Origin of the sequence: Nocardia sp. NPDC049707 (assembly GCF_040674855.1) — a bacterium.
GTDB lineage: Bacteria > Actinomycetota > Actinomycetes > Mycobacteriales > Mycobacteriaceae > Nocardia.
The window spans coordinates 338921-396308 of the sequence record NZ_JBFANN010000001.1; the positions used below are offsets into that span (position 1 = coordinate 338921).

Sequence of the window (57388 nt, forward strand, 5' to 3'; positions counted from 1 at the left end):
GTTAGCGAATCGCCGCCGGAGGTGGGGGAGTACCCACCCTGGGGTGCCTGGTTGGGCCATCGAGTTCGTCAGACGATCAGTGCAGGCAAGAAAGCACGATCGACGAGGAAGGACTCGGAAGTTGGCTACCGAGCACAACATTGCGGCGCCGTCGAAGAAACAACCCCACCACAATCCGGCCCTGTCGGAGAGCCGTCGAGTATCGGCCGAACTGGAAAAGTTGATCGGTCCGGCCGCCGCGGGCGACCGTGCGGCGGTCGCCGAGATCATCCGGCTGATCCACCCGATCGTGCGCCGGTATTGCGGTGCGCGCCTTGGCAACACCGCACATCTGTACGTCACGGCCGACGATGTGGGGCAGGAGATCCTGCTGGCCACCGTCAACGCCATTCCGCGCTATCGCGATCAGGGCAAGTCATTCTTGGCCTTCGTCTACGGTATCGCGGCCAATAAAGTGGCCGATGCGTTCCGGCGTTCGCAGCTGCACCCGATGTACCCGGTCGACCAGGTGCCCGATAGGGCATCGACCGCCGCCGGTCCGGAGGAATGGGCGATCGCGTCCGAACGTCGCGAGGCCACCCGGGAATTGATGAAAATCCTGGCCCCCGCCCACCGCGAGGTACTGGTGATGCGGATCGTGCTCGGCTGGACCGCGGCGCAGACCGCCGAGGCCATCGGCACCAGTCCCGGCGTGGTTCGGGTGATGCAGCATCGCGCCCTGAACAAGCTGCGCAAGGAGCTCGCGGCCGCATCCTGAGGTCGGAGCTGATCCGCATCAGCCCCGTCGGGGAGTCAGGGCTTGATGTCGTGCGTGGCCAGCGCCACCCGCAGGTCTTCCTCGGCCTCCACGGAGGTCACGAACAACAGCTCGTCATCGCCCTCGAGGGGGTCGTCGGGCTGCGGCACGATCACCCGGCCGCCGCGCAGAATCGTCACCAGTGCGGCGTCGCGCGGCAGGGTGAGCGTGCGGACCGGCCTGCCCGCCAAGGCAGTCTCGCTGGGCAGGGTGATCTCGACCAGATTGGCCTGCCCCTGCCGCAGCGTCATCAACCGCACCAGATCGCCGACCGAGACCGCCTCCTCCACCAGCGAGGCGAGCAGCCGCGGCGTCGACACCGCGACATCGACGCCCCAGGACGCGTCGAAGAGCCATTCATTGCGCGGGTCGTTGACGCGCGCCACCACCCGGCGCACACCGAATTCGGTCTTGGCGAGCAGGCTGTGCACCAGATTCGCTTTATCGTCGCCGGTAGCGGCGATGACGACCTCGTAGGTCTGCAGACCCGCGTCCTCGAGCAGCGCCAGTTCGCACGCATCGGCATGGACCCAGACGGCATCCGGGATGGCGGCGGGGTCGATGTGGTCGAGCTGACGCTCGAGCAGCATTACCCGATGGCCGCCGCGCAATAGCTCCCTGGCTATCGATCGGCCGACGGCGCCGGCTCCGGCGATCGCCACTTTCATTTCAGTCCTCGCTTGCTGGGGGCTTACCGGCCAAGGCGACGGCCTCGCCGACGGAGCCGGAGGTGGCTGCGACATAGACGATGTCGTCGGCTTGGACCACGGTCTTGCTGTCGGGCAGCAGGCCCTGACCGAACCGGATGATGAATGCGACCCTGGCGCCCACAGTGTGCTCCAGATCGCGCACGGTGCGCCCGTACCACTCCTCGTGCAATATCAATTGGGCCACCGCGACGGTGCCCGTCGGATCACGCCAGGTGGTGGTGCCACCGTCCCCGATCAGCGTGGTCAGGAAGCGGTCGGTGGTCCATGGCACGGTGGCGATGGTCGGAATGCCGAGGCGCTCGTAGACGGCGGCGCGTTTGGCGTCGTAGATGCGTGCGACCACGCGCTGCACGCCGAACGTTTCTCGGGCCACCCGCGCGGCGATGATGTTGGAGTTGTCGCCGGAGGAGACCGCGGCAAAGGCATCGGCCCGCTCGATTCCCGCGCGGGTCAGCACATCCCGGTCGAAGCCGACGCCGACCACCCGCTCGCCGGGGAAGTCCTCGCCGAGGCGCAGGAAGGCGCTGGGGTCCCGGTCGATCACGGTGACCTCATGGCCGACTCGGACCAGGGCGCGTGCCAGCGACGAGCCGACCCGTCCGCAACCCATGATCACTATGTACACCGCAACCTCGTTCCTGGAAACTGTGTTCAATTGGCGGCGCTCGCGAGCCCTGCGTGGCTACGCAAGCTTCCACTTTCGGGCCGTGAGCTCACGCCGCAGGGCGTTCGGTTTGCTCTCTCCGGCATCGAACCGTACCCGCCGGATGTTTCCATGGCCCAACTTCCCCCTCCGCCGGTAGACCAAACATACGTCGCGAACCGGCCGAGGGAGCGCTCCATCCTGCGGGGATCTATGCTCGATCCGGTGTCCAAGTTGACGACGGCAGCCAAACGTGTGCTGCTGGGCAGGCCTTTCCGTAGCGATGCGCTGGGCCATACCCTGCTGCCGAAGCGAATCGCACTCCCGGTGTTCGCCTCCGACGCGATGTCCTCGGTGGCGTACGCACCGGAGGAAATCTTCCTCGTCCTTTCGGCGGCAGGCATTTCGGCCTACGTCTATGCGCCCTGGGTGGGTCTGGCCGTCGCATTCGTGATGGCGGTGGTGGTCGCCAGCTACCGGCAGAATGTGCACGCCTACCCTTCCGGCGGTGGTGACTACGAGGTAGCCACCACGAATCTCGGGCCCAATGCCGGGCTCACCGTCGGCAGTGCGCTGCTGGTCGACTATGTGCTCACGGTGGCGGTGTCGATCTCCTCGGCGGCGTCGAATATCGGGTCGGCGATACCGTTTGTCGCCGACCACAAGGTGTTGTTCGCGGTGGTCGCCATCGCCGTGCTGACGTCGATCAATCTGCGCGGCATCCGGGAATCGGGTGTCACCTTCGCGATTCCGACCTACGCCTTCATCTTCGGCGTGTTCGCGATGCTGGGGTGGGGACTGTTCCGCATCTTCGTGCTCGGCGACGACCTGCGCGCCGAATCGGCGGGCTTCCAGCTCAATGCCGAGGAGGAGCACCTATACGGACTCGCGTTCGCCTTCCTGATCGCGCGGTCGTTCTCCTCCGGCTGCGCCGCATTGACCGGCGTCGAGGCGATCAGCAATGGTGTGCCCGCATTCCAGAAACCCAAGTCGCGCAATGCCGCGACCACGCTGCTGATGCTCGGCAGCATCGCGATCGTACTGCTCATGGGCATCATCATCCTGGCCCAGAAGATCGGGATCGTGTACGCGCACGACGAATCCGAGTTGATCGGCGCGCCCGCGGGCTATCACCAGAAGACGCTGATCGCGCAGCTGGCCGAGACCATATTCCACGGGTTCCCGCTCGGCTTCTACTTCATCACCACGGTGACCGCGCTGATCCTGGTCCTCGCGGCGAACACCGCGTTCAACGGCTTCCCGGTGCTGGGTTCGATTCTGGCGCAGGACCGTTACCTGCCGCGGCAGTTGCATACTCGTGGCGACCGGTTGGCGTTCAGCAACGGCATCCTGTTTCTCGCAGGTGCGGCCGTCGCGTTCGTCGTGGTGTTCGGCGCCGAGGTGACCAAGCTCATCCAGCTGTACATCATCGGGGTGTTCGTCTCGTTCGTGCTCAGCCAGACCGGCATGCTGCGGCACTGGACCCGGTTGTTGCGCACCGAAACCGATCCATCGCAGCGAGCGCGGATGATGCGTTCGCGGGTGATCAACGCGATCGGGCTCAGCGCCACCGGGACGGTGCTGGTCATCGTGCTGATCACCAAGTTCTTCGCCGGCGCCTGGATCGCGATCTGCACCATGGTTGCGATCTTCGCTGTGATGAAACTCATTCGGCGGCACTACGATTCGGTTTCTCGCGAACTCGATGAGCACGAATGGGACGGCGTGCTACCGAGTCGGTCGCATTCGATCGTGTTGGTATCCAAACTGCACCTGCCGACGCGTCGGGCGTTGTCGTACGCACGCGCGACTCGCCCCGATACCTTGGAGGCGGTGACGGTGAACGTCGACGACGCCGATACCAGGGCACTGGTGCGGGAGTGGGAGCGCAGCGATATCACGGTGCCGCTCAAGGTGATCGAATCGCCCTATCGCGAAATCACCAAGCCGGTACTGGATTACGTCAAACGGGTGCGGCGCGATTCGCCGCGCGATGTGGTGACCGTATTCATTCCGGAATACGTTGTCGGACACTGGTGGGAGCAGATTCTGCACAACCAGAGCGCGTTGCGGCTGAAGGGCAGGTTGCTGTTCGAGCCGGGTGTCATGGTGACGAGTGTGCCGTGGCAGCTGACGTCGTCCGCGAAGGCCAGGCAGGCGGGTGTGGTGAATGCGCCGGGTGCGGTGCGGCGCGGGTATGAGGACCGAGGATGACCGACTGGCGCTCGAACACCTTCGAGGTGCGGCTCGGTCCCCCCGGGCACGGCGGATTCTGTGTCGCACGGCATGAGGGCCGGGTGGTCTTCGTGCGCCATGGGCTGCCCGATGAGCTGGTTCGAGTGCGGGTCACCGAAGATCGCGGGGGTTCGTTCTGCCGGGCCGATGCGATCGAGATTCTGGAGCCATCCCGGGATCGCGTCCCCGCCACATGTCCTGTTTCGGGTCCCGGTGGCGCGGGCTGCTGCGATTTCTCCTTCGCCACCCCGGCTGCGCAGCGGGCACTGAAGGCGGCGGTGGTCGCGGAGCAGTTGCGTCGCATCGCGGGAATCGAACGGGATATCGTCGTGGAGCCGATCGCCGGATATCCGGCCGACGCCACCGGTGGCTGGCGCACCCGCGTGCGCTTGGCCGTCGACGCCGAGGGGCGAGCCGGAGTGCACGGATACCGCAGTACCGAAGTGATCACCGATCTGCGCTGCCCCCAGCCGGTTCCGGGTGCGATGGATGGTATCGCGGACCGACTGTGGACGCCCGGCGCGGATCTGGTGATCGCGGTGGACGGTGATGGGATACGACACATCGTCGAGCTGGCCCCGTCAACGGTCGCGGGTCGGGCCGAGCGTGGGAGTGAACGGCCCTCGGCCCCAGGTGGGGATCGGCGCGGCAAACGGGAGACAGACCGCAGCTCAGGAAAACGGCGCGGCGCGGCGCGGGGACCCGGTGGCGACCGAAGCAGTGCCGAATGGCCGCATACCGGCGCACGTGGGCACCGTGACGAAGGCCATCGGGATGGGTCGGAACGGCGGCGTCCCGACGACGGTGACGGCTCGCGTGGCAGCGATCGGCCCGGATCGGTTGGGGGCGAGGGGGTTCGGCGGCGGGCTGCGGCGCGGCGGGCGGCGACGCATGCGGCTCGGGACGAGTGGGTGATGGGCGGAAGCGGTCGGACGGTCGAATATGTGGCCGGGCGGCGGTGGGAGCTGGCGGCGACCGGGTTCTGGCAGGCGCATCGTGGTGCGGCGCAATGTTATTCGGATCTGGTCGCTGGGTGGGCCGGGCTCGGTTTCGGGGGGCGGGCCTGGGATCTGTACAGCGGCGTCGGGGTTTTCGCGGCCGCGTTGGCCGGACAGGTCGGTCCGACCGGTTCGGTGCTCGCGGTGGAATCTACGCGGTCCGCGGTCGCGGACGGCAATGCCGCGCTGCGCGATCTGCCCTGGCTCGACCTGCGCGTCCAGCGTGTCGAACACTGGCTGGCCGAACACGCCAGTAGCGCCGCCCCGGATGTGGTCGTCCTGGATCCACCCCGCGCGGGCGCGGGTAAAGAGGTCGTCACCGCCGTGACCACCAGCGGCCCGTCCCGCATCATCCACATCGGCTGCGATCCGGCCGCCTTCGCCCGTGACCTCGGCCTCTACCGGTCGGCTGGTTACCACCTCGCCGAGCTGCGCGCTTTCGATGCGTTCCCGGCCACCCACCACGTCGAATGCCTCGCCCTCCTCGAGCGTTGACCGTCATGCCATGGCCCGCACAGGCTGATCAAGATCAGGTGGAATCCCATGGCGGCATTCGTCGAGACCAGGAAAACCAACTCACCCCGGGACCGCGATAGCGCCATACCGCCAGCACTTCGAGCACCGGAATCGGCATCATCGGCAGCGCCCCGGTAGGTAGCCACCGGCCGGACTTCAGTCCCTGCCCATCGCGGTCGCGGCCTCGATGAGCACGAACGACATGCGGACCCCTGACCAGACACGATGGGCCCTCACCATACCCAAGCAAGAGTTAGGTCAGATCGAATCAGCCGAGCTGCCAGGTCGCGCGGATGGTCGCCGAGATTTCGGATTCGCCGAGTTCTACGGGAACCGGCGCACCGCCGTACGACTCGTTCAGCGGGGCCGACACGGCCATGAGCCGCGGCGTGGCGGGCGGGGCGGAGGTGGTGTTCTCGGTGATCTCCAGGACCGGTCCGAGGGTGCGCTGCGCACGGCCCGCATACTGTTCGGCCTTGGCGAGTGCGTTGTCCCAAGCGGCATCGCGAGCGCGGATGAGCAGGCTCTCCCGATCGGTGAAACCGAGGTCGAGACCGCCGAGGCGGACATCGTCACCACCGGCGTCGACACAGTTGGCGATGATCGTGGCGGGGCCTGGATCGGCCGTTTCGCCGATATCGCGCAGCACGACGGTGAGATCGGTGGTCGCGATGTAGCCAGTGATCTTGGAGCCACCGCCTTCGAGCCAGACGGTTTCGGTGCGCACCGACAGTCCGCTGGTGGCGATATCGGTGCCGGGAACGCCATCGGAGCGCAGCGAATCGGTGACGGCGGCGACGCGCTCACCGGCCTGACCGTAGGCCAGCGCGACCTTGCTGGCCCGGGTTTCGATGGAAATGGTGACGTGCATCAGATCCGGGGTGGCACGGGCGCTGCCGGACCCGAAGGTCGTGACCGTGCCCGCGGTGTCGTGGGACTTGTTCTTGCTCACAGCGCTCTCCTGACTTCATCGGTTTCCGATGCAACGTTCGCTGCTTCGAAAATGTCCCCTCGGGCCGGGTGAAACCGGTCAATAATCGCCGCCGCGCACGGCGATCGCGCGCACGGCCGCATCCATCTGCGCATACGCGCCCGCGGCCAGTCGCTCCAGCAGGGCGAGCTTCAGTGCTGGTGCTCGCTCGGTCAGCATGTCGAACCGGCCCGGGCGCAGCACTGCGACGCGCACCAGACTTTCGGCACGTGCCTCGTTCACGAACGGTGTCCCGACCAGCATCGGGATCTCGCCGAAAGACATTCCCGCCGTAAGTGATACCAGCCGATGGATTCGGGCATCCGTACCCTCGAAGGTGATCCGGACCCGGCCCTCGAGAATCAGATACAAACCGGAGCGGGTGCTGCCGCGCTCGGCGATGACCTCGCCGCGAGCGATGGTGCGCACCTCGAAATCCTTGGCCAGCCGAGCGCGATCGTCCGGCGCGAGTGCCGCGAGCGCGGGGTGGTCCTCGATCGGCAGGGACGTGCACGCCGGTTCGTCGGCGGGCCGATGGTGGTCGAGGACGATGTCCTCGCACCATTCGGTCGCGATATCGCGATCGATGAATACCCGCCCGCGCGGGTCGGCCGGATCCAGGCTGGAGACCAGATGCCCCAGTTTGCCGTCCGGGTCGACAATCGCGACGCGGCATCCGGTCGCGGCGAGTTCGGACTGCAGCGCATCGAGCATCCGCACCGCGATCCCGCTCACCTCACCGACCCGCCGCAGGTCCACGACCAGTGCCTCCAATTCGCGCGCCTGCTCCTCGATCACGCGCACCGTCCGCTCCGCACCCGCGAAGAGTAGGTCGCCGTGCAGTTCGTAGACGCGGGCCCGGTGCCCGTATTCGGCGAGCACGTCCAACTCATCGGTAGTGCGTCGCAGCCGCGACGGCACCTCGGCCACCGTGTACGCGGCCCGGATCGCGGTGCGCGCGGACCGAGTGACGTGCAGGAAGTGCAATTCGAGCCGCTGCGAAAGGGCCCGGCAGGCCGCGACACCGCGCACGCTGTTGCCGTGTGGATCCAACCGAGGGGAGTAGACCGCGATGCCGATCTGGCCGGGCAGTACGGCCAGGATGCCGCCGCCGACACCGCTCTTGGCGGGTAGGCCGACAGTGGCCACCCAGTCGCCGGCGGCGTTGTACATGCCGCAGGTGGTCATCACGCTGAGCACGCGTTCGGTGAGCGTCGCGGTGAGCGCACGTTCGTGGGTCAGCGGGTTGAGTCCGTTGTTGGCCAGGGTCGCGGCCATCAGTGCGAGGTCGCGGCAGGTGACATCGATCGAGCACTGCCGGAAGTATCGGTCGACCGCGTCGTCCGGATCGGATTCGATGACGCCGAAGGAGCGCAGCATGTAGCCGATGGCGCGATTGCGGAATCCGGTGCGTGCCTCCGATGCGTACACCGCCTCGTTCATGCTGAGTTCGCGGCCGGCAAAGCGCGAGTAGCAGCGCCGGATGCGTTCGAAGCGGTCGGTCGGATCGTGGCCGTTGATGAGTGCGGCCGCGGTGATGGCGCCGGCGTTGATCATCGGATTGCGTGGGCGTTCGGTCACCGGGTCCAGGCTGATCTCGTTGTACGCGTCGCCGGAGGGTTCGATATCGATGTGTTCGTCGACGGCCGAGATGCCCCGATCGGCCAGTGCGAGCGCGTAGGTGAAGGGTTTGGAGATCGACTGGATGGTGAACTCGGTGCTGACGTCGCCGGTACCGTAGACGCGCCCATCCGCGGTGGCCAGGCACAGTCCGAACGAATCGGGTTGTACGGCAGCCAGTTCGGGGATGTAGTCGGCGAGTTCCCCGGAATCGTCGGCGCGGCACAATTCGTAGACATCGGTGACAATGCGTGCCACGACGCCGGGGTCGGCCGTGTGCGAAACCTTCTGCTCGGGCAGGGCCACAGGTCCACTCTAAGCTGGGTAACGTTGGGCGGACCGGCGAAACTCGTCCGCCCGAGCATGTCTTCGGATGGGTCGGCGATTCGTGTGGAGGCTCACACTTCCGCGTGAAGTCGACTGGTGGCTAGGCATTGTCGTGCGGAGCCGCTGGCGCGGCTCCGTAGACTGATCGCATCAGATGCGTTATCCGGAGGGAGCGAGTTCACGTGGGAGTGCTTTCCCGGGTCGATACACCCGAAGATTTGCGACGGCTCACCGTTGCTGAATTGGGTGAACTGGCGGAGGAGATTCGCGAGTTCCTGGTGCAGAAGGTCGCCGTCACCGGCGGGCACCTCGGCCCTAATCTCGGTGTGGTCGAGCTGACGATCGCACTGCATCGGATCTTCGACTCGCCGGCCGATCCGTTGATCTTCGACACCGGGCATCAGGCCTACGTGCACAAGATCCTCACCGGTCGCAAGGGTCAGTTCGATACGCTGCGCAAGCAGGGTGGGTTGTCGGGCTACCCGAGCCGATCCGAGAGCGCCCACGACTGGGTTGAGTCCTCGCACGCCTCGGCCTCGCTGTCCTATGCCGACGGTTTGGCGAAGGCCTTCGCGCTGACCGGGCAGGACCGGCATGTGGTCGCGGTTGTCGGCGACGGCGCGCTGACTGGTGGTATGTGCTGGGAGGCGCTGAACAATATCGCCGCCGCACCGAACCGGCCCGTCGTCGTGGTGGTCAACGACAACGGCCGCTCCTACGCGCCGACCATCGGCGGCCTCGCCGACCGGTTGACCGCGCTGCGGACCCAGCCCGCCTACGAGCATGCGCTGGATGCGGGTAAGCGGATCCTGAAAAGCATACCGGGCGTCGGTGAGTCCGCGTACTCGATGGTGCATGCGGTGAAAGCCGGGATCAAGGATGCGGTGAGCCCGCAGGAGCTGTTCAGTGATCTCGGGCTCAAGTATGTCGGGCCGGTGGACGGTCACGACACCGTCGCGTTGGAGGCCGCGCTGCGTCGAGCAAAGGATTTCGGCGGGCCGGTGATCGTGCATGTAGTGACGCAGAAGGGGCGCGGATACTCGCATGCCGAGAATCACGTCGCGGACCAGATGCACGCCTGCGATCCGATTGATCCGCTTACCGGCCGACCGCTCGGCGGGCCGAAGGCGCTCGGCTGGACCTCGGTGTTCTCCGAGGAGCTGATCGCGCATGCGGAGAAGCGTGACGATATCGTCGCGATCACCGCGGCCATGCCCGGACCGACCGGTCTGGCCGCATTCGGGGAACGCTTCCCGGAGCGGATGTTCGATGTCGGCATTGCCGAACAGCATGCGATGGCCTCGGCCGCCGGACTCGCCCTCGGCGGCATGCATCCGGTGGTGGCGATCTACTCGACGTTCCTCAACCGTGCCTTCGATCAGTTGCTGATGGATGTCGCGCTGCTGAAGCAGCCGGTGACGGTGGTGCTGGATCGTGCCGGAATCACCGGCCCGGACGGCGCCTCGCACAATGGCATGTGGGATCTGGCGGTGCTCGGCATCATCCCCGGCATGCGTGTCGCGGCCCCGCGCGATGCGGCGACTTTGCGTGCGGAGTTGGCCGAGGCGCTCGCGGTGAATGACGGACCGACCGCCATTCGTTTCCCGAAGGGCAGTGTGGCCGAGGATATTTCGGCCGTCGAGCGGCTCGACGGTGTCGATGTGCTGCGGCTGCCCGAGCGTGACGGCGGCTCTGCCCGAGCTCAGCGTGGTGATGTGTTGCTTGTCGCGGTCGGGCCTTTCGCATCGACTGCGGTCGCGGTGGCGAATCTGCTGGAGCCGGAAGGCATTTCGGTCACCGTCATCGATCCGCGTTGGGTGCTGCCGGTTTCCGATACCGTCGTCAAACTCGCTGAAAATTACCGTCTCGTGGTGACTCTGGAAGACGGCGGTTTGCAGGGCGGCATCGGCTCCGCCGTCTCCGCTCGGTTGCGCGGCGCGGGGTTGGATGTGCCGACCCGCGATCTCGGTGTGCCGCAGCACTTCCTGGACCACGCATCGCGCAATGAGGTGCACGAGGAACTCGGGCTGACCGCCCCTGATATCGCCCGCCGCATCTCGGGTTGGCTCGACGCGCGCTGAGCGAGCTTGCTGCTCGGTGCCGACTGGGGCTGGGCGGCACCGTCATCGGTGCGTTCGACCGGTGATCGCGCGCTCGGTGGACAGTGGTCGTTCCCCGGTGCCGGTCCGTTTCGGCGGTGCGTTGTCCCCAGGGGGTGATGGCCTGTCCGGGTGCAATAGCGCCGAGGATCAACGGCAGCCGTTTCGTCTGGATCCACGACACCCTGCCGCACGAACTCGCCGACGCATTCGGCGCGGCCATGGAGGAGGGCCTGCAAGTGTTCGAGCAGACCGTCGAGAATGCGGTAAGTCGAGGCGCGGCCTACTCGTCAGGGGTCGGGGTCAAGGCGGCGACGAGCCGGGGGATGGCGAGTTCGCGCTGCCACGGCCGGGCACCGCCCGACTTGAGGAATCCATCGATCGTGGCGGATAGGTCGTCCGGCTCGCCGACGCGGTCGTAATCGGGGAGTCCGTCCCAGCACAAACGGCGTACCAGGTCGGGGGACAGCAGATTCTCCACCGGAATCGCGTACTCGGTGGACAGTTCGCCCATCGCCGTGCGCGCTCGAACCAGCCGAGCCGCGGCGGCCGGATCGCGGCGCTCCCAGCGGTTCACCGGCGGCGGTCCCTCGAACGGTTGGGTCAGCGGTGGCAGGTCGGTATCAGCGAGGGTGCGCCCGCGGTCGATGGCGGCAAGCCAGTCACGGGAGTAGCGGCGTTGGCGTGGTCCGCCGAAGACCGGCAGTGTGCGCAGTTGGGCGATCGTGCGCGGTTCGGCATTCGCGGCGGCGACGATCGCGGCGTCCGGGAGAATGCGGGCGGGTGCGATATCACGGGTGCGGGCAAGGGTATCCCTGGTGTTCCACAGTTCGCGCACGATGGCCAGTTGGCGAGTGCGGCGCAAGGTGTGGATGCCGGAGGTACGCCGCCAGCGGTCGGCCTTCGGCGTGCCGGGTTCGGTGATCCGGACATGCTCGAATTCCTGTGCGGCCCAGTCGGTCTTGTGCTGGGCATCGAGCGAGGTAGCCACCTCGTCGCGCAGCTCGAGCAGCAATTCGACATCGAGTGCCGCGTAGTTCAGCCAATCATCGGGTAGCGGCCGGGTCGACCAGTCGGCCGCTCCGTGCCCCTTGCGCAGCGCCCGGCCCAGCAGTCGCTCCACCATGGCCGCCAGTCCGACGCGCTCGAAACCGGCCAGTCGGCCACCCAATTCGGTGTCGAACAGCCGCGCGGGGCGCAGACCGAGTTCGGCGAGTCCGGGCAGATCCTGATCTGCCGAATGCAGTACCCACTCCAGATCGTTGATCACGCTGGCCAGCGGTGCGAGCGCATCGGCGACCGGAATCGGATCGATCAAGAAAGTGCCCGCACCCGCCCGCCGCAACTGGATCAGATATGCACGTGCCGAGTACCGGAAACCGGAGGCGCGTTCGGCATCGACGGCCAGCGGACCGGTGCCTGCCGCGAGCCGAGCGGCGGCCTCGGCGACCTCATCGGCGGTGACGAGCACGGGCGGCACACCGTCGGCAGGCACGAGCAGCGGTTCCGCTGTGCTTTCTGGTGGCATGTTGCTTTGCTCGGACTCGTCTGCTAACGACATAAACCTGAACTTTACGTGGCGATCAGGTGTGGTCGTTGCTGGTATACGACTCCGGTCGCAGATGGGTGATTCCAGCAGGCGGCAAACCGGCCGCATAGGCCAGTACTTCGCAGAAGCCTTCCACATGCGGGCGCATATCGGTGGTCATTGCGGTCCAAGAGGCGCGCAGCTCCAATTGGTGTGCGCGCGGTGGTCCAGCGATATCGCCGTAGCGCACCGAACTGGTGGAGGTGACGGTGCCGCCGAGTGCGGTGAACGGTTCGCCCCGGGATTCGAGTGCGTCGACCAGCCAGCTCCAGGCGACCTCCGGCAGCAGCGGGTCGGTGGCCAATGCGGCATCGATATCGGCCTGGATGTAGGCGACCAAGCGGAAGACACCGTGCCAGGCCTCGGCGCCGTCGGGATCGTGCAGCAGGATCAGCCTGCCGAAGGCGTCGCCCTCGGAATCGACCGGCACCACATTTGTTTCGGGGTGTTTGACTTCCGCGCCCAGTGCGTACGAAAACGGTGCCAGGCGTTGTGGGGGTCGGATCGGTGCCAGCTCGATTCGAGGGTGCACGGTTGCGGTACCCATCGCATCGACCGCGGCGCGAAACTGAGCTGGCTCGCCGTTGGGTTCTTCGGTCGGTGCGGCTCCGTCGCGGAAGTCGAGCGGTGTCACGGAACCGACGGTAGACCTTGCGTGCCTCGTGCAGTCGGAGGCGCGCCGCTAGCGGGCCCTGCGGGCCGCATACGATAGGCGTGATGAGCACTCACACCCGCCGCCGGTTGACCGATGCCCCGTTCCTGGCCGCCGCCACCGGCGCCGCACCGAGCCGTCGTCCGGTGTGGTTCATGAGGCAAGCCGGTCGGTCGCTGCCCGAGTACCGGGAACTGCGCAAGGGCATCGGCATGTTGGAGTCGTGCTTCGATCCGGAGCTGGTGTGTGAGATCACCATGCAACCGATCCGGCGCCACGGTGTCGATGCGGCGATCTTGTTCTCCGACATCGTCGTTCCGCTCAAGGCCGCCGGTATCGATCTCGATATCGTGGCCGGTGTCGGGCCGGTGATCGCCGAGCCGGTGCGCACCATCGCGGATGTGCGCGCGCTGCCGCGGCTGCGGCCCGAAGAGGTGGGCGCGGTGACCGACGGGGTGAAGCTGCTGACCGACGCGCTCGGCGACACACCGCTGATCGGCTTCGCAGGTGCGCCGTTCACGCTGGCGTCGTACCTGGTCGAGGGTGGTCCGAGTAAGAATCACGAGCGCACCAAGGCGATGATGCACGCCGACCCGGCGACGTGGCACGAGTTGCTCGGCGTCCTGACCGATATCACCATCGCTTTCCTGCAGGCGCAGTTGGCCGCCGGCGTGGACGCGGTGCAGTTGTTCGATTCCTGGGCCGGAGCGCTCTCGCTGGCCGACTATCGCGAATTCGTGCTGCCGCATTCGGAGCGAGTATTCGCGGAGGTCGCCGCCGCCGGGGTGCCGCGGATCCACTTCGGCGTCGGGACCGGTGAACTGCTCGGCGCAATGGGGGAGGCGGGCGCCGATGTCGTCGGCGTCGATTGGCGGGTGCCGCTGACCGAGGCGGTGCGGCGGGTCGGACCCGGAAAAGCGTTGCAGGGCAACCTGGATCCCGCCGTTCTGTTCGCCGGATCCGCCGCTGTCGAAGCCGAGGCGCGGCGCATCGCACACGAGGCCGATGAGGCGATCACCATGGGCGCGGCCGGTCATATCTTCAACCTCGGACACGGTGTGCTGCCCGATACCGATCCCGGCGTGCTGACCGCCCTGGTGCAACTCGTCCACGAACTGTGACGGATTAGTCATGGCTGCTGATCCGCGGCCGACTTGTGCCGTTGAGTAGGAGTCCGGCGATCGAGCAGGTCGCGGGTCGGGTCGCCACCACCGCGCCGCGACTCGGTTCGACCCGCCTGGTGGCCGTGGACGGACCGGCCGGGGCCGGAAAGTCGACGTTCGCAGCGTCTTTGGCGGTGTTGTGCGATGCGCAGGTGGTACATACCGACGACTTCGCCGACGGAAACAACGAACTCCCGTGGTGGGCACGGCTCGAGGAGCAGGTACTCGAACCGATCGCGCAGGGCCGTCCCGGCCGATATCAGCGATTCGACTGGGACAAGCGGGCTCTGGTCGAATGGCACGATGTCGCGCCTGGGGGAGTGCTCATTCTCGAAGGCGTCTCCTCGGCCCGCGCCGCCGTCCGCGATCGGCTATCGCTCGCAGTTTGGATCGACACACCCCGCGCGCTGCGTCTGGCACGCGGTCTCGAACGTGACGGTGCCCACACCCTGCCACTGTGGGAGCAATGGATGGCAGCAGAAGACGAGCACTTCGCCACCGACCACACCCGCGACCATGTAGACCTGATCATCCTCGGTGCGGCCTGACCGCCTCCGCAAGCGAATGACGGCGTCGCACACCCAGTGGCTGCCTCGCAGGTTGCACCTATTGCGGGCAGTTGATGGCCGTGTGACAGAAGTAATTTCGGGAGGTTGGGTTCGCTCTGCCTGAGCGTCAGGTGGGAAGCCGTAGGAATACGGTGTGGATGGTGTGCTCGGTCACGAATACGAGGGTCGTGAGCGGTGCGGATTCGGGCGAGAGTTACGGTCGCGACATGAGAATCGCGGTGGTCGGTGGCGGGATCAGCGGGCTTGTCGCGGCATACCGCTTACGGGGGCTGCTGGGGGCGCGGGCGGAGATCGTGGTCATCGATCGGGGCACGCGGCTGGGCGGAATTCTGTATACCGGCGAATTGGCCGGGGAGCCTTTGGATCTCGGGGCGGAGGCGTTCGTCGGGCGGCGGCCGGAGGTGCCCGCGCTGCTGCGTGAGCTCCAGCTGGAGTCGCAGTTGGTGGTGCCCGCGGGGTTGCGGCCGCTGGTCTGGGCGCAGGGAAGTGCCCATCCGCTGCCAGAACGCACATTGATGGGCATTCCGTCGGATGCCGAGTCGATGCGCGGATTGGTCGATGCCGAGACGCTCGAGCGGATCGATGCGGAGTCGCGGCGGCCGCTGGCCTGGTATCCGGACGCCGATATCGATGTCTACAGCCTGGTCGCCGACCGGTTCGGCGCACAGGTCGCCGAGCGCAGCGTCGATCCGCTGCTCGGTGGCGTCTATGCGGGCAGTTCGCGCTCCATCGGGGTGCGCGCCGCACTGCCGACCCTGGCCGCCGCCCTCGACAACGGTGTGTCGAGCCTCGCCGAGGCGGTGGCCGCCGCCATGCCGCCGCCCTCGAACGTGCCGGTTTTCGGCGGCCTTCGCGACGGCTACCGGGTCCTCTTGGACACATTGGCCACGAAGTCCGGGGCGGAATTCGTCACCGCGACCTCGGCCACCCACCTGACCCGTGCGACCCACGGCTGGGTACTCGAGCCGGTCGGCGCGGTGGACGCGGTGGTGCTCGCGACACCTGCCCCGGTGACCGCGAACCTGCTGCGTCCCTTCGCGCCCGCCGCCGCATCGGCCGCCGCTGGCATCGAACTGTCCTCGTCCGTCGTTGTGGCCCTTGCTCTTCCGTGTGACACCGCACTGCCACAGAACTCCGGCATTCTGGTCGCAACGGGAGAACCCTTGCGTGCCAAGGCCTTCACGTTGTCGAGTCGCAAGTGGACCCACCTCGCCGAACGTGAAACCGCCGCCGTCCGAGCCTCATTCGGCAAATTCGGCGACGACTCCACGCAAACGTGGTCCGACGCCGACCTGATCGCGGCCGCCACCGAAGACCTTGCCGCCGTCACCGGCGCCACCATCGAACCGATCTCCGCCGTAGTGCAACGCTGGCCCGGTGGCCTCGCCCAATACGCCCCTGGCCACCTCGACCGCGTCGCCGAAATCGAATCCACCACAGCCGATTTCGACGGACTCGCCATAGCAGGCGCCTACCTCCATGGCGTCGGCGTCCCCGCCTGCGTCGCCTCCGGCACCGCCGCCGCCCACCGCGTAGCCGCCGCCCTGACCCATACCGCACCCTGATCGAAGTCCGACGCGACGCGACCGCGATTCCGGGGACTACGGGGTAGCAATAGCCGGTTACCGGCATGGGCAACCGGGGCCGGCGGGCCGAGATGCGGCGCTGGTGTCCGCTCGGATGCCAGGCATGTGATGTGCATCCCCCGCAAAGGTGACAGGTCCGGTAACGGGGCATTGTCCCTGGACCAAAAACCGCACAATATCGCGTAATTAAGGACACCGTCGCTGGGGGATGTGGCGGTGGTTGCCCGCCGGTAGCGTCGAGATCATGCAGCTCTCACGGTTTACCGATATCGGCTTGCGGGCCATCATGCGGTTGGCGGTGAGTGACGAGGCCGACGGCCGGGTGACGACACGACTCATCGCACGGCAAGTGAATGCTTCCGAACACCACGTGGCCAAGGCGGTTTCTCGACTGATCGATCTCGGCCTGGTGCAGGCACAGCGCGGTCGCACGGGAGGGTTGTTTCTCACCGAGGCCGGGCGCTCGGTCTCGATCGGGTGGTTGATCCGAGAACTGGAGGGTGATCGGGAGGTGGTCGTCTGCGAAGGTGACCATCCGTGCCCGCTGGTGAGCGGTTGCCGGTTACGCCGAGCGCTGGCCGAGGCCAAGGAGGCGTTCTACCGGGAATTGAATCGGTACACCCTCGAGGAACTCGTCGACGCGCCGACGGCCGGATTGCTGCGTCTGCTCGCCACATCTGCGGCGGGCGGTTCTGTGAACAAGGAGTTGTCATGAACAGCACGGTCCGTAGCGAACCGGAACTCGAAGCGCATCACGCTGAAGTAATCCGCGCCACATTGCCTTTGGTCGGCGCACAGGTGGATGCGATCACCACGGTGTTCTATCGAACCCTGTTCGGCAACCATCCCGAACTGATCCGCGACGTGTTCAATCGCGGCAACCAGTCGCAGGGCTCCCAGGCCCGGGCCTTGGCCGCATCCATCGCGACCTTCGCCACCTATCTGGTCGACCCACAACTCCCGCATCCGGCCGCCATGCTCGCGCGTATCGGCCATAAGCACGCCTCGCTCGGCATCACCGCCGAGCAGTACCACATCGTGCACGACAACCTGTTCGCTGCGATCGTGGAGGTGCTCGGCGCGGACGTCGTCACCGCGCCGGTAGCGGCGGCCTGGGATCGCGTCTATTGGCTGATGGCCGACATATTGATCGACTTGGAGAAGCAGCTCTACGTGACGGCCGGGGTCGAGCCGGGCAATGTGTTCCGGGATGTCACCGTTGTCGACCGCACCGACGAATCGTCGTCCGGTGTCGCTGTTTTCACTGTCGAATCCGCCGATTCGTCCGCACCACTGCCGAGTTTTCTACCAGGCCAATACATTTCGGTCGGCGCGCGGCTACCTGACGGCGCCAGGCAGTTGCGTCAGTACAGTTTGGTGAACGCGCCGGGCGAGGGCATGCTGTCCTTCGCAGTGAAACGGATCGATGCCGAGGATGGTTGCCCGGCGGGCGAGGTCTCGTCATGGCTGCATCAGACCGTGCGGCCCGGCGACGCACTGGAGGTCACGCTCCCGTTCGGCGATATTGTCATCGACACCGCGGCTACCACCCCGCTGGTGCTGATCTCGGCCGGTATCGGCGCGACACCGATGATCGGAATCCTCGAACACCTCGCGGTCAACAGCCCGGACCGGCGCACCGTCGTGCTGCACGCCGATCGTTCGCCGCAGACGCATCCGTTGCGGGCGCGTCTGCGGGAGCTGGGTACCCGGCTGCGCGCCACCACGGTGGAACTCTGGTACGAGCAGAACGCCGATGGCGCCCATCACGGGCTTCTCGACCTGTCATCGGTCGGCCTGCCCACCGACGCCGATTTCTATGTCTGCGGCAGCCCCGGATTCCTGGAGTCGGTGCGTGCACAGGTGCTGGCACTCGGTGTGCCCGAGCAACGCATCCACATCGAGCAGTTCACGCCGACCGACTGGCGGGTGGACGCCTGCCCGGTGTAATCCGCAATCTGCTCGCGCCGGGAACCGCGGCGCGAGCACCCGCGTCGGGACAGCCCGCGCGGAGATCCGAACCAACCGCAGTGGCACGATAGGAATCATGGCGCGACTCGACTATCAAGCACTCAATTCCACCATCCGCTACCTGATGTTCTCGGTGTTCCAGGTGCAGCCGGGGGTGCTGGGGGACGACCGTGCGGCCGCCATCAAGGAGGCGCGGGCGTTCTTCGATGGGCTCGCCGAGCGCGACGTCGTGGTGCGCGGCATCTACGACGTCGCGGGAATGCGTGCCGATGCCGACTTCATGATCTGGTCGCATGCCGAGCGGGTCGAGGACCTGCAGTCGGCGTACGCGGATTTCCGGCGCACCACCGAACTGGGCCGGGCCAGCGCGCCGGTCTGGAGCAATGTGGCGCTGCATCGGCCCGCCGAATTCAATAAGAGCCACATTCCGGCATTCCTGGCCGGTGAGGATCCGGGCAACTACATCTGCGTCTACCCGTTCGTGCGCTCCTACGAGTGGTATCTGCTCCCCGACGACGAGCGCCGCAAGATGCTCGCCGACCACGGCAAGGCCGCACGTAGCTACCCGGATGTGCGTGCCAACACCGTGAGCTCCTTCGCTCTCGGTGATTACGAATGGATCCTCGCCTTCGAGGCCCCGGAACTGCATCGCATCGTCGATCTCATGCGCGATCTGCGCGCCACCGAGGCCCGCCTGCACGTCCGCGAAGAGGTTCCCTTCTTCACCGGCCCGCGCGTCGAAATCGAAAAACTCATCGCCGCGCTCCCTTGATCGAGGGACTGGCCTGATCCAGGGACCGGCCCGATTACCGGCAGCTAGCGCATGCCCCAGTTTTTCGGGGCATGCGCTACAAGCCGGTCGGTCTGTATATTTCGTTCGGCGCCGCAGCCGCTCTACTCCCCTGCACTGCCCGCGGGGTGCAGTTGCAGGGCGATGGAGTTGATGCAATAGCGCTTATCGGTGGGCGTGTGGTATCCCTCGCCCTCGAAGACGTGGCCGAGGTGGCTGTGGCAATTCGCACACAGCACTTCGACCCGGCGCATGCCAAGTGTGTCGTCGGAGCGCAGAATCACCGCATCCGACTTCGCCGGGTCGAAGAACGACGGCCAACCGCAATGCGAATCGAATTTCTCGGTGCTGCGGAACAACTCGGCCCCGCACGCCCGGCACGCGTAGACACCCTCGGCCTTGGTGTCGGTGTACTCGCCGGTGAACGGACGTTCGGTCGCGGCTTGTCGCAGCACCGCGTATTCCTCCGGGTTCAGCTTGGCCTTCCACTCTTGTGGGGTCAGCTGGATCCGGGGCGCGGGTAGGGACGTGTCGGCGTCAGAACTCATTGCTCCACGCTAATAGGTTTTCGACGCCCGCGCCGACTGCTCCGTCGTTACCTGAATGCACTCGCCCGCGGTTCGTCCCGCAATTGGCTGCCATTCGTCACCGCGTCGAGAGTGCTTTCCTTTGCCGTCTCCGGCTCGACCGCGCGCGGCGCGTCCCCGGCATCCCGCGAATTCGGTGCCGACTGCATCCACTCCGGATCGATTCCGAACTGCAGCCGACCTTCCCGGCGCGCCGCCAGATACCGATCGACGAGCACGCAGGCGATGACGATCAGCAGCAGACTCCAACCGAAGGTGATGCGCAGATACTCCAGATCGCGCCCGAGGCCCTGCCAGCGATCCGAAAGCCACTTGTCATAGGACATGAATCCGAAGACCGCCAGCCACGCCGGCCAGTTCCGCATCACCGAATTGCGCAGCACCACCGACATCAGCAGCGGGAACAGCATCATCGAGTAGTACATCTGCCCCAGCGATGACAGCAGGAACAACGCGGTCATCAGCACACCGGAGGAGGTCGTCACGAAAAACAGCTCGTCTTCGCGGTAGTAGCGGTACAGCAGCCACAGGGTGATGGCGACGACGACGCCCATGATGATCCTGATACCCCAGGTCAGCCACAACGGCAGACCGTAATAGGCCGCATTGCCGACGATCGCGCTGTTGAAGTAGTCCCGGGATTCGAAGAGGTAGCGCCCCGTCCTGGTGAAGAACTTGTCGGCGTCCTTCGACAGCGGCCAGGCGATCGCGGTGAGCGCCACCGGGACACCGACGGCGGTGTAGAACACCTTCCACTGCCCGCGCGCCGCCGCGATAAGGACCAGCGGTGCGAGCGTCGGTTTCACCGCGATACTCAAACCCAATATCGCACCGGCCCATAGGTCGCGTCGCGCGAGCAGCAGCATGATGAAGGCCACCTCGGCCAGCAGTATGCAGCCGTTCACATTGGTGAAAACCAGTGTGTTGATGACGGTTTCCGAGCTGAACATGGCCAGCAGCAGCACCGGCGCCGCCACCGACGCCATGGTGAACTTGAACAGCTTGAGCAGCAGATACCAGGCCAGGATGATGGCGGCGGCATTCAGCAGGATGAAGCACCAGCGCGACTTCTCCGGGTCGACCAGCGCCAGTGGCGCGATCAACAGCGTGCCGCTCGGCGGATACAGGTAGTGCGGATCCACCAGGTTGTAATTCGCCGTGTACACCGGTCGGTGGTTGAGGAATGCCAGCGACGCGTTGTAGACCGGTTTGAAGTCATCGGTGATGAACCCGTTGACTGCCTTGATGAAGACCCGGTTGAGCACAGTCATGACCGCGAGGGGCCAGAGTGCGAACTTGATCACCTCGGCGGTGGTGCGAGCGGTGCGAGGCTCGAGCTGTCGAAGTAACACTGGGGCACGGTACACCGGATCCCCGCGCAACGTTTGCCGGGACCTACCCGGCGCGCCGATCTAGCGGAAATGACTGCGTCTCGGCTCTGTCATCCCCCTGAGGGGCTATGCCTTTGATGCGCTCGCTGCGCTCGCCGATGTGACTGCGCTTCGCTGGGGCTCGGTTCCGTTACCCCCTAAAGGGCTGTGTCTTCGATTCGCTCGCTCATGCGGGGCACGCCGTTCCATCAGCGGGCAGCTTGGCGTCCTTCAGATAGTCGATGAGAGCCCGCTGCGCACAACCGGAATGGGCGAAAACCGGATGTCCCCAACCCTGCCAGGAGATGGCGGCCTTGCGCGCGCCCGCGGCGCCGAGCGCACCGGTCACCGAGGCTTGACCGCCATCGCCGACCAACGGATCCGCGACCCCACCGAGGACGAGAACCGGCAGGTCCAGCTGCTCCGGCAGCGGCGGTGCGGCAGTGACCGGCCAGGCGACACATGCCATCATTCCGATCGCGGCCGACCGGCCGAAGACCGGATATTTGCTGTCCCAGGTGTCCGCCAGTTCCTTGGCCTTGCTGGGGCTCGGCGGCAGCTGGTTATCGGTGCAGCGGTTGACGAACTGACCGTCGGCCGCGGTGGCGGCGGCTTCGCGCTGGATCAGCGTCCCGAGCGGGCCGCGATCACCGCGTCCGGCGGCCGAGAGCGCGTCGGCGAGTTCGGCGATATGCGCGGATTGGTCGCGCGGACCGGCGAGGAAGCCCGACAAGCCGGTCAGCAGCGCATTCGCGGAAATATCACCGAGTCCGCCGCTGCTTGCCTTGCGTACCAGATCGATGATCGCCGCACGTGGGTCGGCGCCGAGTGAGCAACCGATTCCTGTGCAGCGCTGGGCGAAGGCGGTAACCGCGGCCTCCGCGCCCTGGACGCGCTGTTCGGTGCGGGTGACGGCATCGGTGTTGACGGCCTCCGGTGAATCGAGCACCAGTCGCGCCAGGTGGTCGCCGAATTTCCGCGCGTAGCTGAGCGCGACCTTCGCGCCATTGCCCGAACCGAGTAGATCGATCCGATCGACCTGCCACTGCCTGCGCAGCTGCTCGATGTCATCGGCGGCGTGCGGTGCGTCGAAGGCGCCCTCATAGGGCTGCAGGAAGTCGCGGCAGGCGATGGTGGCGTCCTGGCTGTACCCGGTTACCGCTTCGACGGGATCGCTTGCGCCCGGCCCGAATTGCCCGTTATCGGCCAGGCCGCGGCGGGCCTCGACGGTCATGCAGTCGATCGATTGTGAGGTGCCGATACCGCGCCGGTCCACGGCGACGATCGGGCGGCCGGCCAGCAGCCCGTTGCCCGCGCCGACCGCGAGCCCGGCCAGTGTCGCCGTGGAGGAGCGGTCCGAGCCGGAGGTCATGACCAGCGGCGCGACATCGGTCGGGGTCTGCGCCAGTCGCGCCCGCATGGCGCCGGCGCGGAAGTTGCCGAGCACACCACCGGTCGAGTCGATCGGCGTGGTGTATTCGGCACAGTCCAGGACCAGGTCCGACGGCGCGGGACCGAGGCCGAGCTGATCGAGCGTCGGCGTGGTGCAGTCGCGCCAGGCGAGATCGGTTTTGGGAACGGGGGCATCCGGCGGCGGCGCGATGACCGTGGTCGGGTGCGGAACCGCCCCGCCCTGCGGCCCGCGCTCGACGGCGACGCCGGGGCGATCGGAAGGTCCGGCACCGCATCCGGCGGTCATGATCGAGAGTGTCGATGCCAGCACGACGGCCCGAGTCCAGCGCATGCGTTACAGCCTGCCAGGTTCGTGTGGTTTGTTCATGAACGGGTCCAACGGGTCAGCACGGTGCCGTCGTCGTCGAGCAGGATATGCCTGCGCACCATCGGTACCCGGAACTCGTGTGCGGACAGCGAGATTCGCCGGGCGGTGCCGCCGACCAGGACCGGCGCGGTGGTGACGCAGAGCTCATCGACCGCATCGGCCTCGAGCAGCTCCCCGAACAGATGCGGACCGCCCTCGCACAGCACGCGCCGCAGTCCGAGGTCGGCGAGGGTGTTGAGCAGGCTCTGCGGAGTGATCGCGACACCGCCCGCCTCGATCACGCGCGCGCCCACATCGGCGAGTTGCCGTTTGCGTTCCTCCGGCGCTGTGCTGGTTGTGATGACCAGCGTCGGTACTTTGGTCTCGGTGAACAGTCGCGCGCCCGGCTCCAGCGAAGCGCTCGCGGTGACCACGGCGATCGGTGGCGGCGCGCCGTCGCGATGTCCGCCGATGCCGCGGTCGTACAGTGCCTGCCGCAAGACCGGGTCCGTCCCCGCGCCACCGTAGTTCTCCGCCCGCGCGGTGCCCGCACCGACCACGATCACATCGGCCAATTGGCGCAGCATCATGAAGACGGTTTTGTCGGCAGGGGTGCCGAGGCCTTCGGAGAGATTGCCGCTGGTGGCGGCGCCATCGATACTGGAGATGAAATTGGCGCGGACCCAAGGGGCCTGGAGTTCGGTGGGGTAGGCGTACAGGTCGGCGAGTTCGTCCCGGCTCAGTCCTGTGAGCTGGATCGCATTGTGGATACGCTGCATGAAGAAAGATCACACCACGTCATTAGGCTTCCAGCATGCAAGAGCGCCTTGTCGATCGCCATCCGGAGGTTCCGGCGGACCAGTTGGTCGCCCAGATGGTGCCACCGCCCATGTTCGACGAGGTCAGTTTCGCCTCCTACATTCCCGATCCCAAGGAGCCGACCCAGGCGGCCGCGGTTGACAAGGCCGAGGATTTCGCCGGTCAGGTCGCCAAGATCCATCAGGCGGTGAACAGGAAGAGCCTGTTCGGGAAGAAGAAACCGATCAGTGGCGCGGGGCTCTACCTCGACGGCGGCTTCGGTGTCGGCAAGACCCACCTGCTGGCCTCCATCTTCCACAGTGCGCCCGCACCGAAATCCTTCGGCACCTTCGGTGAGCTCACCAACCTCGTTGGCGCACTTGGCTTCAACAATGCCCTCGACCGACTCGCGGCGAACAGCGTGCTGTGCATCGACGAATTCGAACTCGACGACCCCGGCGACACCATGCTGGTCTCGCGGCTGCTGACCGAGCTGTCGGCGCGCGGTGTCTCCATTGCCGCCACTTCCAACACCCTGCCCGGCCAGCTGGGGGAGGGGCGCTTCGCCGCCCAGGATTTCCTGCGCGAGATCAAGAAGCTCGGTTCGATCTTCGAGGCCGTGCGCGTCGATGGTCCGGACTACCGGCACCGCGATCTGCCGCCCGCGCCGGAACCCACCTCGGCAGAGGTGCTCACCGAACGTGCCGCTGCCACACCGGGTTCCACGCTCGACGACTTCGACGCGCTGCTGAAGCATCTGAGCACGCTGCACCCGTCGAAGTACGGCGCGCTGATCTCCGGTGTGTCGTCGGTATTCATTTCGAATGTGCATCCGGTGACCGATCAGGCGGTCGCGCTGCGGATCGTCGTGCTGGCCGACCGGCTGTACGACGCGAGCGTTCCGGTGACGGTTTCGGGTGCGAAGCTGGACGAAATCTTCTCCAAGGAGATGCTCGACGGCGGGTACCGCAAGAAGTACCTGCGCGCGATCTCGCGTCTGCTGGCGCTTTCGCGCTTCGAGGTTTCCGTCTAGCGGATTGCCGCCGCTGACACCGAGGTGTCGTTCACTCCGATGATTGGAGCACCGTAATGGTCCGCCGTTCTGTTCGAATTCCGGTGGCGCTCGCTGCCGGTCTCACGGTCGCCTTCGGGCCGGTGGCAGGCGTCGCGCTGGCCGATCCGGTGAGCGTCGCCGATCCGGTCACCTTCGACCGCGCACTGAACCTGCAGGGCGTGCTGAACGGCCGCGACGCGGGCGGCTACCACACCACCGACGGCCGCTGGGTGCGCACCGGGCTGGTCTATCGCACCGGCCAGCTCGACAAGGCGACGCCGGCCGATCTGGCTGTGTTGGCGAACCGTCAGGTTCGCGTGATCGACGATCTGCGCACCGTTTACGAGCGCTCCGTCGCGACCGACCGTGTCCCTGCCGGTACGGTCGCGAACTGGAACGACGTCATCGGCCAGGCTCCGCCGCAAACCCTGGTCACCATCCTCACCGGCGGCAACGACCTGTACCGCGCGTTCATCACCGCGCCCGGCGCGAACGAGGCCATTGCCTCGGTGCTGCGCGACATCATCGACACCGATGGCGCCGTGCTCTTCCACTGCACCGCGGGCAAGGACCGCACCGGCTGGACCTCCGCCGTCCTGCTGACCATTCTCGGCGTCGACCGCGACACCGTCACGCAGGATTACCTGCTGTCCAACCAGTACCGCAATGCCGGCCCGAACGATCCGCTCAACGGCGTCTCGGCCGCATGGCTGGATGCCGCCTTCGATCAGGCGAATCAGAGCTACGGCAGCTTCGACAACTACGTCCGCGATGGCTTGCACGTGTCGGCCATCGATATCGCCACGCTGAAGGCAAAGCTGCTGGCCTGATTCAGGAGGAATGCTCCGCGTGCCACCGATCGATCAAAGCCGGCAGCTCCTTACCGATCCACACGAAGAACTCGTGCGTATCCCGAACCCGTTCGGCGTCAACACCATTCGGGTCGTCGAATAGTGCGAGTCCGCGCGCGGTCATCTTGGTGAGGTCGGTGTACATGCCGCTCTGCTGACGGATCAGCTCCGGCAGAATTCCCGGCCGGATCGAGTAGTAGTCCCTCCGATCGCCCGGCTTGGAGATCTTGTCCACCCAGCGCGTGGTGACCAGTGTCTTCAATGCCGACGAAATGGAACCCTTGGATGCCTGCAGCACATCGGCGATCTCGCCGAAGGTCTGCTCCGGCGGATCGCTGACCAGCAACCACCCCACCACTCGACCCGTCATCCGGACCAGGCCCATCCGCTCGAGTACGAGCGCGAAATCCTCGACGAATGCCAACTGTTGCGGAGTCGGCGCGGTTGTCTGTTCGTTGTCGGTGGTGCCCATCGGAGAAGTATCCCTTCCAGAATACGGATAGCGGTAAACGGGGCGGACCGTGTCGGCCCGCCCCATATCGGTCGATCAGACCGCCAGATCGCGGCGATCGAAGGCGCCCAGCGCCAGTACCAGGGCGACGGCGGCCACGACGGCCAGCACCACCAAGTGGATACCGTTCCAGCCGTGCACCAGCGGCGCGCCGCCATTGGCCCAGTAGAAGGGCGACAGCTTGCGTACGAAGTCGCCACCGAGGTTATTTGCCAGATAGCCCGCCACCGCCAGCAGCGATGCCGAACCCAGTGTCACCGAACGCTTTCCGGTGGCCGCGCCGACCAGCAGCGTGATCGCGCCGACGACCAGTGCCAGCAGTCCCAGCCCCGCGCTGGCGGCCACGATATTGCCGGTCGGGACACCCAGCCCACCCGCTTCGACCCCGGCGATCACGCTCAGGGTGAGTACGGTGGTGGCGATCGCGATCTGCGCGGCCAGCGCGGCGAATCGCTGCAGCAACAGATTCATCCGGTTGATCGGTTGTGCGAGAAGCAGGTCCAGCATCCCGTTCTCCTCCTGCGCCACCGAACGGCTCGCGGAGATGACCGCGAAGATCAACATCAGCAGCAGACCCATCAGCGAATACACTGTCGCATTCAGATATCCACTGGCGCTGGCGAAATCGCTGATGCCCATGGCTTCGTACATCTTGTTCTGTTTGATATCGAGTGTGCCCTGCTCCTTCAGCGACTGGTAGGACGGCAGATACATCATCGGGATGATGGCGAAGCCGATCGACCAGCCGATCAGGCCGCGCCGCTGTTCTTTCAATGTCTGGGTGAAGACTGATCGAGTCATGGCGAATTCTCCTGTGCGATAAACGTTTCGGGCGATGGGTGATCAACGGCCGTAGCTGCTGAAGAAGATTTGTTCGAGATCCGGCTCCGTGGACAGCACGCTCATCAGTTGGTATTTCGCGGCCATCTTGAACAGACCATCGACCTCGCCTTCGGTGGTGCAGCGCAGGGTTCTTCCGTCGACGGTCAGATCGCGCACGCCGGGCAGTCTGGCGAAGTCGTCGCCAAAAATGTCTTCGCCGAAGACCAATTCGACCGAGCGCGGCGAACGCCGGCGCAGATCCTCGACATTCTCGGTGCCGAGCAGTTGGCCGGCCCGCATGATGACCGCCCGATCCGCGGTCTGCTGCACCTCGCTGAGAATGTGCGAGGACATGAACACCGTCTGCCCGTTGCGCTTGGCCGCGCCGACCAGATCCAGAAAGCGTTGCTGCAGTAGCGGATCCAGCCCGGAGGTGGGTTCGTCGAGAATCAGCAGATCCGGATCGTGCATGAACGCGGCGATAATGCCGACCTTCTGCTTATTGCCCTTGGACATCGCGCCGACCTTCTTGGACAGATCCAGATCCAGTAGATCGGCCAGGTCGGCGATCCGCTCGGGTGCGACGTCACCGCGTAGATCGGCGAGGAAGGTGAGCAGGTCACGAGCGGTATTGCGACCTTCGATCGCGAGTTCGCCCGGCAGGTATCCGATGCGCTTGCGCAATTGCGCACCGCCGACGCGTGGCTCGATGCCGAGCACCTCGACTCGGCCCGCGGTCGGTCGGATCAGATCCAGCAGGATGCGGATGGTGGTCGACTTGCCCGCACCATTGGGCCCGAGAAATCCGAACACCTCGCCCTGGTCGACCTCGAGGTTCAGTTCGGTGAGTGCCACATGTTTGCCGTAGTGCTTAGTTAGGCCCTCGGTGCGGATCGCGGCGGTGGTCATGATGCTCCTTCGAGAAGGTCTCTAGTTCCGACATGTTCTGCAAGAACTGATTTGTTCAGTAAAGACTGAACATACGGAACATGTCAACTTGTCGGGCGGGCTGGAGTTCAACTACCGCGTGTGGGAGGGCGAAGGCATCGCGGTCGTACTGCAGCGAGGTTGTGGCAGTTCACCGCTTTGCGTCAGAACGTGACGTCGTAGGTGGGCGCAGTCGGGTGGCGGCGAAAACCAGCTGCCAGTCGGCGTCGAGTCCGATCGACTCGCGTCCGCACTACCCGACGCGGCGTTGCGGATCGTGCCCGGCGATCACCTGAGGGCGGTGGTGGATCCGGGCTTCCATGCGGCGTCGGTCGAGTTCGCGGCCTGATCCGGTCAGAAAACCCGCCGCATTACGAAATCGCTATACAACTGGCTACCGACGGTGAAGGTCCTGGTGCCGATCCGCTCGAACCCGTGCTTGAGATAGAACCGCTGGGCGCGCACATTCTCCTGGTTGACCCCGAGCCACACGCCGGCGACCGCCTCGTCTCGGGCCCGCTCCAGCGATGCGTTCATCAGCGCCTGCGACACACCGGCGCCATGGTGGCCGGGCAGGACGTACATCTTGCTGATCTCGACGGTCGGCCGCAGGTCGACGGCCTTGGCGACCTCGGAATCGGTGGGATCCCCGCAGTGCAACATCGCGTAGCCGACGATATCGCCGTTCGCCACCGCCTTGAGCACGATCCGCGCGGGGTCGGTCAGATATTCGCCGAAACGTTCACCGGAGAGCACATCGGCAATGAAGATCTCGATATCGTCCGCGGTGGCGTTCGGTGGGCAGGCGAGTGGAAAGGTCGCGGCCGCAACGTCACTGAGGGCTTCGGCGTCCCATGATCCGGCCCGGTCGACGGTGACTGGGATGCTGCTCATGTGTCCAGTACAGCACGACCTTCGCTCGAATCGCGAAGTTCGTCCGGTTCGGAACGGGAATGGAATACCCGGGCGAGCCCGATAACGACTGCCATGAACACCACCGGGATCACGAAACCGATCCGATGTCCGAACCCGGTGGCAATCGCGCCGACCAGCCCGCCGCCGACGAGTGTGCCCACGTAGTTGAACAGATTCAGACGCGCGATGAGTGCGTCCAACTGCCGTCCACTGGTCAGCTGTCCGGCCTCGCTGAAGCACAGCGGTGCGACAACGCCGGTACCGAAACCGCCGATCAGGAAGCCTGCGATCGCGACCGCCGGGCCGTGCGCGACCACCGCGACGGTCAGTCCGAGCACGCCGATCGCCCCCGCGATACGCACCACCCGACGTCCGCCGAGCCGCCGCACCCATAGATCTCCGCTCAGCCGGGCGGTCAGCGACGCGCACTGGTAGACCGCCAACGCCAACGCCGCGGTGGCCGAACTGGCGAGCAGATCCTCCTTCAGATACAACGCCGACCAATTGCTGACCGTGAGATCGATCGCGAAAACGAGCGAGGCGGCGATACCGAAGGCGAGGTACATGCGCAGCGGAACCATGCCGGATGCTCCGGATTTGCTGTCGGCCACCTCCGCTGGACCGGACTCGGCCGCCGCGGCGTCGAGCAGGCGTGGGCCGAGCACCAAACCGATCACGAGAACGATGCCCGCCGCCGCCAACAGCGATTCGCGCAGCGTGATATGCAATGCCTCGCAGCCGGATACGAACAGTGCGCCGAGGATCGATCCGGCGCTCCACACCGCGTAGAACGAGGACAGGATGAATGTCCCGTATCCGTGCTGAATGAAAACACCCTGCATGTTCGTGCTCGCATCGACGATGCCGACCGCGATTCCGTAGCACCCGAGGGTGATCAGCAGCACGGGCGTATTGGGAGCCAGCGCGATGGCGCATCCGGTGACCGTGATGCCAAGCAGTCCGATCCGCACCGTGACCCGGCTCGACCATCGCGTGGCCACCTGCTCGGCCGCCACACTGCCGACGCCAGCGAGGATCGAAACCAGCACCACCGAACCCGCGATCAGGCCATCGGACAGGCCGAAGCGGTCCTTCTGCTGGGGCAGTTCGGTGAGTACCACCGCGAAGAAAAAGCCCTGCAACCCGAATGCCAACGAATTCGCGATCCGGGCTCCGCGCAGGACAGGAGAAATCGGTCCCATCCGCGGAGAGTATCGGCCCGGCCGTCGCCGTGTCCGGCGAAACGGCCACGGTCATCCTTTCGTCGGATGCGGCACGCGCGGCGATCATCCTTTGGTCAGATTCGACCGCTACGGTCGGCGCGCGGGTGGTCGAGATCGGCGTCGCGTGCCACCATCGAAGGGGCGCAAGACAACTCGCGAACGGGGAAGGGCCGTCGAATGAGAAAGCTGCCGCAGGACTTCTTTGATACACCGTATGCCTTCTACGAAGAGCTACGCGCCGAAGGCCCCGTACACCTCATCGAGTTGAATACCGGCGTCCGTGCCTGGCTGGTGGTGGATCTGGACGTCGCGCGCGAGGTGCTGCGTCATCCGGCCATCCGCAAGGACCCGCGCACCGACGCCGGCCGCAAGGCCCGTGGCCTGCCCACCGATGACACCGGTGTCGGCGTGGTGAATGCCCGGATCAGCTACCACCTGTTGAGTTCCGATCCGCCGGCGCACGCCCGGCTGCGCCGACTGGTCGCGCCCGCCTTCGCGCCCGCCCGAATCGAGGCACTGGCCCCGCGCGTGCTGGCGATCGCCGACGAACTCCTCGACCGAATCGCCGCGGACGGCGCGGGCCGGGTGGATCTGTTGTCGGAGTACGCCTTTCCGCTGCCGATCACCGTCATCTGCGAACTGCTCGGTGTGCCGGTGGCCGATCACGCGGACTTCCGGGAGTGGTCGCGCATCATCGTCGAGCTGTCGACCGCGACGCCCGAGGAGATCCGGCACGCGACTGATGCCATCGCCGACTACTTCGAGCGGCTGATCGCCCGACGGCGGGCCGAGGGTCTGGGTGCGGATCTCGTCTCGGACCTGATCGCCGCCAATGCCGACGGCGATCGCCTGACCGATGACGAGCTGATCTCCATGGTGTTCCTCATCCTGGTCGCGGGGCACGAGACCACGGTCAATCTGATCGGCAATACCGTGCTCACCCTGCTCTCGGATCCGGCGCGCTACCGTGCGCTGCACGGCAACACGGAGGCCGTGCCGGCCCTGATCGAGGAGATGCTGCGCTATGACGGCCCGGTGAATGTCGCGACCCTGCGCTACACCGCCGAACCGATCACCCTTGGCGGCACCGAGATTCCCGCGGGCGAACTGGTGCTCGTCGCACTGGGGTCGGCCAACCACGATGAACGGCACTTCGGTGACGCCGCGGAGTTCGACCCGCAGCGCTCCACCTCCGGCCATGTGGCCTTCGGTCACGGCATCCACTACTGCCTCGGTGCGGGACTGGCCCGGCTGGAGGCGCGCATCGCGATCGCCAGATTGGTCGAGCAGTATCCGGATCTGCGCCTGGCCGCCGACGGTGGGGAATTGCGGTGGCGGGAGAGCATGCTCATCCGAGGGTTGCATGATCTGCCGGTCGAATTGGCGGGGGCACCCGCGCTGCGTTGAATTCCTACCTCGATCCTGCTGGCGCACCGCAGCCCGGCCAACTATCCCGATACGCGGACCTTCCGTCCGGCGCGCGTCCTCGACGGCGAGGTCGAACGGAACCTGGCTGCCCTCAGGTGGCAGGGTACGCCGCCGCATCGGCGCCGGATTCTCGCTGATGGAGGGCACCACGGTCCTGGGCGAGATCCGATCCCGCTACACCGTCGCGCCGCCCGAGAGCGCGAAACCCGAACGGGAGGGGTGCGCAATATCACCATTGTGCTGCGTGACAAGGCCAGGATTGTAGTCACCCCCCGTTCAACTGCGTGAAATCGCACCGAGGCTTTGCCGCATTCGCGCGAGCGACGTAATCTCCGTGCCATGACGAGCGGGAACCGCGTCGCGATCGTAGGTGCGGGTATCGCAGGCCTCGCCTGCGCTAAGGTGTTGCGCCAGCAGGGATTTCCGGTCGAGGTATTCGATCGGACTCAGGATGTCGGCGGAGTGTGGAGCGCGACGCGCCGATACCCCGGCCTGCGCGCACAAAACAGCAAACACACGTATCACTTCTCCGACTTCCCGATGCCCGACGACTATCCACGCGTGCCGGACGGACAGCAGATGCAGCAGTACCTCGACGGGTACGTGCGGCATTTCGGCTTCGGTGAGAGCGTGCGCCTCGGCACCGAGGTGGTCGCGGCCGATCCGGTGGACAGCGGCTGGTTGCTGGAGATCCGCGACCAGGTCGGCGTTCACCGCACCTCCTGTGACCATCTGGTCGTCGCCAACGGAATTTTCAGTGAGCCCGTGGTGCCCGACTATCCCGGCGTCGAGCGGTTCCGGCAGGCGGGCGGGCAGATCGGGCACGTCTCGGAGTTCCTGGATGTCGAATGGGCGCGCGGTAAATCGGTCGTGGTGGTCGGCTACGGTAAGTCGGCCTGCGATATCGCCGAGGCGGTCAGCCATGTCGCGGACTCGACGAATGTGGTTGCCCGCCGACTGCTGTGGAAGATGCCGCGCAGGATGGCGCGTGGGCTGGTCGACTACGAGCGGCTGATGCTGACCAGGCTGGGAGAGGCGCACTTCCGCTATCAGGAACTCGGGCGGATCGAGCGGTTCCTGCATGGTTCCGGGCACAGCTTCCGCGACAGCAACCTCGATGTGATCCAGGAACTCGTCACCAAGAAGTCGCATCTGCGCGAGCTGGGGCTGGTGCCGGAAGGGCGCTTCGAGGCGATCGCGGACAGCACGGTCAGCCTGGTCACGGAGGATTTCTTCGAGCGGGTGGGGATGGGACTGATCGCGGTGCACCGCGACAGCACCATCACCGAGATGGCCGCGAACCAGGTGCGACTGTCGAACGGTACGACCCTGCAGGCCGATATCGTCATCTGCGCTACCGGATTCCACCAGCGGGTGCCGTTCCTGACCCCGTATGTACAGCGTCAACTCACCGACGACGACGGCAATTTCCGTCTGTACCGGCAGATCCTGCCGATCGGCGTGCCGAATCTGAGCTTCGCCGGGTACAACTCCTCGGTCATCAGCACGCTCAGCGCTGAGGTCGGCGCGCATTGGACCGCCGCACTGTTGCGCGGCCGCCTCGCTCTGCCGACACAGGAGGAGATGACCGCGCACGTCGACGAGCGGCTGCGCTGGATGGCCGAACGCACGGGCGGCCATCACGCGCATGGCGGCGCCATCACCCCGTTCTCGATCCACAATATCGATGAGATGCTCGCCGACCTGAAGTTCCGGTTGCCGCGCAGAACCCGTGCGGCGCAATGGTTCCGCCTGATCAAGCCGTCTTCGTATCGCGGGCTCGCGGAGCGCTCGAAGGGGTCGGCGGTGACCGTGGCGCCGGAGGCAGCGCTCCCGGTCTCGGCCGAACAGCGCATATAGGTCGATTGCCCGCAACGCGTCCGGGGACGGCCGGGCGCTCCTGAGAAGCCGTGGCGGATTATCGCCGAGGTAATGTCGGTGACCAGTCATTCCATTCTGGATAATCCAGGTGTGGATGCCCTGGATATGAATCTGCTGGTTGCGCTGGATGCGCTGCTGGAGACCAACAGCGTCACCCAGGCCGCCGACCGGCTGCACACCTCGGCACCCGCGATGAGCCGAACGCTGGCCCGGCTGCGTCGCGTGCTCGGCGATCCGTTGCTGGTGCGCGCGGGCCGCAATCTGGTGCCGACGCCGCGTGCGCTCGAATTGCGTTACGAGGTAAGCGTTCTGGTGGAGCGGGGACGGACGCTGCTCACCCAGTGCGGCGCACTCGACCCGACCACGTTCAAGCGCGACTTCGCCGTGCAGGTGGGCGATATGGTGCTCGGCGAATTGGCGACGCCGCTGCTGGACGCCGTCCGCGCGCAGGCGCCCGGCGTGACACTGCATCTGCTCTCGGACCGCGACGAGGGTACCGCCGCGCTCCGCGACGGCCGCGTCGATATCGAGGTCGGTGTCATCGAGCACACCGATCCGGAGACCACCGTGCAACGCGTACTGCGCGACCGCGTAATCGGCGTTGCCGCACCCGACCATCCGCTGATTGCCGACCGCGTGACGGTGGCGCGATTCGCTGCGGCCGCCCACCTCGGCATCTCCCGCCGCGGCCGCGCCCGCGGTCCCATCGACGACCGCCTGGCCCTGCACGGCCGCACCCGCCGCGTCGTGGCCACCGTCCCCGACCTCACCAGCGCGCTACTGGCCGTCCGCTTCGGTGATCTGATCTGCCCCGTCCCAGCCGCTCTCACCGCGACAACTCGCACCGCACTCGGCTTGTGCGCGTTCGAAATCCCCCTACCCCTCCCCGAAATCGCCATCGCCATGGCCTGGCATCCCCGTAATACCGCCGACAACGGCCACCGATGGCTTCGCGAATTGATCCGCGACACCCTCGCCGGGCTGAACGCGCCAGGCCGGTAAGCTGCTCAGCCCTCGGTGCGGATCGCGAAGCTCGGGTCGATGCCCGGTAGTTCGTTGGATGCGGAGGTCGGTTCGGGGCGGCCGAAGGGGCCGTTGGGGTTGCGCTTGAGTTCATCGAGCATGGCCTGCAGTTTGTCGACGTGGGAGGTATCCTCGCCCGCGCGGTGCGCGCCATGGGTGAGTGTGGCGTTGTCCTCGGCGCCGGGCGCGGTCATGCCGGTGTCGGGACGGGTTGTGGGCGTTGGGGATTCGTAGCCGTTGCTGGGCGGGGAGGCGAGCGGCTCCAAGCGGCCGTTGCTCGCGCCGATCGAGCCGTATTCGAGCCGGTCGCCGGTAGTCGCGGGTTGCGAGTTGGTGTAGGTCGGCGCCGAAGGTTCGGCGCTCGCCGGTGTGGCCGAGTCGAGCCAATCAGGGCGGGTCGTTGGTGCCGAGGTCGGTTCGCCGCGGTGGGTCGGGGGGACCGCGGGCGGTATGGGCTGCGGTGTCCGCGGGGGGAGGGGCAGGGAGTCGTTGGGTGTCGCGGGTCCGAAGGGGTCGAGGTGTTCGGTACGGGTGATAGGCGCGGTGAATTCGGTCCGTGCGGAGCGGGGTGCGGTATCTTCGGGCGCTTCGAGGCGCTCGCTGCGCCCGGTCGGGGTGTCCAGACGTCCTGTCGCGTTTGCTGGGCGCCCGTTGGGGCCGGTCGTCGGTGTGACGCGCTCGTAACGACCGGTCGCGGGTTCGAGGCGCTCGTTTGTTCCGGTGTTATCGGGGCGGTTGTTACGCCCGATCGGCGTTTCGCTTGGTGCGGTCGTGATATCCGGGAGGCCGTTGCGTCCGGTCTCGGTGTGCGGGCTCGTGCTGCCGGCGCGCCCGTTGACGGCATCGAGGCGGTCGCGATGTGATGGAATCGGTTCGCGCCGTTCCTTGGACACGGAAGCGGGCTCCGGACGGATCCGCAGCGCGGGCTCGGCCGATTCGCCACTCGGCTCTATAACGATGACCTGTTCCAGCCGTGACCCGATCTTGGAAACATCCTCTCCGGTACGGAAAGCCCACGCCTCCAACTTGGCCAAGCGGTCGGCCAGATTACGATCGTCGTCCGCATGGGCGGCGACCGCGTCGAGCTTGTCGCTCACCTCGCGCAGGGTCGTCGCAAGACTCGACAAGATTGCGCCGATCGATTCGCCACTCCGCTCGTCGCGGTCCATCCCATACCTTCTTCCCCGTATTGCCCGAAACTCCGTTCATGGCCGGCCGATTCTATCTGTCGATCGGGTACCAACGCGGTTCGAGTACCTGCTGCGTACGCGCGGTGTACTTTTCGTCCAGTTGTGCGGCGACTCTCGAGCCGCTGATTCGGCGGCAACGGTCCGGGTCCGGCCGTGTCCGAGGAATGGCCGCAACTATCAATCATCGGAATAACTGTGGCAATGCTCTCGCGTGTCGCAAGGAAATCGCTTGTGAGGCAGCGCACATCGGCTGGTCGGAGCGTAGTCGCGGGTTGTGGCGCACCCGAGCGCGGGGTATAGGGGGCTGGCGGGCGCGCCAAAGCTGGCGCACTCTTGATCTATGGCGTAGGTCGTACCTGACCTGCGGTGGTTTGGGCAGGGGTGAGGTTGCGTGAGAACGAAGCAGCGCGTCGAGCGGGCGTGCGGGCGTCGGGCGATGCTCGCCGAATTGGGGTTGTCGGACAGTCGCGTCGCGGGCAGCCGGGTGCCGGATGGCCGCGCACTCGTCGGCACAGCGGTGGAAGGCGGGGGATACGGCTGCACATGTCCGGAATGTGCCGCCGCGCAATGGGATATCCAGCGACTGAAGTATTGGCTGTGCGGTCGGCTCGCATCCTTCGGTGCGGACGTGGCCGAGGTGGACCGACGGGTGGGTGACGTCCCGGTGGACGTGCTGTGGCGCCGCGGTGAGCGGCAGTACGCCATCGAGATCCGCACCGGCCCGCTGGATCGGGAATCGGCGCAGCACCACACGACGCGGCTGCGTGCCTCCGGATGCGACGGGGTGCTGTGGCTGTGCCCGCCGGGCTATTGGGTCGAGCATCTGCCCGCGCTCGGCATCGCCGATTTCGCACCGCCGGCCTGTGATTACCGGGCCGAAGCCGGCATGTTGGACGCCTCGAACAGTGCGGTCGTCGTGCCGCGCCGTGAACCCTATGAACTACGCGATTTCCTGTGCCGATGGGTGCGTGGCGAAATCGCGTGGGGCTACCGCGATGTGATGACCGGAGGATGGGCCACCGTGACCGACTGGGAACACCACACCAGGACTCAGGCCAGCGTGATCGCCCGGCAGCGCCAGGAGTTGGTCAACCAACGCACGACCCTGGCCCTGTCCCGAAAAACCGTGCGGGACAAGCAGAAACAGATCATCAAGCTCACCACCCGGTTGGAACGGGCCGAGGAGTCCGCACAGGAATACGCGGACTCGCTGGCCGAGGTCAGGCGCAAGCTCGACGATCACCACCGCGTCGACGCCGGCCTGCGCGCCGCCATCGTGAGCATGCAGAAGGTAATCGGTCACTGGCAGCTGATCACCTACTGCGCGATGATGCTGATCGTGACCTTCATCGCGGCGGCGATGTTCGTGCGCTGAGCGGGTCAGCCGGGTGACTGCCGGTCAAGCGGAACGGCGCACGGTCCCAACCCCATTCGTTGCGCAGCACCAGCGTGATCAGGTCGAGCAGTTCCAGCTCGACCTCCGCGCGCAGCTGCCGCAGCGCCGACCAATGCACCGGTCCGCGTTCGAGCAGCTCTCGGAGTCGACTCTCGGCTTCCGCGGGGACCTTGCGCCGCAATAGATCTGGGATCCCGGTCTTGCTGCCGGTCCACACCAGCCAGCCCCAGCCGTTGGCGTGCGCATGGGCGCGCCCTGCCGCCGACTTGGTCCGGTTGATGCGGAAGCCGACATGTCCCAGCGGTTCGACATCGATCAGGACCACGCGGCCATCGGCCAGCCGTGCGGCGATGGTGGGGGAGTAGATGTGTTCCGAACCGGCTGTTTCGAAGGTGACCGCACTCGGTTGCTCCTGGAACGTCTCGACCAGATCGCTTGCGTTCACCGTCCGCAGCAGCCGAGCATCGAGGCCGGAATCGAACCTGATATCGCGTCCGACCTTGTCGAGATAGAACCGCCCGCGTCCTTCGTCATCGCCGTCGACCGTGCGCGCCGATGTGATCGGCAGGGGAGCGGGATCTGCTGTGGAGGTCGGCCAATCGACGTGACCCAGCCATGAGTTCAGCTCACTCGTCGCCAGCGGCTCGTGCAGTTTCGCCAACCGCCGGTTTGTCTTCTTCTGCCACGCCATGATCCGCTGCATGACATATCCGGCGACCCGCTTCGCATCCGCACCCGCGTGCCCCGCCAACCGCAGCTTCAGATACGCCAGCTCATTGGCGGCCAGATCGGTATCCGTCGCATAGGTCTCCACCAGCAGCGCCCGCACCAGCTGCTGATCGCGTGCCCCTACCGGATACCGCGCACCGAACACCTCGGCCGCCCGATGTCCACTCAACTGTGCTTCCCGCAGTATCTGGGCCACTGCCCGGGTGTGCAACTGTCGAACCCGATCCCGCGACAGATCGAATCGAGCACCGATCCGCGCCAACGTCTCCGGCGCCTCCCCGCTCACCCCGAGCCGGAATGCCACGATGTCGGCATCGCGCCGCTTACGTTCTCCCCGCAGCTCGATCAATTCCCCCAATAGCTCGTTGATCTCCTCCAGATCGAACGACACGTCCCCGGCGATATCGTCCAGCACCTCGGGGTCGGCATCGTCAGCGATCCGATCCCGCCCATCGGCCTCGCTTGCCGCCACCTGTACCCCTGACCACGACTCGGCTCCACTCGACATGTGCGTCAAAGCCTAACGCCGACCGCCGACAGCTCGACCCATCCCGCCGATCGGCCGCCGGATCGCGCCCATCCACGTCCGTGCGACTCCGCAGCGCTGTCCAGGCCGTCGCCGATATTCCCTGATGGCAGCGTGGAATGGCTCTATGCTCACGTCGTGGGTCGTTTCCGCAGTCACGCCGAGCTGGCGCTGTGGATCAGCATCGCGGCGGTCGCTTATTTCGCGGCTGCCGAGGTGGGGTTGCGGATGGCCTTGGTCGGCAATCAGGTCACGCCGCTGTGGCCGCCGACCGGTGTCGCCGTCGCGTGTCTGTTCCTACTCGGCCTACGTGTCTGGCCGGGGATCACGCTCGGCGCGTTGGCCGCCAATGCCCTGCTCGGGCCGACCCTGCCCGCAGTCGTCATGATCGCCGCCGGTAACACGGCAGCTCCGGTGGTCGCGTACCTGTTGCTGAAGAGAGTCGGGTTCCGCAGCGATTTCGACAGCGTCCGCGACGCACTCGAACTCGTCTTCCTCGGTGCGCTGGCCGCCATGTTGATCAGTGCGACGCTCGGCACCGTGACCCTGGTTGTAGCCGGTGCGATTCCGGCACACGGTTTCTGGGGCACCTGGTCGGTGTGGTGGACCGGTGACGCCATGGGGGTGCTGCTGATCGCACCGCTGATCCTGGTCGGTACGCGGCTGCGAATACCCAAGACACTGAGCCCATTACGAGTGGTCGAGGCCGCGCTGCTCGCGGTGGGCACCTTCGTCGTCGCGGTTTCGGCCACCGTGGTGTCGGCGAACCTGCTCTTCCTGGTCTTCCCCTTCCTGATCTGGTCGGCGATGCGTTTCCATCTGGCCGGAGCCCTGCCCTGCGCCCTCATCGCCTCTATCGTCGCGATCGTCGCGGTGACCCATGACTTTCCGGCCTTCACCGGCCTCGACCTGACCACCAAAATGATCACCCTGCAGGCATTCAACGGGTCGGTCGCGCTGACCGCCCTCCTGCACGCCACTATCACCGCCCAGCGCGACCGCGCCCGCAAGACCGTCGACGACACCTGCGCCGAACTCGCCCGAACACTCCTCATGATCAGCGAGGGCCGCCCCTTGGGCGGGGTCGTCGACATGATCCGCCGCGTCCAGTCCCAACACCCGCCCTCCGACACCGCTTGAGACAGAGCGGTCGTCGACCTGGGTCACCGCATGGTGGCGAGGTTGTGCCAGAGGTGCTCGAGGCTGTCGGTGCCGCCGAATAGCGTGGTGAAGTTGGTGGAGTCGATGAGCACGATGTCACCGGCGCGTCCGCTATTGGGTGGCATCCAGATGAATGCGTTGAATTCGGTGTTTCCGGCCGCGGTGAACGGATGCGGGCGTCTGAGTTCCACGCGCTGGCGGCCCAGCACCCGCAGCGAGTCGCTTTCCGGCGCGGTGAGTTCATAATGCGGCAGATGGGGGTGGAAGTTGAATGTGGTGACATTGTCCAGCAGCCGGATCGAGTCCAGATCGCGGAAGCCGGTAAGTGCGGCAATTTCGTTGGTGCCGTCGACGACCGCGGGCCGCAGTCCCCATCTGTTGTGCACGGGCACATCGAGTGCTCGCATCAGCGAGCGGGTGTATTGGCCGAATCGTTGCTGTCGAGGCACCAGCGGGTCGCCGTGATGCTCGTATTCGACTTGTCGCTGCGCGAAGTCATCGGTGAATCCGACGTCGTGATGGGGCGCCAAGAGCAGGCAGGTGCCTTCGCGTTGCAGCCATTGGCGGATCGCGGCGATCTCGTCGGGTGCGGCTTCCTGCTCGGAGAGGACATGATCGAGCCCGAACACCATCAGCGTGTCGGTGTCGGCCAGGATCCGCTCGTCGATCGGCAAGAGGTAGCCGGCCTGGTCGATGCGCTGGAACACGGCGACGGGATGACCCGTCGCCCCGCCGGCCAGCTGCTGAAACGCCAGCGTCGAGCGATGGAACAGCTCCAGTGTGCCGGCGATGCCTTGCAGGAAATGGGCTGCGTCGTATTCGGGGGTCTCGTAGCTCGGCCACGCCACGTTGCGGACTTCGGTCATGGTGGAGAAGCGGTTGTAGATTTCGGCGGGATCGCGTTGGGCCTCCCACGGATAGCTCCACGTCCAGTAGATGCTCATCCGCCGCCGTCCGTCGTGTTTGCGCGGAATGTGGTTCTGGTTGTAGGTGCGTGCGGGCGACAGGTCGCTCATGATGTCACCTCTCGGCTCTCGAGCGTGGCCAGGTATCGCAGGGCACTGATACCCGGCAGGAAAAAGTACGCGCCGCCCCGCAGCGTGGTGAAGGCCGGAAGGCCCGCTAGCACCTTGCGGATGGGCCGCTTGGGAATAGTGAAGTCCAGGGTGCCGTCCTGGCTGCCGCAGATGGGGTCGTGTTCATTGCCGAGTTCGTGGAAGGTCTTGTCGTTGATCCACACGTTCTGGGCGAACTCGAACTGGCGGACCAGGCTCGCGCCGATGAGGAACGCGGCTATGCCCCGATCCACCCCGTCATCGGGAGCGCCCTCCGGCAGCGCGGGGCCATAGGTGGCGCCGCGGCGAATCATCCTGCGGCGGTTCATATTCACCGCCGTGTCGCGTGGGTTGAGCCGCCGCGCGTGCGAGCCGAGCGGTGCCGCGTAGCCGTGCGGGTCCATCTCTTTGTAGTTGAAGTCATTGTTGCGCATGGGATCCGCGGCGAGCGCCGGGTCGTCATGGTCCGGGGCGAGCACCAACGGTGCGCCGCTGCGCCAGCGGCCCATGAACTTGGCGGCGAGCAGTTCCTCCCCGTCGGGGGTGTCCGCATGCTCACGCAGATAGTTCCGGAACGCACCGACATGTTCCTGTAGCCGCCGGTAGGCCATGTAACTGCCGTTGCGAGACAACACCTCCGGCTGCGGTAGCGCGCGCGGCGGCCCTTCTTCGTCGGGGTAACCCAAGATGAATTCGCCGGGTTGCAGCGGTGCACCCGAGCCGGGCGTCGGTTCGTCGCCGGATCCGTCTATCACCGGCTGTGACAACCGATCTCGGAACCCGAAATGGTCATGGGCAAAGTTGAACGGGGGTGTCGCGTTCAGATCCAGGAACGACAACACGCGCACACCCGGACTGCGCGCCACCAGCTCTCGGTGCACCGAGGTGCATCGCTGGTGTTCGGCATCGGTGCGGGCGAACAAGATTGCGATGGCGTGCAGGTCGTCGCCGGCCAGCCCACCAACCCAGTGATCGGGGTGATTCGCGCCGGTGTCGCCCAAGATTTCCGCGCGGGCGGCCATGCCTTGGCGGAACGCATCAGGGAAAGTGGACAGCGCTTCCTCCGGCACACCGAGCGCCTGCAGCCCGCGCCAGGTGAAGGCCAGCGTGATCCACCGCTCGGAACTGTCCATCGTGGCGCGTGCGTCCGCGGCCGACTGAACCCGATCGAGCAGCTCGGTCAACCAAGCCCGGCCCCCGGCGGGATCACCGAAGGATAGGAACTCGTAGCGGCCGGTGACCGCCGGGGTGCGGGTCAGCAGAATGTGCTGAATATCGTCGAACTCGAGCATCGGCGTCGGTCACTGCATCTCATCGAGCATGTCGGAGAACGCCGCCTTCAGCCGCAGCGCTTTCTTGACCTCGTCGGCGGTGACATAGGGGTACTCGCCGTATTCGAGAAAGCTCGGACATTGGTGTGCTCGAACGAATTCGATGAACGCAGTCGGGTTTTCCTTCCAATCCTCCGGGAACCCTTCGAGATTGGTGAAAGCGGTAGTGATACCGGTCTGGGTGAACAGCATTACGGCATCCTCGGTGTACTTGTCGAAATCTGTGTCGAAGATGCCCTGATATTGGAAATGCAGTCCGGAGCCGACGTCGAACAACACCCACCGTAGATAATGCAGCCGCAGCGGCGCCAACACATCCGGGCTGGCCGCAACCGCCTCCTCGATCTGCTTTCCGTATGCGCGAATGGCCTCTTCCCGACCAGGTTTCACCTTCGCGATGATCGAGAATCCGTAGCAGGCCGGCGTCCGTGGATATACCGGGCCGTATCTACCCTGCTGCAGTTCGAAATAGCCCTCCTTGGGGATGGACATCGCCGCCGGTTTGCTCCAGTCGCGGTCAGTCGCTGCCATGTCTTCACCTACCCTCACCCTCGCAGGAAGCCCGACGCCGAAACCAGCGTGTCCACGCGGCCCGGATCATCGGAGAACCAATCAACGGGCAGAATTGCAGTCGCGACGAGGCACAGGACCTTTTGGTTGCACGATTGCGCGCATTGGCATGGCTGAACGCCTTTCGGTTGCATGCGCGTGTCGAGCTGGCCTTACGGTGCATCCTTACGGAGTGTTCGACGATTCCAATTATCGATGTTCAGCGCAATTCAGCCTCGAATCCCGTTGGCCCTGGATGGCGAAATCCCGGCCACCGGGATCCGATTCTGACAGGATGACGTCATGTCGATACCGCCGCAGCACAACAAGCCTGCACCAGCTTTGCGTCAGTTGTCAACGCCGCGAGCTGCCGCATTTGCCGGAGTTGTCTTCGCTGTGCTGTTCGCTACCGTGCTGATATTGATTCGCACCAGAATGCCGGAAGGCGCTCAGGATTCAACTGATTGGGTGACGAGCCGACGGAGCTCGATCACCATAGCGACGGTGCTGATGCCCTTTGTCGGCATCAGTTTCCTATGGTTTATCGGCGTCGTGCGCGATGGATTCGGCCGCTATGAAGATCGGTTCTTCTCGTCGGTATTCTTCGGCAGCGGGCTGCTGTTCCTGGCGATGATGTTCGTCGCGACCGCCGTCGCCGCCGGTCTGGTCAGCCTGGTGACAAGCAGCTCCGGTGTCACCGACCCGGCCGCGCATGCCGAGTTGATCAACTTCGGCAAGCGGATCATGCTTTCGGCGACCAAGACCTATGCCCTGCGCATGGCCGCGGTGTTCATGATCTCGCTCGCGACGATCTGGCTGAAGACCGGGCTGATGCCCCGCTGGCTCGCCGGTCTGAGCTACCTATTGGGTGTGGCGCTCCTGATTGCGGGCGATACGAGCATGTGGGTGGCCCTGGCGTTTCCGGCCTGGGTGCTCGTGGTCAGCGGGCTCGCCCTGGCCCGCTCCGGACTGGTCGAACAGCTGCGTACTCTGCACCCTGATCGAGTGCGCTGACGGCCTACGAACCTGTGAACGTTTCGATCGAACTGGAATCCGGTAGCCGCGGCGCGATCCGTCAGGATTCCACTGGCGGGATGAGTTCGCCGGGATCCGGGTTGATGGGACCCTCATTGGGCACAAACAAGATCAGCCCCGGTGAAAACCGGGGCTGACCTGATGAAACGGTGGTGCGCGATACTGGGATTGAACCAGTGACCTCTTCCGTGTCAGGGAAGCGCTCTCCCGCTGAGCTAATCGCGCGAGGTGGAGACGGGAATCGAACCCGTGTGCACGGCTTTGCAGGCCGTTGCCTCACCACTCGGCCACTCCACCGTGCGAAGGGGGAAGGCTTTGCTATTGCCTGGCCCTACTCTTCGAGCGGATGACGGGATTCGAACCCGCGACCCTCACCTTGGCAAGGTGATGCGCTACCAGCTGCGCTACATCCGCATATGCATCTCCGGGGGGCTTGTGGCCCTCCGCGGTGCGAGACAGAACATTAGCCGACGTTCGGCGCAACCTACAAATCCGCTGGTAGAACGGCCCGAAGTTGAATTACAAGCATGTCGTTCGCGAGCGCCGACCATGCCGCCCAGGGGGATCGAAGCCGAACCTCGAGCGCACTGGCAAAACCCGCGAACTCCCCACCGCCCCTCGAAGGGTGATCTCACGGCCGCGCATTCGATGTGAACGACCCCGCTCCGGGACTTGCTGCACCCCTGTGCAATCCACGAACGCGCGCCAGCATCTGCCGTCGCGGCAAATCGCGATCACCACTGCCAGGGTGGCGATTTGGTGGGACGCCGGTGGTGCGTGCTAATGTTCCATCTCGTTCGAGCGGCTGCTCCGCCGCCGCTCCGACACCAAGTTCGGTCCCATAGCTCAGCGGGAGAGCGTCCGCCTCACACGCGGAAGGTCGCTGGTTCGAAACCAGCTGGGACCACCAGAAGAAAAGTTCCTTGATCAGGTCATACGCCCGATCGGCCTAGTCGACCTGACCCTCGTCTCGCCGGTCCTCGTGTCCAACGGCGAAGCCGTCGTCCGCGGCCTAAGCGTGATCGGCGTACACCTGGTCGGCGACGCGCTCGTGTTCGAGCTCGACAACGGCGAGGACCTGGACCCGGTCACCGTGCCCGCCATCGGCGCCGCCGCGGCCTCGGCATCGGCCGCCGCCGCCAGCGGGAGCAGCGCGACCGCCGCCGCGACCGCGGCACAGGGCTCCGTGGACTCGTTCACCCTCGCGATCGGCGCTGTGAGCGAAGGACACGCCGCCGCAACCGTCCACGGTGGCCCACCCGACTGGACTCTCGACCTCGTGCTACCGCCCGGACCGACCGGACCGGACGCCACGCCAGCAGCAGGGACATCATCCAGCTCGCCGGAGACCTCGGTGGGAGTGCCGCCGCACCGACCGTGCCCGCCCTGGCGGGCACGGTCGCCGCGATTCACACACGCGGCGGCCGATATCACAGACTCGACCACGACCGGGCGCGCTGTGCTCACTGCAGCCTCCGCTGCCGCGGTACGCACGGCAATCGGTGCAGGCACGTCGAGCCTGGCTATCGGTACGGTCGCCGGTACCGCCTGCGAAGGCAACGACGCTCGACTCACCAATGCCCGCACACCGACCTCGGCTGGGCAATGCTATGACTTCACGATCAAGAGCCACGCCGGTACGCGCGCCGCGGGCGCAGGGAATGTGATCCCCGAAGGCGTACGGATCGAGCGCGATATCAGCATCCAATCGGTCACATTCCGCGGCGAGACCGCGGGCACCGGCAACCTCGTAGTCGAGCTGCGCCGCAACGGCAGCAACACGGGAATGCCTGCCGCATCGACGATTTCGGCGGCCAACCATGCAGCTGATATGACCGTCACCGCGGGCGGGCCCTGGGCAGTTGCGGCGGGCGACCGGATCATCCCCTACATCGTCACGCCGGACGGTCCGGCAGGCAACGGCCTGCAAGTGTCGATCAAGGCGATCACCACATGATCTTCGTGATGGCCGGGCGCCCCGGCCTGGTGGTTGCCGACGACTTCAACCGCGCCGACGCGGCCAACCTCGGCACCAACTACACCATCCTGGGATCCTCGCCGGTTATCGCATCCGGCCGGGCACAGGGTGGGACACCGACGATAGGGCAGGCGATCGCCTACGCGGCCCGCAACAACACACCGCTGTCGAGCGACGGGCAAGAAATCGCATTCACTCTCGCCACCGCGACCACGGGGTCGTCACCTGGCCTCGGCGGCGGTTGTTTCCTGCGGTCAACCGCGGGCGGCGATCGAGTTGAGGCGGCAATCACCGACTCGCTCGCGGTGATCAGTACCAGAATTGGTGGCACCGCGACAACGCGTGCGAGCGTGGCGATTTCGTCGCCGACCACGGCACGTCTCACCGCGGCCGGCACCCTCTACAGCCTCTACATCAACGGGGCGACGACCCCGACGGTCACCTGGACCGACACCGGCAGCATCATCGGCATCGGTGCGTCCACCCGCTACTTTGGCCTGACCGTGGCAGCGAACACGGACTTCGCTTCGGTGACCACCCGCGCATACGCGATCGACGGCTACGTCGCGCGCGACCTCTAAAGGGAGACAACACAATACCGACGCATGATCGTTGCTGTATCAACAACAGCAGGCCGCACGCTGCAGCAAACGCGCCCCGCCCGAATCCAAGGATCCGGGCGGGGCGCGTTTCGCATGTCTTGGCTCAGCGTCCGACGACTTCCCATCGAGCATTCTCGGCGGCGGGCGATGGCTTGCCGTTCCAAAGGTGCAGCGCGTAATCGCCGTCTTTGAGCTTGGCCTCGTTCTTGTAGTCGGCGCTCATGTCGGCCACGTACAACGCGAACGTCCTCGCACCGAGGTCGGTCGATTTCAACGCCGCGGCGATCGAGGTCGCGATCGGGCGCAGCGAGTCGGCGTCGGCCGACCCCGGCAAGCACAGGTCGAGGGCGACGCCCACCTTGCCCGGCTGGTTGCTCTGGGTGCTCACGCGCCCGGTGATCACCTGCACGCTCGCCGGGAGTTGCAGCCCGGCCGCGAATGCCGCGAGATCAGGGTCGGAAATAGGCGACGACGGATAGCAGCCACCGACAGCGGGCGCCACTGTCGCCGCCGGTACCGCCGACACTGACGAAGAGTGTGCAGCATGGCTGTCCCTCAGTGCTCGTCGAGCTGCAAGCCGCGACCGCTACGGACGCAGCGGCGAATACCAGAACACTCGCAACGGATTTCATGAATTCCCCAATTCCCCTCATCGGCGCACGGTGACGCTAGTTGTCGTCGAATGTGTCGTCGACGGATCGATCTGTGCTACAGAATGCGCCCGCCCCTCTGCGAGGGCCGGGCGCTGTCGTTGTCATGTGGTTGGCGGCTTCGGTTCAAAGTCGCCATAGCGTCGGGGGCCGGGTGCGGCGGCGGCGAGTTCGGTTGCCGCCCGTTGCAGCGCCACCGCCGCCGGATGCTCGGCGCCGAGCAGGGCCGCTGCTTCCTCGTAGATCGGCTGAATCCTGTCCCGCAACTCGCGGGACTTGGTCAGGTCCATCTCGGGCACTGAGATCCTCTCCTATTCCGAATCAGCTTCCGGATTGATATCGGCGAGCCCAGTCGACCACCGTGCGTAGGTCTCCTGAGTGTCTACGGCGACCACGTCCGCGATCTGGACCAGTCGGGCGTGCACTTCGCCGCCGTCGAAATGTGCGAGGCTCGGTACGAAAACAGCTTCGGCGTGGGTCCGGGATACCGCTACGCGTAGCCGATGAATCGGGCGATCGGTGTCAGGCCCGAACGTCAAGATCTTGCAAAGGTCGTAGCCGAATCTCGCTGCGAGACTTCGAATTTGGGGCTCATACCATTGTTGCCGAACGCCCGAGACATCCTTGCGGAGATAGCCGATAGCCGGTGGTGCGGACATCACAGCCTCGCTTTACGGCGCTCTGTGCGACGCAGTCGACCGGATGCCTCGAGGGCGCGCATGGCCGCCCCTTTCTGTCGGCACTGCACAGTTTCGCTGTGCAAGTGGATCTGCCACAGGCGGTGTGCCTGTTCGAGGGTGAGCGGGCCGGGCTCGAAACCGCATTCGTCGTAGTAGGGGTAGTGGTTCGGATCGTCTGGGCCGTTCTCGAAACGGATCGCGATGCGCACAGTCGCGTAGTCGACGTTCATCGGGGCACCGCCGCAATGCTCGAGACATCGAACCCCGATGGGATGGCGAACTCGGGGTGCGGATCGAGGCTGAGCCGGTGCATGGCGCGATCTCCAGTAAACGCCGTGCGACCGTGCAGCCAGCGGTGATTGTGCATCACGTAGCCCTGTCCAGGATCGAGCATGAATCTGAGCGTGTGCCGCTCGACGGTCTCGTCCAGTACCGGCAGCCAGCGCGTCACATCCGGGGAGAATTTCACCAAGGCATCGCGTCGATACCGCACTCGGATTCGCCCGCCCTTCGCCTGCTCGAACACCGAACCCAAATATCCAGCGGCACCGCCGAACAACGCCGTGCGAGGCTGCGAGAATGCCTGCGCTGCCTCGGGCTCGTTCAGCATGAGGTCGGCGTACACGCTGCGGCCGTCGATGGCGATGCACTCGCCGCCGGAAGCGGCGCGGCGACCACACACCACCATGAGTAATGCAGGCGGTTCGGTCACGCCGGACCGGTCGGTGTGCGGTGACAATGCGCCAGCGCCGAATCCTTCGAACCCCATCCGCTGGGCAATGCTGCCGCGGTTCTCCAGCGTGGTGATTCCGTCGCCGTCGCTGTCACGGTGCGGGATGATGCGCCCGAGCGACGCGCCGAGCGTCACCAGCTGCGCGCGGGAGCTGATGCGGTCGAATCGTGCAATCCCGTCTGTGGCGAGCCCGGCCGCGACGCCTGCCGCCCAATCCTGCTGCAAGTCAACGAACATGGGGTAACGGTGCGCCGTCGTTACCTGGGGGTCCACTGACAAATTGTCAACGCCAACCGCCCGGCTGCGTGTCATTTGTGCTGCTAGCGTTCGGGCATGACTGCCTCCGGTTATGTGCCGCAGAAGTACTCGATCTCGATCAAGGGCGTGGTCGTCCGCGATGGCCGCGTGTTGCTGTTGAAGAACGAACGCAACGAGTGGGAGCTACCCGGCGGCCGGATCGAGCCGGACGAGACGCCCGAGGAATGCGTTGCCCGGGAGATCACGGAAGAGACGCAATGGCCGGTCACCACCGGACCGATTCTCGATACGTGGATGTACTACATCAACGAAGTCGAGCGGCACGTGTTCATCGTGACCTACGGCTGCTACCCCGACACCAACGCCGAGCCCGTTCTCTCGCACGAACATAAAGAGGTCGGGCTGTTCCGTGAGGGCGAAATCGCCGGATTGAACATGCCGGACGGCTACAAGCGGTCCATCATGACATGGTTCGCACAGTTGAGGGCCGCGGAGAGCGTCTAAGGGGAGACCATGGACGCGCGCAGGTGTCAGGCGTGCGGCGTCACGATAAGCCGCCTCGCGGTCGACGCCGTATGCCCTACCTGCGCCGCCAGCAACAGCGCCCGGCAACCCGCGGTGCGCACCGCGACGATAGCCCCCGCCATCTGGCCTTGGGCCACCCCCGAGGCGACGACCGCGATCGCGACCCGCGACCTGCCGACCATCCTGCGCGCGTACCGAAGGATCAACCGGCTCAATCAAGTACAGCTCGGCGAGTTGCTCGGCTACGACAAGTCCTACGTTTCGATGCTCGAGACCGGCCGCCGCGCGATCACCGACGTGACCACTCGCCGGTACATCGCCTCGCGACTCGGCATCCCCGCTCACGTTCTCGGCGTCACCGGAACCGACGACGCCGAATACCGGGCGATGCTCCAATTCGGCGACAGCACAGTACGACTCGCCGAAATAGCCCGCCAGTCCGGACACGCGGTCGAGGCCGTCAACGAACTCTGGCCGCTCGTGGCCAGACTCGAGGCGCGTGCAGCCGAGGGGCACATGGAGCGCGACAGCTTAATTCTGCTCGCGCAGGTGCGCGTTGCGCTCGGTGTATCGCTCGGCACCGTGCTGCCCGAGGAACGGCTCTCGTCCGCGGCGCGCTGGACCGGGCAGGCTGTCACGATCGCCGAGCATCTCGACGACCCTGGATTTCACGCCCTCACGCTCCGGATGCACGGCAACGAACTTCGCAAGGCGGGACATGTTCGAGCCGCCGTCGACCGGCTACAGCAGTCGCTCGAGCTGTCCGACGCCCCGGCCGACCGCGGCGGGTCGCTGGCATTTCTGTGCCGGGTGCTCGGCGAACTCGGCGACGCCGCGCAATTCGACACCGCGGTCGCCGACTACCGACGGTTGCTCGACGGCAACCCCGGTAGTGGTCTCCTGTTCCAGCCCTTCACACTGCGCGAGATCCAGCTACGCGGGTTGCTCGGCACCGGACGCCCAGCAGAGGCAGGACAACACCTCGACGACAGCGCGGGCGCGCCCGCCGCGCCACAATGGCAGATCATCGAGCGCGTCACAGCCGGGGAAGTTCTCGCAGCGATCGGCGAAACGGACGCGGCGTCATCGGCATTCAGCGAGGCCGTCACGTCGGCCGAACACCATCGGCTACCGCACCAGATACAGCGAGTCGTCCGTGCGTCGATCGGTGCCGGACTGCGCGAACTCACTGCCGATGCGTCGGCGGCGCTGGACCGCATACGTACGGCACTGGCCGACCGGTAGAGGTCTACCGGCAGCGATACCGGAAATGTTTCAAATCCGCGCATTCCGCACCATCTGCCCCGGCATCGTGCACACCAATATCGTTGCCACAACCAGATTTTCGGGTATGAGCCCGGTTCACAACCCCAGCGCCGTTTCGGTCAAACAGGACACCCGGCCGATCTCAGTGGTCATCTCGGTCCGTCGTAGTCGGGCGGCGGGTCGTTGGCCCGCGCCGGGTCTGCTAGGTACTCCGGGTCGCGGAGGGCAGCACTACAGCCCAGCCGACATCACTTGGCGCATAACGGAGTCCGGGATTCTGGAGCATTTCAAGCACCTGCTCGACCTGTTCGTGCGACGGCGGCGGGGGCACCTCGGCGCACACAGCGCGATACACGTCATCAGCGGTGAGGTCGCTGCGCCGCGGTATCGCGTCGACCACTGCGGTGATCAGTCGTTCGAAGTCTGCGTCTATATCGTTCCTCTGGTGCGGCACGGGCATTGGGCGCCGCGCGGCGGCGTGTAGACGGTGGCGCGGCAGGCGCATTCGTGAGTGCGATGCCCAGACCAACCGTCGCCGATGCACGGAATCCAGCCGACGAGCATCCTGCCGCGCTGCAGCGGATGCCCCTTCGGGCATCGTGTAGGCGCCGGCTCGACCCACCCGCGCGGGGTGCGCACCAACCGATCGGGTCGCACCACCCTGCCGTCGACGGCGTACAGGATCCGTGCAGCCATACAGCAAGGTTACAGCAACTCGAACCTGTGTTCGATAAATTGCCTCTCTAGCGCGTCAAACTTTCTGGCAGAGTTGCTCGGTGCACCTGTTCCGCGGGGCGATCGCCAATGGCGATGCTTTGGACATGGAGGTACATCGGTTCCGCATCCTGTACAACACCATCCGGCCCCACCAGGCGCACAACGATCGGACACCCGCGCGGCCCACATCGGCTATGAACAGCGGACGACCGCTCGATAAGCGGCATTTCCGGACGTTCGGCTTTCAATGAGTCTCGCAACAACCCGGCGCGTGGAACCGGCTTGTCCGCCGCAGTGGCCGTCGCCCCTAGACGACGGCCCCGGGCGGCCCGGCCATGAATGTCGGTGGCGCATGGCAGTGTCAGTCGCTGTGACTGCTTCAGCTGATGACGACGCCTGGTTTCATGATCATGGACTGTGTTTCCCGACCTTGATCGCGATCAACGAACCGGGGGCGTCGTGAACACCATGACCGGTGGCCTTGGGTGGATGTACGGCAGGGATCTGCCGCTGGTCAGCCTCACCTTCGCGCGTCAGATCAACGCCCGGGAGCTATTGGAGCGGATGGGCGTCGACCAAAACACCGTGGCAGTGCGCGGGCTGGATGACTTCCATTACGAGCTGGGCAACCTTCTCTACACATCCGACGGATATGTGGTCACCGCAGGGCATTACAGAAGCTGGGCCTGGGTTGAGGAGCACGGCAGCTGGAAATCCCTCCATGACCGAGGACTGCTGCTGCGTGCCTCGATCGGCACCGCGGCACTGGAGTTGCACGCCACCATGAAACCGGGAGCGGTGTTCCGGTACGCCGAGCACGGCCGCCTCATCACCGGACTCGACACCACGGACATCTTCAGACAGACAGGCAGCGACCCGCACCGCTTCGACACCGAGCTGCAGGCCCTCGGCGCCCGGCCCGAAGAAGGCGAATACGGCCTCTCAGGGTCCCTCGGAATGTTCTACAGGCTTGCAGAGAACCTCGGCGTCGGGGTGCCTGAAGAAGATGCCCGCATCGACCGTCCCGTCCTCAGCGGCCGGCTCCTGCCCCCAGCCTCGCGGTAGTTGCCGAGTCACCCAACACTCGCGCCGACGTTTCGTGTGATGCGTACGAATCATCACAGAATCGGCATTACCGAGCACTCTCAGGTGATCTTGACACCTGTGGCATCAACCCCAAGACCAGCGAGATCCTGCCAAGATCTTGACTCGAGACATTCTTCGGCACCTTGAAATACGAGCACCTTTTCCGCGGCGTGCTCGCCGATGGTGATGCTCTGGATATGGAGGTTCACCGCTTCCGGATCATCTACAACACGATCAGGCCGCACCAAGCGATCGACGACCGAACACCTAGTTCGGCGTTCGTTGGTTGTGATCAGCGGAAAATCGAGCGATAAGCGGCAAAGTAGTGCATTTTCGCCGATCTGCATCTGGATGCGTCACGTCGCAGCGGCAGGACCTCGCTGATGCGCAGCCCCAAACTCACCATTGAGTAGTGAACTCGACCGGTGGCAGTCCTTCCTGGTGGCGCAGGTGGTCAGCGACGGCGCATGACTGGGCTGTCCAATTGCGCTGAGTCGATGTCTGGCCGTGTCACCGCTCTGCGGGGCGCGACCACCGCCTACGAGCGCGGCGCGGTCGACTCCGCGGAGACGGCCGCTGCCCGGCTGGTGGTCGGATCCTGAATGCGTCCCTGCATGACGGCGAGCCGGGTGAGCAGGGTCTGCGCGAAGGCGGCTTGCAGGGCGGCGCTGCCCCGCTGGACGGTGTACACAGTGAGCAGCGCTACGACACCGACGATCGTGTTAAAGACTGTCCGGTTGTGGGCGGTGTCCGCGCCCATGATCGTCTCCATGACGATGTCGTGGCTGTCGCCATAGGGAATGAACCTGCCCCAGAACCAGTACGTCAATCCACCCAGCGTCATTGCCCACCACACGATCGGCAGCACGAAGGTGATGATCGCGATCGGTAGGTTGACGACGGCGTACAACAGATCCAGCCAGCTCTGCCCCTGCCCGATCGGCGCGGTGATCCGACGAAACCACCCCGCCCCCTCCGGTGCCTCGGCGTACCGAGGCCGTGGTGTCACCCTGCCCGTCAACTGCAGAAGGCGTACGCGCTCGATGTCGGCGAAACCGCGCGCGAACAGCAGCGTCAGCGCGAGCAGCGGAATCCCGATGAAGATCACCGCAGTGCCGATGCTCGCCGCGAAAAGGGACACAAGGAGGCTGAAACTGACCAATGCGAGGGGCAATCCTAGGAACGTGTATGCGAAGTCGAGGCCCAAGCGCCGGATGATCGTCACGCAGACAACGCTAGGACCACACCCAGCGAGACCCCATCCAACCCTGGTAGGGGATTGGGCTACCCCCAGGGAGGGACGCAATTGCCACTACGCGCTGCGAGACCGCGCGACCAGCGGCATGTGCGGATGTTCTCCGCCGCGCCGGAGGGGCCGGGCAGGCGGGGAAGGGTCAGCAGAATTCGAGAGCGCTCATGTCTCGTTCCAGCGAGCATTGAGGCGTGCGAGCTTGTCGGGATTGCCGATGGCGCGGATCGCGACCACGTGGTTGTCATGGGACTCCAACGCGATCACGACCATGACTTGGCCCACGAGTGACACGACCACCCCTGGCTCGCCGTTCACCGACACGACCCGGAAGTCGGCGCCCGCTCCGAATAGTGTTCTGGCGAGCGTGACGCCGACCAGCTCGGCGCCGACCAGTGGTCCGAGGGGGGCGCCGGCGACTCGCCCGCCGGAGTCGAATTCGCCGACCACGTCGTGAGCGAGTACCTCCATCAGTGCCGCCAGGTCGCCGGTGGTGCAGGCGTGTGCAAATCTCTCGGCAACCGCGCGCGCCTGTGCTGGTGAGACCTCGAACCGCGGCTCAGGGTTGTCGCGCAGCGCGGCTCGAGCACGACTGGCCAGCTTCCGGGCCGCGGCCGGTGAGCGGCCGACCACCCCGGCGATCTCCTCGAAGCTCACTCCGAAGACATCGTGGAGCACGAACGCGACGCGTTCGGCCGGGCTGAGGGCGTGCAGCGCCGCCAAAAGCGCCAGGCGCACGCTGTCGTCGAGGGTGACCTGATCTGCTGGGTCGAGATCGGTGCCGGCCAGCTCGACGAGCGGTTCGGGCAGCCACGGCCCGACGTAGCGGGCCCGGGTGCGGTCGGCGCGCAGCCGGTCGAGGCAGACTCGGCCCGCAACGGTGACCAGCCAGCCTTCGACATCGTCGATGCCCTCGCAGCCGTGGCGGGTGAGTCTGGCGAAGGTCTCTTGCACGGCGTCTTCGGCGTCGACGAGGGTACCGAGCATGCGGTAGGAGACGTCGAGCACCCGCCGCCGGTGCAGGTGCCAAGCCTGCTCGATGATGTCGCTCATACATACCTCCGACGAATGAGCCTGGTGAAGCGTGACCGTCACACACGACCGCGCCGACACGTCCTTAGAGATATGACCCTTACTACCAAACCCGCTCGGCCTGACTGGCTTACTACGCAGGATTGGCCCCACCCGCTGTACGCGTTCGATTTCGACGGGCGCCGCGTCGTCTACACCGATACCGGCGGTGACCGTCCGGTCCTGCTCATGGTCCACGCCGGACTCTGGTCGCTGCTGTGGGCTGATCTGATCAGCCACCTCGAGGACCGGTACCGGTGCGTGACCCTCGATCTGCCTGGAACGGGACTCTCCGATCCCGGCGAGGCCACGGTGGCATCGGCCGCGCACACGATCACGTCATTCATCGACCATCTCGACCTCGACGCCGTGACACTGGTCGTACACGACCTCGGGGGCCTGGCCACACTCGCTGCTGTACACGATCGAGTCGACCGCGTGGCCGCACTGGTGGCCATGAACACCTTCGGCTGGCGGCCCCGCGGCATGCTGTCGCTCGCACTGCGATTCTTCGGCTCGGAGCTGATGCGGGAGGTCAACGCATGGCTTGGGTTGCTCGCCTGGGCGAGTGCGACAAGGTTCGGTGTCGGCAGACGATGGAACCGCACCCGTAAGACTGCGTGGCGACGTGGTCTGCGCGACCGCGACCGTCGCCGGTTCTTGCACCGAATGTTTCGCGACGCGACCCGCGACCGCGCCACCGCCACACGCGCAGAAAGCACGGTCACCGCGCTGGCCGGCCGACCGATGATGACGGTATTCGGCCGACTCGGCGACTACTTCTTCTTCGTTCGCCGTTGGCGGCGTCTGTTCCCGTGCCTGACCAGGGTCACCGTGCCCTGGGGGCTGCACTTTCCGATGGCCGACAACCCGCAGCTCGTGGCCGATGCCATCGACCGCTGGCACCGCAGCCATGTGGGCCGTGCTCAACTTTGAATCCCACTGCCGAGTCCGGCTGGCTACCGGCCCTCTGATTCCGCTGCACCTTCGACATCCGCCACTCGGCATTACAGAGCAATCTCAGATGATCTCGCCACCCGTGGCGAAAAACCTGCCAGATCCTTGACACAAGACACTCGGTTATGGACAACCCCGGACAGATCCATGCCCGAAGGAACCGCATGGCCCGCGCGTCGCGTCGAACCCTGACATGAGCCACAAGGTGCGTGAAGAACTCGCCGAGCTCGGCCACAACCCGACGATCTGCGGCTACAACTCGAGCTGGCCTGGATTCGATTTCTGATGCGGCGCTTGGCGATTGAACGAGGAGACCGACCGCGTCATCTGGGCCGGTCGCATTGATGTGTCGACGCCGTTGACGGTCGTGGTCACCGTGTAGGGGTTGCGTCCGGCCTCGGCGGGGCGGCGGGGTTCGGTACCGCGGCGTCGTACGCTTCGCGGGCGTCGCGGACCATCTTCGCCAACCGCCGCATCGTCTCGTGGGGCATGTGGGCGCGGCGTAGCGCGGTGCGATCCAACTCTGACGCGACGCGATCCAAGGTCGTCCAAGCCGCTTGGATGGGGGTGCGCTCGGCGGGCATACCGCGGATCTTCGCACGACTGACCGACAGAAATCCGACTTCGAGCGTGCACCCGCTAATCATGGGTGCACGCTCGACCGCTGTTTATCCGGTTTTGCGCCGGTAGGCGCGTCTTTTGCTGTTGGCTCCCGGTCATTGTTGGGCGGTGTGGACACGCCGGTGGCCTCGCGTTCCTTCCTCGTGCAGGACTGGCATTTGCCGTTGGCGCCTGGCCGACGAAGTTAGTTCTACGAGGATTGACGTATGCGTTCCTTCCCGCACTTCCTACATCGATAGGTGGTGGTGGAAGAAGCATTCGCCCAGCGCCACCCGACCTGTTCAAAGTCGTGACCGCACCTTCCGACCCAGTAGACCTTGTACCACGCATCCTCGGCTAGGGCAAACGCGAAGCCAATCGCGAGGGAAATGAGGATCCCGATGATCGGGGACAGGACGAGTATTCCCAGTACGAGAAGCAAAAGCTGCCACCAGGTCATTTGGAATCCCCCTTCACGACCAAGGCGAGTATAAGGGCCACCATCGACAACATCGCCCCGATCAACCGCATTTTACTTTGCGGCTCAGGGCATTGACCTTGGTTCGGGGCCGAGGAATTCATCACCACCGGTGCCCGCTACCCCGACCTGTACGACCCGCTCCCGTTTGGCTTCGGCGACGGGGCCGCCCCGCTGGCTAGTGACGGGGCCGCCCCGCTGGCTAGTTCGGTGATCTCCGACGTCGTTCTTTGTCGAATCTCGACGACAGTCTGAACCGGCTGGATGTCGTATCGGCGAAATCCGACGTCACGGTGTCTGCTGACATCCGCACCATCGTCGGCGTTTCCGGGTGTTGCGGTCAGTTGAGGACATCGCATCGAAGCCGTGAATCATCGCTGTGTTGACGGTGACAGCCTTCGTGTGCTCGGCGTTACTGCTCGGGCGCCTTGATCGGCTGACGGATTCACGAGGGGGCTTAGCCTACAAAGTTGCATACATTGCGTCGTATAAATGCCGTTTGAACTGGCAATTGTTGTCCATATCGTCCGCCTCACACGCGGAAGGTCGCTGGTTCGAAACCAGCTGGGACCACTCTAAAATCGCTGGTCAGCGAATTTTTGGGCGATGTTTCATCATCTTCCCTGTTGATCAATGCGTTCGGCGATCTCGAGGCGCGTAGGTCTGCCAGGTGCCTCCGGCTGCGGCACAAATTCGGGTGATGTATTTTGCGCTGAAGCCGAGACGGGCGGGCGTGGATGGTGAATCAGACACTCACACATTGGTCAGCCGCAAAGTCTCCAACGCGTCGCAGGACGACCCGGTGAGCTTCCACGGAGTTCACTCCGACGATTTGATCGCCACATACAACTACGGCGGCACAATCCAGGGGGTCGCGGAGCAGAGGTTGGAGATCCCCTTCCTGGGTGGTCAGGATGGCTGGAGTGGGCCGCCGTCGGTGGTCGTCGCTCATGTGACTGTCCGACCTGATCATGGTGCGGCCCAGCACTGAGGGGGCGGGGCCAGCGGTGGTCGCACTCGAGTGAACTCGACAACGTAGCCGCGCGAAGCGGGCACAGGGCCCAGAAATATCCGCCGGACAGACCCTAGGGACCCGGGGGCCCGGAATATGGTGTGCCGATTGCGGTGACGAGGTAGACATCCAGCGTCTCGTTTGCGGGGCGATGCTGATCCGGTAGGAGTGG

54 protein-coding genes and 5 tRNA genes are annotated in these 57388 nt (G+C 65.6%); 30 read left to right on the forward strand and 29 right to left on the reverse strand.

Going from position 1 to position 57388, the window contains the following annotated elements:
• Positions 1–121: 121 nt before the first annotated feature.
• Positions 122–757, forward strand: a complete 636-nt coding sequence (gene shbA / locus AB0J29_RS01715) for an RNA polymerase sigma factor ShbA (protein ID WP_364777456.1) — start codon at positions 122–124, stop codon at positions 755–757.
• Positions 758–792: 35 nt separating this feature from the next.
• On the opposite strand, the gene AB0J29_RS01720 is transcribed toward shbA, so the two are convergent.
• Together AB0J29_RS01720 and AB0J29_RS01725 are read right to left on the reverse strand one after the other, a co-directional pair.
• Positions 793–1464, reverse strand: a complete 672-nt coding sequence (locus AB0J29_RS01720) for a TrkA family potassium uptake protein (protein ID WP_364777459.1) — start codon at positions 1462–1464, stop codon at positions 793–795.
• Between the two features lies 1 nt (position 1465).
• Positions 1466–2131 (reverse strand): TrkA family potassium uptake protein, encoded by a 666-nt coding sequence (locus AB0J29_RS01725; protein WP_364777462.1) that lies wholly within the window; start codon positions 2129–2131, stop codon positions 1466–1468.
• 243 nt (positions 2132–2374) lie between these two features.
• Between AB0J29_RS01725 and AB0J29_RS01730 the strand changes: the two genes are divergently transcribed.
• Entirely contained in the window at positions 2375–4363 is a 1989-nt protein-coding gene (locus tag AB0J29_RS01730) for an APC family permease (RefSeq protein WP_364777465.1), read from the forward strand.
• On the forward strand, positions 4360–5877 hold the full coding sequence (locus AB0J29_RS01735) for a TRAM domain-containing protein (protein ID WP_364777467.1): 1518 nt from the start codon (positions 4360–4362) through the stop codon (positions 5875–5877). The genes AB0J29_RS01730 and AB0J29_RS01735 overlap by 4 nt, the downstream gene beginning before the upstream one ends.
• Positions 5878–6166: 289 nt before the next feature.
• Here AB0J29_RS01735 and AB0J29_RS01740 read toward each other — a convergent pair whose 3' ends face one another.
• A complete protein-coding gene (locus AB0J29_RS01740) occupies positions 6167–6850 on the reverse strand; it encodes an SIMPL domain-containing protein (RefSeq protein ID WP_364777469.1) in 684 nt (227 codons plus the stop codon).
• A gap of 78 nt (positions 6851–6928) precedes the next feature.
• A complete protein-coding gene (glsA, locus tag AB0J29_RS01745) occupies positions 6929–8746 on the reverse strand; it encodes a glutaminase A (RefSeq protein ID WP_364777904.1) in 1818 nt (605 codons plus the stop codon).
• A 251-nt stretch (positions 8747–8997) separates the two neighbouring features.
• On the opposite strand from glsA, the gene dxs reads away from it, so the two are divergent.
• The gene (gene dxs / locus AB0J29_RS01750; protein ID WP_364777472.1) at positions 8998–10896 is read left to right on the forward strand and encodes a 1-deoxy-D-xylulose-5-phosphate synthase; all 1899 of its coding nucleotides are present in this window, start codon (positions 8998–9000) and stop codon (positions 10894–10896) included.
• 301 nt (positions 10897–11197) lie between these two features.
• Here dxs and AB0J29_RS01755 read toward each other — a convergent pair whose 3' ends face one another.
• Together AB0J29_RS01755 and AB0J29_RS01760 are read right to left on the reverse strand one after the other, a co-directional pair.
• Positions 11198–12475 carry an HRDC domain-containing protein gene (locus AB0J29_RS01755; protein WP_364777476.1) on the reverse strand — a complete coding sequence of 426 codons (1278 nt, stop codon included), beginning with the start codon at positions 12473–12475 and terminating at the stop codon, positions 11198–11200.
• Positions 12476–12497: 22 nt separating this feature from the next.
• Positions 12498–13049 carry a DUF3000 domain-containing protein gene (locus AB0J29_RS01760; protein ID WP_364777907.1) on the reverse strand — a complete coding sequence of 184 codons (552 nt, stop codon included), beginning with the start codon at positions 13047–13049 and terminating at the stop codon, positions 12498–12500.
• Between the two features lie 161 nt (positions 13050–13210).
• Here AB0J29_RS01760 and hemE point away from each other — a divergent pair, with 161 nt between their 5' ends.
• The 6 genes from hemE to hemQ all read left to right on the forward strand — a co-directional run bounded on the left by hemE (position 13211) and on the right by hemQ (position 19215).
• Positions 13211–14275 (forward strand): uroporphyrinogen decarboxylase, encoded by a 1065-nt coding sequence (hemE, locus tag AB0J29_RS01765; RefSeq protein ID WP_364777910.1) that lies wholly within the window; start codon positions 13211–13213, stop codon positions 14273–14275.
• A gap of 41 nt (positions 14276–14316) precedes the next feature.
• On the forward strand, positions 14317–14865 hold the full coding sequence (locus tag AB0J29_RS01770) for an aminodeoxychorismate synthase (RefSeq protein ID WP_364777479.1): 549 nt from the start codon (positions 14317–14319) through the stop codon (positions 14863–14865).
• Between the two features lie 227 nt (positions 14866–15092).
• Complete coding sequence (locus AB0J29_RS01775) at positions 15093–16451, forward strand: protoporphyrinogen oxidase (protein ID WP_364777482.1); 1359 nt, start codon at positions 15093–15095, stop codon at positions 16449–16451.
• A 265-nt stretch (positions 16452–16716) separates the two neighbouring features.
• Positions 16717–17187, forward strand: a complete 471-nt coding sequence (locus AB0J29_RS01780; RefSeq protein ID WP_364777485.1) for an Rrf2 family transcriptional regulator — start codon at positions 16717–16719, stop codon at positions 17185–17187.
• On the forward strand, positions 17184–18422 hold the full coding sequence (locus AB0J29_RS01785) for a hemin transporter (protein WP_364777488.1): 1239 nt from the start codon (positions 17184–17186) through the stop codon (positions 18420–18422). Before AB0J29_RS01780 ends, AB0J29_RS01785 begins: the two co-directional genes overlap by 4 nt.
• A gap of 97 nt (positions 18423–18519) precedes the next feature.
• On the forward strand, positions 18520–19215 hold the full coding sequence (gene hemQ, locus AB0J29_RS01790; protein WP_364777491.1) for a hydrogen peroxide-dependent heme synthase: 696 nt from the start codon (positions 18520–18522) through the stop codon (positions 19213–19215).
• Between the two features lie 122 nt (positions 19216–19337).
• Here the strand turns inward: hemQ and msrB are convergent, their stop codons facing one another.
• The 4 genes from msrB to AB0J29_RS01810 all read right to left on the reverse strand — a co-directional run bounded on the left by msrB (position 19338) and on the right by AB0J29_RS01810 (position 23728).
• The gene (msrB, locus tag AB0J29_RS01795; protein WP_364777494.1) at positions 19338–19781 is read right to left on the reverse strand and encodes a peptide-methionine (R)-S-oxide reductase MsrB; all 444 of its coding nucleotides are present in this window, start codon (positions 19779–19781) and stop codon (positions 19338–19340) included.
• A 47-nt stretch (positions 19782–19828) separates the two neighbouring features.
• On the reverse strand, positions 19829–21172 hold the full coding sequence (locus AB0J29_RS01800) for a glycosyltransferase family 87 protein (RefSeq protein ID WP_364777497.1): 1344 nt from the start codon (positions 21170–21172) through the stop codon (positions 19829–19831).
• Between the two features lie 205 nt (positions 21173–21377).
• Positions 21378–22889 carry an alpha/beta hydrolase gene (locus AB0J29_RS01805; RefSeq protein ID WP_364777500.1) on the reverse strand — a complete coding sequence of 504 codons (1512 nt, stop codon included), beginning with the start codon at positions 22887–22889 and terminating at the stop codon, positions 21378–21380.
• Between the two features lie 77 nt (positions 22890–22966).
• Positions 22967–23728 (reverse strand): pyrimidine reductase family protein, encoded by a 762-nt coding sequence (locus tag AB0J29_RS01810; protein WP_364777503.1) that lies wholly within the window; start codon positions 23726–23728, stop codon positions 22967–22969.
• Between the two features lie 35 nt (positions 23729–23763).
• Here AB0J29_RS01810 and zapE point away from each other — a divergent pair, with 35 nt between their 5' ends.
• Both zapE and AB0J29_RS01820 read left to right on the forward strand, forming a co-directional pair.
• Positions 23764–24780 carry a cell division protein ZapE gene (gene zapE / locus AB0J29_RS01815; protein ID WP_364777506.1) on the forward strand — a complete coding sequence of 339 codons (1017 nt, stop codon included), beginning with the start codon at positions 23764–23766 and terminating at the stop codon, positions 24778–24780.
• Positions 24781–24836: 56 nt separating this feature from the next.
• Positions 24837–25631 (forward strand): tyrosine-protein phosphatase, encoded by a 795-nt coding sequence (locus AB0J29_RS01820; RefSeq protein WP_364777509.1) that lies wholly within the window; start codon positions 24837–24839, stop codon positions 25629–25631.
• Position 25632: 1 nt separating this feature from the next.
• Here AB0J29_RS01820 and AB0J29_RS01825 read toward each other — a convergent pair whose 3' ends face one another.
• From AB0J29_RS01825 to AB0J29_RS01845, 5 genes are all read right to left on the reverse strand, one after another.
• The gene (locus AB0J29_RS01825) at positions 25633–26124 is read right to left on the reverse strand and encodes a MarR family transcriptional regulator (protein WP_364777512.1); all 492 of its coding nucleotides are present in this window, start codon (positions 26122–26124) and stop codon (positions 25633–25635) included.
• Between the two features lie 75 nt (positions 26125–26199).
• Positions 26200–26964: an ABC transporter permease subunit gene (locus AB0J29_RS01830; RefSeq protein WP_364777516.1), complete on the reverse strand. Its 765-nt coding sequence runs from the start codon at positions 26962–26964 to the stop codon at positions 26200–26202.
• A gap of 42 nt (positions 26965–27006) precedes the next feature.
• Positions 27007–27894: an ABC transporter ATP-binding protein gene (locus AB0J29_RS01835; RefSeq protein WP_364777519.1), complete on the reverse strand. Its 888-nt coding sequence runs from the start codon at positions 27892–27894 to the stop codon at positions 27007–27009.
• A 372-nt stretch (positions 27895–28266) separates the two neighbouring features.
• On the reverse strand, positions 28267–28797 hold the full coding sequence (locus AB0J29_RS01840) for a GNAT family N-acetyltransferase (RefSeq protein ID WP_364777913.1): 531 nt from the start codon (positions 28795–28797) through the stop codon (positions 28267–28269).
• A 5-nt stretch (positions 28798–28802) separates the two neighbouring features.
• Positions 28803–30029, reverse strand: a complete 1227-nt coding sequence (locus AB0J29_RS01845; RefSeq protein WP_364777522.1) for an MFS transporter — start codon at positions 30027–30029, stop codon at positions 28803–28805.
• A 198-nt stretch (positions 30030–30227) separates the two neighbouring features.
• Between AB0J29_RS01845 and AB0J29_RS01850 the strand changes: the two genes are divergently transcribed.
• The 3 genes from AB0J29_RS01850 (at position 30228) to AB0J29_RS01860 (ending at position 34361) form a co-directional block, all read left to right on the forward strand.
• Positions 30228–31457, forward strand: a complete 1230-nt coding sequence (locus tag AB0J29_RS01850) for a cytochrome P450 (protein ID WP_364777525.1) — start codon at positions 30228–30230, stop codon at positions 31455–31457.
• 360 nt (positions 31458–31817) lie between these two features.
• The gene (locus AB0J29_RS01855; RefSeq protein WP_364777528.1) at positions 31818–33338 is read left to right on the forward strand and encodes an NAD(P)/FAD-dependent oxidoreductase; all 1521 of its coding nucleotides are present in this window, start codon (positions 31818–31820) and stop codon (positions 33336–33338) included.
• A gap of 78 nt (positions 33339–33416) precedes the next feature.
• Positions 33417–34361: a LysR family transcriptional regulator gene (locus AB0J29_RS01860; RefSeq protein WP_364777531.1), complete on the forward strand. Its 945-nt coding sequence runs from the start codon at positions 33417–33419 to the stop codon at positions 34359–34361.
• A 5-nt stretch (positions 34362–34366) separates the two neighbouring features.
• Here the strand turns inward: AB0J29_RS01860 and AB0J29_RS01865 are convergent, their stop codons facing one another.
• Positions 34367–35479: a hypothetical protein gene (locus AB0J29_RS01865; RefSeq protein ID WP_364777534.1), complete on the reverse strand. Its 1113-nt coding sequence runs from the start codon at positions 35477–35479 to the stop codon at positions 34367–34369.
• A 484-nt stretch (positions 35480–35963) separates the two neighbouring features.
• On the opposite strand from AB0J29_RS01865, the gene AB0J29_RS01870 reads away from it, so the two are divergent.
• Positions 35964–36947, forward strand: a complete 984-nt coding sequence (locus AB0J29_RS01870) for a hypothetical protein (RefSeq protein WP_364777537.1) — start codon at positions 35964–35966, stop codon at positions 36945–36947.
• On the opposite strand, the gene AB0J29_RS01875 is transcribed toward AB0J29_RS01870, so the two are convergent.
• On the reverse strand, positions 36919–38169 hold the full coding sequence (locus tag AB0J29_RS01875) for a sigma factor-like helix-turn-helix DNA-binding protein (RefSeq protein ID WP_364777540.1): 1251 nt from the start codon (positions 38167–38169) through the stop codon (positions 36919–36921). The genes AB0J29_RS01870 and AB0J29_RS01875 overlap by 29 nt on opposite strands.
• 192 nt (positions 38170–38361) lie before the next feature.
• On the opposite strand from AB0J29_RS01875, the gene AB0J29_RS01880 reads away from it, so the two are divergent.
• Positions 38362–39363, forward strand: a complete 1002-nt coding sequence (locus tag AB0J29_RS01880; RefSeq protein ID WP_364777543.1) for an MASE1 domain-containing protein — start codon at positions 38362–38364, stop codon at positions 39361–39363.
• Between the two features lie 23 nt (positions 39364–39386).
• Here the strand turns inward: AB0J29_RS01880 and AB0J29_RS01885 are convergent, their stop codons facing one another.
• Genes AB0J29_RS01885 through AB0J29_RS01895 form a run of 3 tightly spaced genes read right to left on the reverse strand, consistent with a single transcriptional unit; the run spans position 39387 to position 42301 of the window.
• A complete protein-coding gene (locus AB0J29_RS01885) occupies positions 39387–40400 on the reverse strand; it encodes a hypothetical protein (RefSeq protein ID WP_364777546.1) in 1014 nt (337 codons plus the stop codon).
• Positions 40397–41731, reverse strand: a complete 1335-nt coding sequence (locus AB0J29_RS01890; RefSeq protein ID WP_364777549.1) for a peroxidase — start codon at positions 41729–41731, stop codon at positions 40397–40399. Before AB0J29_RS01890 ends, AB0J29_RS01885 begins: the two co-directional genes overlap by 4 nt.
• 9 nt (positions 41732–41740) lie before the next feature.
• On the reverse strand, positions 41741–42301 hold the full coding sequence (locus tag AB0J29_RS01895) for a hypothetical protein (RefSeq protein WP_364777552.1): 561 nt from the start codon (positions 42299–42301) through the stop codon (positions 41741–41743).
• A 321-nt stretch (positions 42302–42622) separates the two neighbouring features.
• Here AB0J29_RS01895 and AB0J29_RS01900 point away from each other — a divergent pair, with 321 nt between their 5' ends.
• Entirely contained in the window at positions 42623–43333 is a 711-nt protein-coding gene (locus tag AB0J29_RS01900; protein ID WP_364777555.1) for a hypothetical protein, read from the forward strand.
• A gap of 171 nt (positions 43334–43504) precedes the next feature.
• On the opposite strand, the gene AB0J29_RS01905 is transcribed toward AB0J29_RS01900, so the two are convergent.
• The 3 genes from AB0J29_RS01905 to AB0J29_RS01915 form a co-directional block, all read right to left on the reverse strand.
• A tRNA-Val gene (locus AB0J29_RS01905) sits at positions 43505–43579 on the reverse strand.
• Position 43580: 1 nt separating this feature from the next.
• A tRNA-Cys gene (locus AB0J29_RS01910) sits at positions 43581–43651 on the reverse strand.
• 44 nt (positions 43652–43695) lie between these two features.
• Positions 43696–43768, reverse strand: a tRNA-Gly gene (locus AB0J29_RS01915).
• 421 nt (positions 43769–44189) lie between these two features.
• On the opposite strand from AB0J29_RS01915, the gene AB0J29_RS01920 reads away from it, so the two are divergent.
• The 3 genes from AB0J29_RS01920 (at position 44190) to AB0J29_RS01930 (ending at position 45913) form a co-directional block, all read left to right on the forward strand.
• A tRNA-Val gene (locus AB0J29_RS01920) sits at positions 44190–44264 on the forward strand.
• A gap of 72 nt (positions 44265–44336) precedes the next feature.
• Positions 44337–45311 carry a hypothetical protein gene (locus AB0J29_RS01925; RefSeq protein WP_364777558.1) on the forward strand — a complete coding sequence of 325 codons (975 nt, stop codon included), beginning with the start codon at positions 44337–44339 and terminating at the stop codon, positions 45309–45311.
• A complete protein-coding gene (locus AB0J29_RS01930; RefSeq protein ID WP_364777561.1) occupies positions 45308–45913 on the forward strand; it encodes a hypothetical protein in 606 nt (201 codons plus the stop codon). The genes AB0J29_RS01925 and AB0J29_RS01930 overlap by 4 nt, the downstream gene beginning before the upstream one ends.
• Positions 45914–46037: 124 nt before the next feature.
• On the opposite strand, the gene AB0J29_RS01935 is transcribed toward AB0J29_RS01930, so the two are convergent.
• The 4 genes from AB0J29_RS01935 to AB0J29_RS01950 all read right to left on the reverse strand — a co-directional run bounded on the left by AB0J29_RS01935 (position 46038) and on the right by AB0J29_RS01950 (position 48234).
• Positions 46038–46436 carry a hypothetical protein gene (locus tag AB0J29_RS01935; protein WP_364777564.1) on the reverse strand — a complete coding sequence of 133 codons (399 nt, stop codon included), beginning with the start codon at positions 46434–46436 and terminating at the stop codon, positions 46038–46040.
• Positions 46437–46688: 252 nt separating this feature from the next.
• Positions 46689–46883 (reverse strand): hypothetical protein, encoded by a 195-nt coding sequence (locus tag AB0J29_RS01940; RefSeq protein WP_364777567.1) that lies wholly within the window; start codon positions 46881–46883, stop codon positions 46689–46691.
• Positions 46884–47242: 359 nt separating this feature from the next.
• Entirely contained in the window at positions 47243–47494 is a 252-nt protein-coding gene (locus AB0J29_RS01945) for a hypothetical protein (protein ID WP_364777570.1), read from the reverse strand.
• Positions 47491–48234 (reverse strand): TauD/TfdA family dioxygenase, encoded by a 744-nt coding sequence (locus AB0J29_RS01950; RefSeq protein WP_364777573.1) that lies wholly within the window; start codon positions 48232–48234, stop codon positions 47491–47493. The genes AB0J29_RS01945 and AB0J29_RS01950 overlap by 4 nt, the downstream gene beginning before the upstream one ends.
• Before the next feature lie 96 nt (positions 48235–48330).
• On the opposite strand from AB0J29_RS01950, the gene AB0J29_RS01955 reads away from it, so the two are divergent.
• The 6 genes from AB0J29_RS01955 to AB0J29_RS01980 all read left to right on the forward strand — a co-directional run bounded on the left by AB0J29_RS01955 (position 48331) and on the right by AB0J29_RS01980 (position 52163).
• Positions 48331–48759 (forward strand): NUDIX hydrolase, encoded by a 429-nt coding sequence (locus AB0J29_RS01955; protein WP_364777576.1) that lies wholly within the window; start codon positions 48331–48333, stop codon positions 48757–48759.
• A 9-nt stretch (positions 48760–48768) separates the two neighbouring features.
• Positions 48769–50025: a helix-turn-helix transcriptional regulator gene (locus AB0J29_RS01960; protein WP_364777579.1), complete on the forward strand. Its 1257-nt coding sequence runs from the start codon at positions 48769–48771 to the stop codon at positions 50023–50025.
• 106 nt (positions 50026–50131) lie between these two features.
• Positions 50132–50530: a hypothetical protein gene (locus tag AB0J29_RS01965; RefSeq protein ID WP_364777582.1), complete on the forward strand. Its 399-nt coding sequence runs from the start codon at positions 50132–50134 to the stop codon at positions 50528–50530.
• A gap of 292 nt (positions 50531–50822) precedes the next feature.
• Positions 50823–51014 (forward strand): integrase core domain-containing protein, encoded by a 192-nt coding sequence (locus AB0J29_RS01970; RefSeq protein ID WP_364777585.1) that lies wholly within the window; start codon positions 50823–50825, stop codon positions 51012–51014.
• Positions 51015–51180: 166 nt separating this feature from the next.
• Positions 51181–51828 (forward strand): DUF6461 domain-containing protein, encoded by a 648-nt coding sequence (locus AB0J29_RS01975; protein WP_364777588.1) that lies wholly within the window; start codon positions 51181–51183, stop codon positions 51826–51828.
• Between the two features lie 191 nt (positions 51829–52019).
• A complete protein-coding gene (locus AB0J29_RS01980) occupies positions 52020–52163 on the forward strand; it encodes an integrase core domain-containing protein (protein ID WP_364777916.1) in 144 nt (47 codons plus the stop codon).
• A gap of 224 nt (positions 52164–52387) precedes the next feature.
• Here AB0J29_RS01980 and AB0J29_RS01985 read toward each other — a convergent pair whose 3' ends face one another.
• Complete coding sequence (locus AB0J29_RS01985) at positions 52388–53074, reverse strand: sensor domain-containing protein (protein ID WP_364777591.1); 687 nt, start codon at positions 53072–53074, stop codon at positions 52388–52390.
• A gap of 189 nt (positions 53075–53263) precedes the next feature.
• Positions 53264–54151, reverse strand: coding sequence for an RNA polymerase sigma factor SigJ (gene sigJ, locus AB0J29_RS01990; RefSeq protein ID WP_364777594.1), 888 nt, complete (start codon positions 54149–54151; stop codon positions 53264–53266).
• Positions 54152–54223: 72 nt separating this feature from the next.
• On the opposite strand from sigJ, the gene AB0J29_RS01995 reads away from it, so the two are divergent.
• From AB0J29_RS01995 to AB0J29_RS02005, 3 genes are all read left to right on the forward strand, one after another.
• Entirely contained in the window at positions 54224–55105 is an 882-nt protein-coding gene (locus AB0J29_RS01995) for an alpha/beta hydrolase (protein ID WP_364777597.1), read from the forward strand.
• A gap of 1587 nt (positions 55106–56692) precedes the next feature.
• A tRNA-OTHER gene (locus AB0J29_RS02000) sits at positions 56693–56777 on the forward strand.
• A gap of 187 nt (positions 56778–56964) precedes the next feature.
• Complete coding sequence (locus AB0J29_RS02005; protein WP_364777600.1) at positions 56965–57195, forward strand: hypothetical protein; 231 nt, start codon at positions 56965–56967, stop codon at positions 57193–57195.
• The last annotated feature ends 193 nt before the right edge of the window (positions 57196–57388 follow it).

Excerpts from the sequence above, each read along its gene's own strand:
- AB0J29_RS01720 (WP_364777459.1), bottom strand. The coding sequence starts at position 1,464 with ATGAAAGTGGCGATCGCCGGAGCCGGCGCCGTCGGCCGATCGATAGCC.
- AB0J29_RS01735 (WP_364777467.1), top strand. The coding sequence starts at position 4,360 with ATGACCGACTGGCGCTCGAACACCTTCGAGGTGCGGCTCGGTCCCCCC.
- AB0J29_RS01755 (WP_364777476.1), bottom strand. The coding sequence starts at position 12,475 with ATGTCGTTAGCAGACGAGTCCGAGCAAAGCAACATGCCACCAGAAAGC.
- AB0J29_RS01760 (WP_364777907.1), bottom strand. The coding sequence starts at position 13,049 with ATGGGTACCGCAACCGTGCACCCTCGAATCGAGCTGGCACCGATCCGA.
- AB0J29_RS01775 (WP_364777482.1), top strand. The coding sequence starts at position 15,093 with ATGAGAATCGCGGTGGTCGGTGGCGGGATCAGCGGGCTTGTCGCGGCA.
- AB0J29_RS01780 (WP_364777485.1), top strand. The coding sequence starts at position 16,717 with ATGCAGCTCTCACGGTTTACCGATATCGGCTTGCGGGCCATCATGCGG.
- AB0J29_RS01785 (WP_364777488.1), top strand. The coding sequence starts at position 17,184 with ATGAACAGCACGGTCCGTAGCGAACCGGAACTCGAAGCGCATCACGCT.
- hemQ (WP_364777491.1), top strand. The coding sequence starts at position 18,520 with ATGGCGCGACTCGACTATCAAGCACTCAATTCCACCATCCGCTACCTG.
- msrB (WP_364777494.1), bottom strand. The coding sequence starts at position 19,781 with ATGAGTTCTGACGCCGACACGTCCCTACCCGCGCCCCGGATCCAGCTG.
- AB0J29_RS01805 (WP_364777500.1), bottom strand. The coding sequence starts at position 22,889 with ATGACCGCCGGATGCGGTGCCGGACCTTCCGATCGCCCCGGCGTCGCC.
- AB0J29_RS01810 (WP_364777503.1), bottom strand. The coding sequence starts at position 23,728 with ATGCAGCGTATCCACAATGCGATCCAGCTCACAGGACTGAGCCGGGAC.
- zapE (WP_364777506.1), top strand. The coding sequence starts at position 23,764 with ATGCAAGAGCGCCTTGTCGATCGCCATCCGGAGGTTCCGGCGGACCAG.
- AB0J29_RS01820 (WP_364777509.1), top strand. The coding sequence starts at position 24,837 with ATGGTCCGCCGTTCTGTTCGAATTCCGGTGGCGCTCGCTGCCGGTCTC.
- AB0J29_RS01825 (WP_364777512.1), bottom strand. The coding sequence starts at position 26,124 with ATGGGCACCACCGACAACGAACAGACAACCGCGCCGACTCCGCAACAG.
- AB0J29_RS01830 (WP_364777516.1), bottom strand. The coding sequence starts at position 26,964 with ATGACTCGATCAGTCTTCACCCAGACATTGAAAGAACAGCGGCGCGGC.
- AB0J29_RS01835 (WP_364777519.1), bottom strand. The coding sequence starts at position 27,894 with ATGACCACCGCCGCGATCCGCACCGAGGGCCTAACTAAGCACTACGGC.
- AB0J29_RS01845 (WP_364777522.1), bottom strand. The coding sequence starts at position 30,029 with ATGGGACCGATTTCTCCTGTCCTGCGCGGAGCCCGGATCGCGAATTCG.
- AB0J29_RS01850 (WP_364777525.1), top strand. The coding sequence starts at position 30,228 with ATGAGAAAGCTGCCGCAGGACTTCTTTGATACACCGTATGCCTTCTAC.
- AB0J29_RS01855 (WP_364777528.1), top strand. The coding sequence starts at position 31,818 with ATGACGAGCGGGAACCGCGTCGCGATCGTAGGTGCGGGTATCGCAGGC.
- AB0J29_RS01885 (WP_364777546.1), bottom strand. The coding sequence starts at position 40,400 with ATGAGCGACCTGTCGCCCGCACGCACCTACAACCAGAACCACATTCCG.
- AB0J29_RS01890 (WP_364777549.1), bottom strand. The coding sequence starts at position 41,731 with ATGCTCGAGTTCGACGATATTCAGCACATTCTGCTGACCCGCACCCCG.
- AB0J29_RS01895 (WP_364777552.1), bottom strand. The coding sequence starts at position 42,301 with ATGGCAGCGACTGACCGCGACTGGAGCAAACCGGCGGCGATGTCCATC.
- AB0J29_RS01900 (WP_364777555.1), top strand. The coding sequence starts at position 42,623 with ATGTCGATACCGCCGCAGCACAACAAGCCTGCACCAGCTTTGCGTCAG.
- AB0J29_RS01930 (WP_364777561.1), top strand. The coding sequence starts at position 45,308 with ATGATCTTCGTGATGGCCGGGCGCCCCGGCCTGGTGGTTGCCGACGAC.
- AB0J29_RS01945 (WP_364777570.1), bottom strand. The coding sequence starts at position 47,494 with ATGAACGTCGACTACGCGACTGTGCGCATCGCGATCCGTTTCGAGAAC.
- AB0J29_RS01950 (WP_364777573.1), bottom strand. The coding sequence starts at position 48,234 with ATGTTCGTTGACTTGCAGCAGGATTGGGCGGCAGGCGTCGCGGCCGGG.
- AB0J29_RS01955 (WP_364777576.1), top strand. The coding sequence starts at position 48,331 with ATGACTGCCTCCGGTTATGTGCCGCAGAAGTACTCGATCTCGATCAAG.
- AB0J29_RS01960 (WP_364777579.1), top strand. The coding sequence starts at position 48,769 with ATGGACGCGCGCAGGTGTCAGGCGTGCGGCGTCACGATAAGCCGCCTC.
- AB0J29_RS01965 (WP_364777582.1), top strand. The coding sequence starts at position 50,132 with ATGAGCCCGGTTCACAACCCCAGCGCCGTTTCGGTCAAACAGGACACC.
- sigJ (WP_364777594.1), bottom strand. The coding sequence starts at position 54,151 with ATGAGCGACATCATCGAGCAGGCTTGGCACCTGCACCGGCGGCGGGTG.
- AB0J29_RS01995 (WP_364777597.1), top strand. The coding sequence starts at position 54,224 with ATGACCCTTACTACCAAACCCGCTCGGCCTGACTGGCTTACTACGCAG.